General features: G+C 39.6%; 58 protein-coding genes, 1 tRNA gene and 1 CRISPR repeat array (1 of these 60 running past the window's edge). Of the genes, 27 read left to right on the plus strand and 32 right to left on the minus strand.

Features of this window, described 5'->3' with window-relative positions; all coding sequences use genetic code 11:
- From CV014_RS12520 to CV014_RS12530, 3 genes are all read right to left on the minus strand, one after another.
- The coding region (locus tag CV014_RS12520; RefSeq protein WP_236142329.1) for a sensor histidine kinase at positions 1 to 834 on the minus strand (834 nt) is incomplete at its 3' end.
- Between the two features lie 159 nt (positions 835 to 993).
- Positions 994 to 1,707: a response regulator transcription factor gene (locus CV014_RS12525; RefSeq protein WP_236142330.1), complete on the minus strand. Its 714-nt coding sequence runs from the start codon at positions 1,705 to 1,707 to the stop codon at positions 994 to 996.
- 213 nt (positions 1,708 to 1,920) lie between these two features.
- Positions 1,921 to 2,631, minus strand: a complete 711-nt coding sequence (locus CV014_RS12530; protein WP_103136197.1) for a LabA-like NYN domain-containing protein — start codon at positions 2,629 to 2,631, stop codon at positions 1,921 to 1,923.
- Positions 2,632 to 3,514: 883 nt separating this feature from the next.
- On the opposite strand from CV014_RS12530, the gene CV014_RS12535 reads away from it, so the two are divergent.
- Complete coding sequence (locus CV014_RS12535; RefSeq protein WP_236142331.1) at positions 3,515 to 3,697, plus strand: hypothetical protein; 183 nt, start codon at positions 3,515 to 3,517, stop codon at positions 3,695 to 3,697.
- Positions 3,698 to 3,821: 124 nt separating this feature from the next.
- Here CV014_RS12535 and CV014_RS12540 read toward each other — a convergent pair whose 3' ends face one another.
- Positions 3,822 to 4,001, minus strand: coding sequence for a DUF4278 domain-containing protein (locus CV014_RS12540; RefSeq protein WP_236142332.1), 180 nt, complete (start codon positions 3,999 to 4,001; stop codon positions 3,822 to 3,824).
- A gap of 485 nt (positions 4,002 to 4,486) precedes the next feature.
- On the opposite strand from CV014_RS12540, the gene CV014_RS12545 reads away from it, so the two are divergent.
- A complete protein-coding gene (locus tag CV014_RS12545; protein WP_236142333.1) occupies positions 4,487 to 5,122 on the plus strand; it encodes a Uma2 family endonuclease in 636 nt (211 codons plus the stop codon).
- Between the two features lie 152 nt (positions 5,123 to 5,274).
- Here the strand turns inward: CV014_RS12545 and CV014_RS12550 are convergent, their stop codons facing one another.
- Together CV014_RS12550 and CV014_RS12555 are read right to left on the minus strand one after the other, a co-directional pair.
- Positions 5,275 to 5,577 carry a DUF2281 domain-containing protein gene (locus CV014_RS12550; protein WP_236142334.1) on the minus strand — a complete coding sequence of 101 codons (303 nt, stop codon included), beginning with the start codon at positions 5,575 to 5,577 and terminating at the stop codon, positions 5,275 to 5,277.
- A 53-nt stretch (positions 5,578 to 5,630) separates the two neighbouring features.
- Positions 5,631 to 5,879, minus strand: a complete 249-nt coding sequence (locus CV014_RS12555) for a FitA-like ribbon-helix-helix domain-containing protein (protein ID WP_236142335.1) — start codon at positions 5,877 to 5,879, stop codon at positions 5,631 to 5,633.
- Positions 5,880 to 6,162: 283 nt separating this feature from the next.
- On the opposite strand from CV014_RS12555, the gene CV014_RS12560 reads away from it, so the two are divergent.
- The gene (locus tag CV014_RS12560) at positions 6,163 to 6,636 is read left to right on the plus strand and encodes a hypothetical protein (protein WP_236142336.1); all 474 of its coding nucleotides are present in this window, start codon (positions 6,163 to 6,165) and stop codon (positions 6,634 to 6,636) included.
- A 331-nt stretch (positions 6,637 to 6,967) separates the two neighbouring features.
- On the plus strand, positions 6,968 to 11,209 hold the full coding sequence (locus CV014_RS12565) for a CHAT domain-containing protein (RefSeq protein WP_236142337.1): 4,242 nt from the start codon (positions 6,968 to 6,970) through the stop codon (positions 11,207 to 11,209).
- 329 nt (positions 11,210 to 11,538) lie between these two features.
- Here CV014_RS12565 and CV014_RS12570 read toward each other — a convergent pair whose 3' ends face one another.
- Positions 11,539 to 12,462 carry a CRISPR-associated protein Csx3 gene (locus CV014_RS12570; protein WP_236142338.1) on the minus strand — a complete coding sequence of 308 codons (924 nt, stop codon included), beginning with the start codon at positions 12,460 to 12,462 and terminating at the stop codon, positions 11,539 to 11,541.
- Between the two features lie 63 nt (positions 12,463 to 12,525).
- Positions 12,526 to 12,978 carry a CRISPR-associated protein Csx3 gene (locus CV014_RS12575; protein ID WP_236142339.1) on the minus strand — a complete coding sequence of 151 codons (453 nt, stop codon included), beginning with the start codon at positions 12,976 to 12,978 and terminating at the stop codon, positions 12,526 to 12,528.
- Positions 12,979 to 12,997: 19 nt separating this feature from the next.
- On the opposite strand from CV014_RS12575, the gene CV014_RS12580 reads away from it, so the two are divergent.
- The 4 genes from CV014_RS12580 to CV014_RS12595 all read left to right on the plus strand — a co-directional run bounded on the left by CV014_RS12580 (position 12,998) and on the right by CV014_RS12595 (position 16,655).
- Positions 12,998 to 14,326 carry a TIGR03985 family CRISPR-associated protein gene (locus CV014_RS12580; RefSeq protein ID WP_236142340.1) on the plus strand — a complete coding sequence of 443 codons (1,329 nt, stop codon included), beginning with the start codon at positions 12,998 to 13,000 and terminating at the stop codon, positions 14,324 to 14,326.
- 62 nt (positions 14,327 to 14,388) lie between these two features.
- The gene (gene budA, locus CV014_RS12585) at positions 14,389 to 15,180 is read left to right on the plus strand and encodes an acetolactate decarboxylase (RefSeq protein WP_236142341.1); all 792 of its coding nucleotides are present in this window, start codon (positions 14,389 to 14,391) and stop codon (positions 15,178 to 15,180) included.
- 91 nt (positions 15,181 to 15,271) lie between these two features.
- Entirely contained in the window at positions 15,272 to 15,595 is a 324-nt protein-coding gene (locus CV014_RS12590) for a hypothetical protein (RefSeq protein WP_236142342.1), read from the plus strand.
- A gap of 271 nt (positions 15,596 to 15,866) precedes the next feature.
- On the plus strand, positions 15,867 to 16,655 hold the full coding sequence (locus CV014_RS12595; protein ID WP_236142343.1) for an SDR family oxidoreductase: 789 nt from the start codon (positions 15,867 to 15,869) through the stop codon (positions 16,653 to 16,655).
- A 312-nt stretch (positions 16,656 to 16,967) separates the two neighbouring features.
- On the opposite strand, the gene CV014_RS12600 is transcribed toward CV014_RS12595, so the two are convergent.
- From CV014_RS12600 to CV014_RS12610, 3 genes are all read right to left on the minus strand, one after another.
- Entirely contained in the window at positions 16,968 to 17,336 is a 369-nt protein-coding gene (locus tag CV014_RS12600) for a KGG domain-containing protein (protein ID WP_236142344.1), read from the minus strand.
- Positions 17,337 to 17,714: 378 nt separating this feature from the next.
- Positions 17,715 to 18,218 carry a phosphate-starvation-inducible PsiE family protein gene (locus CV014_RS12605; RefSeq protein WP_236142345.1) on the minus strand — a complete coding sequence of 168 codons (504 nt, stop codon included), beginning with the start codon at positions 18,216 to 18,218 and terminating at the stop codon, positions 17,715 to 17,717.
- A 264-nt stretch (positions 18,219 to 18,482) separates the two neighbouring features.
- The gene (locus tag CV014_RS12610; protein ID WP_236142346.1) at positions 18,483 to 19,028 is read right to left on the minus strand and encodes an RNA 2'-phosphotransferase; all 546 of its coding nucleotides are present in this window, start codon (positions 19,026 to 19,028) and stop codon (positions 18,483 to 18,485) included.
- Positions 19,029 to 19,320: 292 nt separating this feature from the next.
- Here CV014_RS12610 and CV014_RS12615 point away from each other — a divergent pair, with 292 nt between their 5' ends.
- From CV014_RS12615 to CV014_RS12625, 3 genes are all read left to right on the plus strand, one after another.
- On the plus strand, positions 19,321 to 19,938 hold the full coding sequence (locus CV014_RS12615; protein ID WP_236142347.1) for an NADPH-dependent FMN reductase: 618 nt from the start codon (positions 19,321 to 19,323) through the stop codon (positions 19,936 to 19,938).
- 202 nt (positions 19,939 to 20,140) lie between these two features.
- Positions 20,141 to 21,580, plus strand: coding sequence for a hypothetical protein (locus CV014_RS12620; RefSeq protein ID WP_236142348.1), 1,440 nt, complete (start codon positions 20,141 to 20,143; stop codon positions 21,578 to 21,580).
- Positions 21,581 to 21,738: 158 nt separating this feature from the next.
- A complete protein-coding gene (locus tag CV014_RS12625; RefSeq protein WP_236142349.1) occupies positions 21,739 to 22,287 on the plus strand; it encodes a pyridoxamine 5'-phosphate oxidase family protein in 549 nt (182 codons plus the stop codon).
- A 101-nt stretch (positions 22,288 to 22,388) separates the two neighbouring features.
- On the opposite strand, the gene CV014_RS12630 is transcribed toward CV014_RS12625, so the two are convergent.
- On the minus strand, positions 22,389 to 23,042 hold the full coding sequence (locus CV014_RS12630) for a glutathione S-transferase family protein (RefSeq protein WP_236142350.1): 654 nt from the start codon (positions 23,040 to 23,042) through the stop codon (positions 22,389 to 22,391).
- The gene (locus CV014_RS12635) at positions 23,014 to 23,322 is read right to left on the minus strand and encodes a hypothetical protein (RefSeq protein WP_236142351.1); all 309 of its coding nucleotides are present in this window, start codon (positions 23,320 to 23,322) and stop codon (positions 23,014 to 23,016) included. The genes CV014_RS12630 and CV014_RS12635 overlap by 29 nt, the downstream gene beginning before the upstream one ends.
- A gap of 210 nt (positions 23,323 to 23,532) precedes the next feature.
- On the opposite strand from CV014_RS12635, the gene CV014_RS12640 reads away from it, so the two are divergent.
- On the plus strand, positions 23,533 to 24,423 hold the full coding sequence (locus tag CV014_RS12640; RefSeq protein WP_236142352.1) for a LysR family transcriptional regulator: 891 nt from the start codon (positions 23,533 to 23,535) through the stop codon (positions 24,421 to 24,423).
- 529 nt (positions 24,424 to 24,952) lie between these two features.
- Here the strand turns inward: CV014_RS12640 and CV014_RS12645 are convergent.
- The 3 genes from CV014_RS12645 to CV014_RS12655 all read right to left on the minus strand — a co-directional run bounded on the left by CV014_RS12645 (position 24,953) and on the right by CV014_RS12655 (position 27,961).
- Positions 24,953 to 25,903: an AAA family ATPase gene (locus CV014_RS12645; protein ID WP_236142353.1), complete on the minus strand. Its 951-nt coding sequence runs from the start codon at positions 25,901 to 25,903 to the stop codon at positions 24,953 to 24,955.
- A gap of 367 nt (positions 25,904 to 26,270) precedes the next feature.
- A complete protein-coding gene (locus CV014_RS12650) occupies positions 26,271 to 27,353 on the minus strand; it encodes a DUF4350 domain-containing protein (protein ID WP_236142354.1) in 1,083 nt (360 codons plus the stop codon).
- A complete protein-coding gene (locus CV014_RS12655; RefSeq protein ID WP_236142355.1) occupies positions 27,350 to 27,961 on the minus strand; it encodes a DUF4129 domain-containing protein in 612 nt (203 codons plus the stop codon). Before CV014_RS12655 ends, CV014_RS12650 begins: the two co-directional genes overlap by 4 nt.
- Before the next feature lie 218 nt (positions 27,962 to 28,179).
- Between CV014_RS12655 and CV014_RS12660 the strand changes: the two genes are divergently transcribed.
- The 8 genes from CV014_RS12660 to CV014_RS12695 all read left to right on the plus strand — a co-directional run bounded on the left by CV014_RS12660 (position 28,180) and on the right by CV014_RS12695 (position 34,765).
- Positions 28,180 to 28,827, plus strand: a complete 648-nt coding sequence (locus tag CV014_RS12660; protein ID WP_236142356.1) for a YybH family protein — start codon at positions 28,180 to 28,182, stop codon at positions 28,825 to 28,827.
- 1 nt (position 28,828) lies between these two features.
- Entirely contained in the window at positions 28,829 to 30,124 is a 1,296-nt protein-coding gene (locus CV014_RS12665; RefSeq protein ID WP_236142357.1) for a glycosyltransferase, read from the plus strand.
- An 8-nt stretch (positions 30,125 to 30,132) separates the two neighbouring features.
- A complete protein-coding gene (locus CV014_RS12670; RefSeq protein WP_236142358.1) occupies positions 30,133 to 30,549 on the plus strand; it encodes a XisH family protein in 417 nt (138 codons plus the stop codon).
- A complete protein-coding gene (locus CV014_RS12675; RefSeq protein WP_236142359.1) occupies positions 30,537 to 30,872 on the plus strand; it encodes a XisI protein in 336 nt (111 codons plus the stop codon). The genes CV014_RS12670 and CV014_RS12675 overlap by 13 nt, the downstream gene beginning before the upstream one ends.
- Positions 30,873 to 31,566: 694 nt before the next feature.
- Positions 31,567 to 33,162, plus strand: a complete 1,596-nt coding sequence (locus CV014_RS12680; RefSeq protein WP_442946905.1) for a Mu transposase C-terminal domain-containing protein — start codon at positions 31,567 to 31,569, stop codon at positions 33,160 to 33,162.
- Positions 33,163 to 33,165: 3 nt separating this feature from the next.
- Positions 33,166 to 34,002, plus strand: a complete 837-nt coding sequence (locus CV014_RS12685; RefSeq protein WP_236142360.1) for a TniB family NTP-binding protein — start codon at positions 33,166 to 33,168, stop codon at positions 34,000 to 34,002.
- Positions 34,002 to 34,526: a TniQ family protein gene (locus CV014_RS12690; protein WP_236142361.1), complete on the plus strand. Its 525-nt coding sequence runs from the start codon at positions 34,002 to 34,004 to the stop codon at positions 34,524 to 34,526. Before CV014_RS12685 ends, CV014_RS12690 begins: the two co-directional genes overlap by 1 nt.
- 83 nt (positions 34,527 to 34,609) lie before the next feature.
- Positions 34,610 to 34,765, plus strand: a complete 156-nt coding sequence (locus CV014_RS12695; RefSeq protein WP_236142362.1) for a hypothetical protein — start codon at positions 34,610 to 34,612, stop codon at positions 34,763 to 34,765.
- Positions 34,766 to 34,831: 66 nt separating this feature from the next.
- Here the strand turns inward: CV014_RS12695 and CV014_RS12700 are convergent, their stop codons facing one another.
- Both CV014_RS12700 and CV014_RS12705 read right to left on the minus strand, forming a co-directional pair.
- Complete coding sequence (locus CV014_RS12700) at positions 34,832 to 35,134, minus strand: helix-turn-helix domain-containing protein (RefSeq protein WP_236142363.1); 303 nt, start codon at positions 35,132 to 35,134, stop codon at positions 34,832 to 34,834.
- A complete protein-coding gene (locus CV014_RS12705) occupies positions 35,131 to 35,649 on the minus strand; it encodes a hypothetical protein (RefSeq protein ID WP_236142364.1) in 519 nt (172 codons plus the stop codon). The genes CV014_RS12700 and CV014_RS12705 overlap by 4 nt, the downstream gene beginning before the upstream one ends.
- Positions 35,650 to 35,849: 200 nt before the next feature.
- Between CV014_RS12705 and CV014_RS12710 the strand changes: the two genes are divergently transcribed.
- The gene (locus CV014_RS12710; RefSeq protein ID WP_236142365.1) at positions 35,850 to 35,996 is read left to right on the plus strand and encodes a ribbon-helix-helix domain-containing protein; all 147 of its coding nucleotides are present in this window, start codon (positions 35,850 to 35,852) and stop codon (positions 35,994 to 35,996) included.
- 63 nt (positions 35,997 to 36,059) lie between these two features.
- Entirely contained in the window at positions 36,060 to 36,371 is a 312-nt protein-coding gene (locus tag CV014_RS12715; protein WP_236142366.1) for a TniQ family protein, read from the plus strand.
- Between the two features lie 69 nt (positions 36,372 to 36,440).
- Here CV014_RS12715 and CV014_RS12720 read toward each other — a convergent pair whose 3' ends face one another.
- The 9 genes from CV014_RS12720 to CV014_RS12760 form a co-directional block, all read right to left on the minus strand.
- A complete protein-coding gene (locus CV014_RS12720) occupies positions 36,441 to 37,034 on the minus strand; it encodes a hypothetical protein (protein ID WP_236142367.1) in 594 nt (197 codons plus the stop codon).
- A gap of 6 nt (positions 37,035 to 37,040) precedes the next feature.
- Positions 37,041 to 37,442: a hypothetical protein gene (locus CV014_RS12725; protein WP_236142368.1), complete on the minus strand. Its 402-nt coding sequence runs from the start codon at positions 37,440 to 37,442 to the stop codon at positions 37,041 to 37,043.
- 16 nt (positions 37,443 to 37,458) lie between these two features.
- Entirely contained in the window at positions 37,459 to 38,250 is a 792-nt protein-coding gene (locus tag CV014_RS12730; RefSeq protein ID WP_236142369.1) for a TIGR04255 family protein, read from the minus strand.
- Between the two features lie 354 nt (positions 38,251 to 38,604).
- Positions 38,605 to 41,571, minus strand: a complete 2,967-nt coding sequence (locus CV014_RS12735; protein WP_236142370.1) for a type I restriction endonuclease subunit R — start codon at positions 41,569 to 41,571, stop codon at positions 38,605 to 38,607.
- A 2-nt stretch (positions 41,572 to 41,573) separates the two neighbouring features.
- Positions 41,574 to 42,914 carry a restriction endonuclease subunit S gene (locus tag CV014_RS12740; protein ID WP_236142371.1) on the minus strand — a complete coding sequence of 447 codons (1,341 nt, stop codon included), beginning with the start codon at positions 42,912 to 42,914 and terminating at the stop codon, positions 41,574 to 41,576.
- 21 nt (positions 42,915 to 42,935) lie between these two features.
- A complete protein-coding gene (locus CV014_RS12745) occupies positions 42,936 to 43,592 on the minus strand; it encodes a GmrSD restriction endonuclease domain-containing protein (protein WP_236142372.1) in 657 nt (218 codons plus the stop codon).
- Positions 43,499 to 44,764, minus strand: a complete 1,266-nt coding sequence (locus CV014_RS12750) for a DUF262 domain-containing protein (RefSeq protein ID WP_236142373.1) — start codon at positions 44,762 to 44,764, stop codon at positions 43,499 to 43,501. Before CV014_RS12750 ends, CV014_RS12745 begins: the two co-directional genes overlap by 94 nt.
- A gap of 4 nt (positions 44,765 to 44,768) precedes the next feature.
- A complete protein-coding gene (locus CV014_RS12755; RefSeq protein WP_236142374.1) occupies positions 44,769 to 46,895 on the minus strand; it encodes a type I restriction-modification system subunit M in 2,127 nt (708 codons plus the stop codon).
- 80 nt (positions 46,896 to 46,975) lie between these two features.
- Complete coding sequence (locus tag CV014_RS12760; protein ID WP_236142375.1) at positions 46,976 to 47,407, minus strand: MerR family transcriptional regulator; 432 nt, start codon at positions 47,405 to 47,407, stop codon at positions 46,976 to 46,978.
- A gap of 69 nt (positions 47,408 to 47,476) precedes the next feature.
- Between CV014_RS12760 and cas12k the strand changes: the two genes are divergently transcribed.
- From cas12k to CV014_RS12775, 3 genes are all read left to right on the plus strand, one after another.
- Positions 47,477 to 49,387: a type V CRISPR-associated protein Cas12k gene (cas12k, locus tag CV014_RS12765; RefSeq protein ID WP_236142376.1), complete on the plus strand. Its 1,911-nt coding sequence runs from the start codon at positions 47,477 to 47,479 to the stop codon at positions 49,385 to 49,387.
- Between the two features lie 461 nt (positions 49,388 to 49,848).
- Positions 49,849 to 50,185: a CRISPR direct-repeat array (repeat unit 37 nt; unit sequence GTTTCAACACCCCTCCCACGCAGAGGCGGGTTGAAAG).
- A 237-nt stretch (positions 50,186 to 50,422) separates the two neighbouring features.
- The gene (locus CV014_RS12770) at positions 50,423 to 50,932 is read left to right on the plus strand and encodes a helix-turn-helix domain-containing protein (protein WP_236142377.1); all 510 of its coding nucleotides are present in this window, start codon (positions 50,423 to 50,425) and stop codon (positions 50,930 to 50,932) included.
- A 26-nt stretch (positions 50,933 to 50,958) separates the two neighbouring features.
- A complete protein-coding gene (locus tag CV014_RS12775; protein ID WP_442946906.1) occupies positions 50,959 to 51,483 on the plus strand; it encodes an IS630 family transposase in 525 nt (174 codons plus the stop codon).
- A 158-nt stretch (positions 51,484 to 51,641) separates the two neighbouring features.
- Here the strand turns inward: CV014_RS12775 and CV014_RS12780 are convergent.
- Both CV014_RS12780 and CV014_RS12785 read right to left on the minus strand, forming a co-directional pair.
- Positions 51,642 to 51,714, minus strand: a tRNA-Arg gene (locus tag CV014_RS12780).
- Between the two features lie 40 nt (positions 51,715 to 51,754).
- A complete protein-coding gene (locus tag CV014_RS12785; RefSeq protein ID WP_236142379.1) occupies positions 51,755 to 52,945 on the minus strand; it encodes a murein hydrolase activator EnvC family protein in 1,191 nt (396 codons plus the stop codon).
- Between the two features lie 226 nt (positions 52,946 to 53,171).
- Here CV014_RS12785 and CV014_RS12790 point away from each other — a divergent pair, with 226 nt between their 5' ends.
- A complete protein-coding gene (locus tag CV014_RS12790) occupies positions 53,172 to 53,570 on the plus strand; it encodes a DUF4189 domain-containing protein (protein WP_236142380.1) in 399 nt (132 codons plus the stop codon).
- A 127-nt stretch (positions 53,571 to 53,697) separates the two neighbouring features.
- Complete coding sequence (locus CV014_RS12795; RefSeq protein ID WP_236142381.1) at positions 53,698 to 54,474, plus strand: class II aldolase/adducin family protein; 777 nt, start codon at positions 53,698 to 53,700, stop codon at positions 54,472 to 54,474.
- Positions 54,475 to 54,627: 153 nt separating this feature from the next.
- Here the strand turns inward: CV014_RS12795 and trmFO are convergent, their stop codons facing one another.
- The 3 genes from trmFO to CV014_RS12810 all read right to left on the minus strand — a co-directional run.
- Positions 54,628 to 55,941 (minus strand): FADH(2)-oxidizing methylenetetrahydrofolate--tRNA-(uracil(54)-C(5))-methyltransferase TrmFO, encoded by a 1,314-nt coding sequence (gene trmFO / locus CV014_RS12800; protein WP_236142391.1) that lies wholly within the window; start codon positions 55,939 to 55,941, stop codon positions 54,628 to 54,630.
- Between the two features lie 116 nt (positions 55,942 to 56,057).
- Positions 56,058 to 57,035 (minus strand): hypothetical protein, encoded by a 978-nt coding sequence (locus CV014_RS12805; protein WP_236142382.1) that lies wholly within the window; start codon positions 57,033 to 57,035, stop codon positions 56,058 to 56,060.
- Positions 57,036 to 57,389: 354 nt separating this feature from the next.
- Positions 57,390 to 57,671 carry the final stretch of a glutathione S-transferase family protein gene (locus tag CV014_RS12810; RefSeq protein ID WP_236142383.1) on the minus strand. The gene runs 402 nt beyond the window's last position, so only the last 282 of its 684 coding nucleotides appear in the window; the start codon falls outside the window, past its right edge; its stop codon occupies positions 57,390 to 57,392.

Raw genomic sequence — 57,671 nt, forward strand, 5'->3', positions numbered from 1 at the left:
GATTGAGCCAGTGGAGGTATAACGGACTGCATTACCCAGCAGGTTGACTAAAATCTGTTCAGTGCGATCGATATCGGCTAACACAAGCGGTAATTGAGTGGGTAATTCTGAAGCAATTACCGGGCCATCTTCCATTAACTGATCGGTAAATCTCTCTACCAATGACTCCAATAAAGGATATAAATCCACAGATTGAATATTAATTGGCAAATAACCAGCTTCCGCCTTAGAAAGCTCTTGCAAATCATTGACCAAACGCTCTAAACGTCTAGTTTCCCTCACTAAACGCCGATAAACCTCTGGGGACGCGTCCATTGCTCCATCCGCCAATTCTTCCAAGTAACCGCGTACCACAGTTAACGGTGTCCGTAGTTCATGAGTCATATCACCAATTAATTCTCGTCGCCGTATTTCTACCCCCTCCAAACTATCAGCCATACGATTAAAACTAGTACCCAGTCGATTAAGTTCAGGAATGTCAGATAAAGGTAATCGTGCTTCCAAATGACCAGCCGCAAATTGTTGGGTAATTTGTTCCATCTCCGTTAATCGCTGCATAATGCGCTGAGAAACCCAATAACTCAAACCTCCCGCCGCACTACCACCCACCAACACCGACCATAAAGTGCTACGTCGCCAAGCAATTTCAAACCCCTGCACTAACTCCGTGCGACTATGAAAGATATTAAATCCCCTACTTTCTAATCTTTCTAAATGCAGAATAAAAAACCGAGGGGAAGAAACCTTACTAATAATCACAAGACTAATTAACCCCACTATCATCACCACCAAGTGGGAAACAAACAAGCGCGATGCTAAAGGTAAAGATTTCATGCAGTTAAAACTGACTCATAACTAATAAATAAAAGAGTGCTGAGTGCTGAGTAACGAGTGCTGAGTGCTGAGTGCTGAGTAAAAAGTAAGATTAATTGCACCGGCTAAACGCCGCGCTACCACTAACAGCACTACTGACTAATGACTATTGACTAATGACTATTGACTACTGACAGTATCTTCAAACTTATAACCAACTCCAACCACAGTTTTAATAAAAGTAGGATTAGCCGGATCTGGTTCAATTTTTTTCCTCAACCGCGCCACATGAGTATCTACAACCCTTTCATCACCAAAAAAATTATCTCCCCACAGTTTGTCAATTAGCTGAGTACGATTCCAAACTCTACCAGGATTACTGACAAAGGTGCTTAATAAATTAAATTCTAGAGTCGTTAAATCCAGCGTCTCCGGTGCTTCGGGATTCATTTGGCGGCTGGCTGTGCGTTGGTCTACATCTACGATAAAGTGTTGGGTACGATTGACTTGGCTTTGTCCCCCTTGACGCAAACTCCGCCTTAGCAAAGCCCTGACTCTAGCTACTAACTCTCTAGGGCTAAAGGGTTTCACCATATAGTCATCAGCCCCTGTAGATAAACCAATTACCCTGTCTATTTCTTCCCCCTTAGCTGTCAGCATCAAAATATAAGGGTCTTTTGCACCAGGTTTTTGACGAATTCTCGCGCACACTTCCAAACCATCCAAGCCAGGAATCATTAAATCTAAGATAATTAAATCTGGCGGTTGTTCTTGAAATAGGCGCAAAGCATTGATTCCATCCCGACTAGTACGACAGGTAAATCCCTCTTTTTCTAGGGAATGTTGGATTAACTGAGCAATTTCTGATTCATCCTCAACAATTAAAATATCCATTTTGTTAAAATACGCAGACTTATGGCTTGGCTTGTTATTCTACTACAGTCAATGTTGATAGTTCTCATAGTAATTAATTTAACACTACAAAAAAGTTAAATCCCCAACTTCTAAAATAGGTCAGGGATATGGACATCGTAAATTCCCACAGAGTCTTGAGGATGAATAGATAGTTAACAGTCAACAGTTAACTGCTAACAATATTTGATGGTTCTACAAACTGGAATGAGACATAGTCCGATAGCTATACCCCAAATGGGAATCCTTTTGAATATGGTGTTTAATGCTATCGAGGTCTACAAAATAATCAGCCACATCGATTAAACAGTCGTTAGTCATGGTTCGCAAACTAACTACTTCTACTCGCACACCTGTACTAGTAACTGCATTCACAGCATAAGCTAAATCGCCATCTCCACTCACTAAAACCGCAGTATCGTAGTAGGGAGCTAGAGTAATCATATCAACGGCAATTTCTACGTTTAAATTAGGTTTTTTGGTGTTATCTGTCACCTGAATTTCCTTGGTGACAACACGATAACCATTACGCCGCATCCAAAATAGAAAACCCTGTTGTTTGTCGTTGTTGCGAGGACGATTAGTAGTTGGTCTGGAAATGTCAATTCCGGTGTAAAAAAATGCTCGCAATAACCGTGAACCGGCGGTTAAACGACAGAGTAATTTGAGATAGTCGATTTCAATACCAAGTTGTAAAGCTGCATTAAATAGATTAATTCCATCAATAAAAATCGCAACTCGACCACGATTGGAATCATTGGTAGCAGCAAAATCAGTTCTAGGTTCTCGCTGTCTAGACGATTCGGTTTTATTACCATTTTTTATCTGCACTTTACCTGATAAATTCGGCTCTTCGGACAGGGGTTTATATGTATTTATTGCTTTGGTAAAACTAGTGTTAGTCATTGATTCCTCTGGATGTTAAATCTCGCAAGGCTTTGGGATAATTGACAAGAGATTGTCTGCACTGGGTAACTAGCCAGGCAAAAAAAATATGCAGTTGCTTGACACAAATACACTCAAAACTTTGTGCAATGTTGAGATTCCAAAGTTAGATGAGCAAGAGTGTTTAGCTCTTGTTCAAGCAATGTTTACGAGATATCCCCCCAGCCAATATGCTGCTACTTCCTACCACCACAGCACATCAACTTGCTACAGGAGCAATTGGGCGAAAGCAACTTACATTCATGGTTTTGCTAAGAAACCATTTGCATCTTCATTCTTATTGTAACCCCGTCTTTAAAATTTCTTACATTAAGGCAATATTTATATATTGATATGTTGATTTGCTGCAAAAATTATTATTAGTTAACATTTACCAACAAAAGTATTGATTAGATAGTTAATTAATTTTGTTATGATAATTTAATATTGTTATGGATAAGTAATTATGTGGATATTTTAGATCATTTATAGGAATTTAGAAACGCTATAGATAATAGATAATGTAGTGATTAATGATACAGGTCAAAATAATATAATTCAGTTCGTAGTAAGGACTTTAGTCCTGCCTAAAAAACTCAGGTTTTCACTGACTATAAACCTTAAATTATTTCACCTGTTCTAGATTGAAAAGTGGGTGTAAGGGTATAAGGAGAAGACTTTTCTATTGTATAGTACCTTTGATTACGGAAAAATGTAACCTGTACTATCTCCAAAGATAGAGGGAATGTATTTTACAGAACAGATAAATTAGTAACTAGACTAGTCCACAATTAAATGTCTTTGATCATTGCCTCCTCAAGTGTCTAAATTGGAGGTAATTTTTTTGTGGAGAGAGAATTTGAGTTTGAGAAAAAAAATACCCTTGGTAGTTAGCCAAGGGATTCTGCAAGTCGGTATTGTCGCACAAAGACATTCGCGAGTATCACAATACCAACCTCAAAAGTATGATATGTGCCAAAATGCCAAAACTACAGATCCTTTCTTTTGCCTAGTCTTTGCTTCAGTAGTGCTGAGTTCTGAGTTCTGAGTGCTGAGTGCAACCCCATAGCGAAGCGCGGCGTTTAGCCGATGCAATTAATCTTACTTTTTACTCAGCACGCTGCTCAACGCCCCGCTTCCGCTAACAGCACTCGTTACTCAGCACTCTTTTATCAGATGGTGTAGATGACACCGCGATACTTTAGTTGGCGGGGGGAGTAAGTTTGAGGTTTTGCTACAGGAGTGGGAATATTTATTTTCACACCGCGATAGATACCTGTGCTGTAGCTTGCAGTTGCTTTAACATCTGTAGGGTTAACTTCATACCTAACAGCGCGATAAGTTAGTTGCATGGCTAGTTAATATTTACTGAGAGTTTGAAGAGTAAAAATTAGTGATATTTAAAAGCCAAGTATTTCCACTACTTAACTTTTAATACACAGTAATTGCTCCCTGGAAAATTGGGTGTTACATCTAGTCGGGATGAATTTAGATCAGCAAAAAAGGAATGTAGGGGAAGTCAGGAGAAAAATTTCATCAAGCTGTGCATCATCTCTAAATTCAGCAACACTATTTTTCTATATATATAGAAAAATATAATTTAATTATAGCTACAAATACTCAGACTTCATGCTTAAGAAAATATAGCGATCGCCTCTTGAACACCATCAATTGAGTTCAGCACACAAAATATCGTCTTCTGAAGTGCAACCTTGCTTTATTAAACTCAACATTTTTTTAGAAACTCAACAATTTGACGTTAACTGTCCAAATACGGATTAAAAACTGAAAAAACTGGGTTACAAAAGATATAGATTGATGGCATAGGGGCGAAAATATGAGTGAAACTCCAACCCATTTACCGGTAAATACATGGATTCCGGTTTCTTGGCAAGAATACTTACAAACACTAGCAGAATTACTTAATGTTGAGGAGAAACATTATTACTACAAAGGACATATGAGGCTAGAAATGCCACCAGTTTTTTCTGATCACGCTCAAGACTACATGACTATTATATTTGGTATTAGTTTATTTACTACACTCAAAGGTATTTCAGCTACGGGTTTAGACCATACTACCTTTCGCAAACCAAAATTAGAAGATTGTCAGCCAGATGTAGCTTACTACTTTCAAAAACACCCTCAATCTGTTCCTAGTGGGACAAAAATTGTTAATTTAAATCGCTACCCTGCACCGGATTTAGTGATTGAAATTGCTAAATCTTCGCTGTTAGATGACTTAGGGACAAAACGCTCTCTTTACGAAGATTTAGGTGTGCCTGAATACTGGGTAGTAGATGTGCAGAATACCCAAATTATCCCTTATGTTATGGGAGATAAGGGTAGTAAACGTGTTCACGAATCAAAGGTGTTACCTGGACTAGTAATGGGTATTTTAGAACAAGCTTTACGTCGTAGTCGGGAAACAAACCAATCTGCAATAGGTGCTGATTTATTAAGCTATCTTTAAATTCAGTGTCTGATTGGTTTGAGGAATTTGTTAGGGTTGACTCATTTGTAAAAATTGGTTGGCGCGTAGCTATGGATATTTTTTGATTATACAGCCTTAGATTTGACATCACTTCTTCACTCGGCTGAAGTCGTTTAGCCTCTGATAAGATGTTAGTATCTAGTAAATATTTTAGACTCATAAATTGATTTCTCTCCCGGTGATTTATCCCGTAAATGCTCAAATACGTCATCATCGATACTCTCTAAATCAACTCTTTGTCTAAAATTTTGTAAGGCTGACCAGAAGTCATTAATTTGTGTATTTTCTCTGATCACTGATTGTTTATCAGATATAGATAATGATTTTTGCACTGATAATTTATATTTGAGAAATTGAATAAAATCTAAAACCTCTTGTTGTTTATTTGTGGGTAATTCTCGTAAGGTTTCTAAAACGGTTTGTTCGATGTTCATAGCTTTACCTCTGCTATATGAGATGCAATTCTATTCTAAAGTATCAAGAATAATCATGATTCAAAATTAGGTATGGGGCGTATAGCTTCTCGTTGGATTTCTGATATTTCAAATTCTCCCAAATGAGCGAAGCGTTTTTCTAGCATCGTAACAATGTTGATGGGATGTTGTTGATTTTCTGTTAAAGCAATACGCAAAATTTCTTTGATTTCTGCTTCTACAGAACGACCATTTTTTTCTGCTTGTTGTTGCAGGATATTTTTGATGTTTTCATCTAGGTTAGAAATAGTGACACTGTTCATGATAAATTGATAAATTTTTGATATTTAAGAATATTATATCAATTGCATAAGTTCTGCCGTGATTGGTTGGATAGAAATTTGAGAATGTGTAGGGGTGCGTGCGATCGCTTAATTTTATTTGCGATGCTATTAATGCTAAATTCATCACTGATAATATTTAAATATCTCTAATGTTGACGCTGCAATACAGCTTTGATGTGGTTAAACCTGTGTTTATACTTATGGATTTGGCTGGTATATATGGGAACTCTAAATCAGAAACCCATACTGGAGATTCAAGTCTATGGCCAGAAGCCCTGTAAGTGCAACGCTGAGTGCAACAGATAAGGATGCTTTATTGCAAGCAATCGCTACAATTAAAGAAAAGCTACCATTTTTAGTTGATTTGAGTAACGAGGAGCGCAAAGCTTTACCCAAGATGGGAGATAAGAGCCGCGCCTTTGTTAGCAAAGCGTTAGAGGTAGCGACACAAAACCCAGATTTTTTACCACGTTCTTTTGATTTGGAAGAAATGCGAAAGGATGTGCAATTATTTGAAGCGTTGTATCCATTGTTGCTGGCGTTGACTCAGTTGCAAGAATTGGTTGATGATACTTCTCTGGCGGTGGGTAGTGAAGCTTATGCAGCCGCGTTGCAGGTATATAACTATGCTAAAGCCAGTGGACAAACGGGAGGATTAGACGCTGTAGTTGGGCAGATGGGGCAAAGGTTTGCGCGTAAATCTCGGAAAGCCAAGCCTGAAGCAGCAGTGTTGTAGAAATTTACTCCACATCTGCACCGTTGAAGGCGAAGTGTGAGGTTCAGAACTCGAATGTTGAAGTAAAAAGCTCGATGTTCCGAGTTCTGAAGCTGAAGTTTCGAGTAAAAAGCTCGGCGTTCCGAGTTCTGAAGCTGAAATTTCGAGTAAAAAGCTTGGCGTTCCGAGTTCTGAAGACGAAATTTCGAGTTCAAAGGTTGAAAGTGAAAAGTGAAGTTAAGCAGGCGATCGCATAAAAATATTATCTTGGAATCCAATCCGTCATAACACATCATTACAAGTTTAGCTAAGTTAATATAGTAAAAATATTTTCTGTCTACTCTCAGTAAAAATGCCAAGTCAAGATTACGGATGGAAACGATTTTGGTGTCCTCGGTCAAAACCAATAAATTTGTCTTGTGGCGGTTATCTGTGTGACCCCGAAGCTAAGTGGGGACATATCTATAATCCAGACCTCGTGAATTTTGAAGCTATATCAGCCTTACCATGTTTAGCACTACTAGGTGAGCCAGGAATTGGCAAAACCCGTGCTTTAGAAACAGAGCAAAAAAAAATTATCAGTAAAATTCAACAACAAGGTGGTCAGGTACTTGCTTTAGATATCCGTTCCATTAGAGACGAAAACAGACTAGTTAATAAAATCTTTAACAGTCCAAAATTTAATGAATGGTTACAAGGTAATCATCAATTACATATTTTTGTAGACAGCTTTGATGAGTGTTTATTACGTATAGATATATTAGCAACACTCTTGCTTGATGAACTTAAAGATTATCGTGATGAAATTAACCGATTAAATCTGCGTATTGCCTGCCGAACGGCAGTTTGGCCAGATATTTTAGAGGAAGGACTAAAAGAAATTTGGGGTAAAGATAATGTAGGAATTTATAAACTAGCTCCGCTTCGCCGTGTCGATGTTAGTCAAGCAGCAAAAATTGCTGATATCCAAGATACTGAAGCATTTCTAGAAGAAATTAATAAAAAAAATGTTGTACCTTTGGCTATCAAGCCTATTACATTAAAATTCCTTATCAATACTTATCATGATCACGGTGAGAAATTTCCTGATAATCAAAGGCTACATGAACTTTATTTTAAAGGATGTCTCTGGCTTTGTGAAGAACGAAATCCAAGCCGTGTTTCATCAAAACTAATAGGGAAATTTGATAGGCAACAGCGTTTAATTGTTGCTGCTAGGATTGCAGCTATTACAATCTTTGGCAAGAAATCTGCTATTTGGACTGGTATAGACTGGGGTGATGTTCCAGATGATGATGTGCTAAGAGAGAAGATATGTCACGGAACAGAAAATGTTGAGGGTAGAGACTTTGAAATTACTCAAGAAACTGTTGACGAAGTTTTAGACACTGGTTTATTCTCATCTCGTGGGGAATTAAACCGTATAGGATGGGCGCATCAAACTTACGCTGAGTTTCTAGCGGCATGGTATCTCAAAGAACGTCAAATAAAATTACCTCAAATACTCAAACTTATAGTTCATCCTGATGATCCTGAAAATAGGATTATTCCTCAGTTGTATGAAACAGTGGCTTGGCTAGCTAGTCTCTTACCTGAAGTATTTCAGGAAGTTATGAAGACTGATCCTCATGTACTATTGCAAAGTGATGTTGCAACTGCTAGTGATAATGATAAAGCTGCTCTAGTTGAATCTCTTCTGAAACTACACAATGAGGAAAAATTAACTTATCAATATAATACTTGGCTATACCAAAATCTAGATCATCCAAAATTACCTGAGCAGCTTCAACTTTATATTTGTGATGAAACAAAAAGTATTAATGCACGGAACGTAGCAATAGATATTGCAAACGCTTGTAGTGTCAAAGGTGTACAGGAGTATCTTGCTAATGTTGCACTTGATCCTCAGCAACATTCTTGGATTCGCACCAATGCAGCAGAGGTTGTATGCAATCTTGGTGATGAGAAAACCAAAGCCAGATTAAAACCTTTAGCAGTTGCTCAAATTCAAGATGATGTAGAGGAACAGCTAAAAGGTTGTGGACTCCGAGCAGTTTGGCCAGGCAACATCACAGCACAAGAACTGTTTGATACATTAATACAACCAGTATCTACATCAATTGGTGGGAGATATCAGGACTTTATAGCAAGAGAGCTTGGACAATATCTTCAAATCTCAGATTTACCACTAGCTTTAAATTGGCTAAAAAAACAAGTTACTAGGCACAACCTGCGTTATCCGTTTGGAGAGTTATCAGATGCAATTATGTTGAAAGCCTGGGAGCATCTGGATGAACCAGAAGTAATGCAGGCATTTGCTAGAGTTGCTGTTTTACGGTTGAAAAATCACGATGTAATTGTTGACGATGATCCATATAAAACAATATCTTTTAGCAAGGTTTTAAAAAATGATGTTCAAAAGCGTCATCAACTTGTAGAGTCCATTATCCCCATAATTCCAGAATTAGACAAAGAGCCTTTATGGTTAATTGGGTACAGAACAGCAATAGTTTTTGAGGAGGATTTTCAATGGTTAATTGAATGTCTTCAAAAATCAGAAAATGAACATCATCAAAAAATTTGGGCAAAATTGCTTCGGTGGAATTTTAGACGAACTGAAGTGGGATTTGAGCATCTAGATGCTGTGCTGACAGCAAGCCAGACTAATTTAATTCTTAGAAAAGAGTTTGAGTCGCTTGTAGAACCAATTGATTTATGCTCACCAAGAGCGCAGCAGGAACAGGAAAGATATCTGGAACAGCAGCAATGGATAAATGAAGATGAGAAAAAACCTATTTTAGAACCTCCACTAAAGGAAAGATTGCTGGAAATTTTGAATCAAATTGAGGCTGGACAGTCTCATCTTTGGTATTCCTTATGTTTTGAATTAAGTCCTGAATCTTATAGTAATCCTGATAGTTTTCTATTAAAATCTAATTTGGTCAGTCTTCCTGGTTGGATTGCAGTAGAGGATTCAACCAAAGAAAGAATTATACAGGCTGCAAGGCTATATTTGACTCATGGTGAGCCAGACAATCAAGCTTGGTTAGGTACAAATAATTTTCGCTACTCTGCATTATTAGGTTATCAAGCATTACTTTTGTTGCAACAACAAGCACCAGCTTTGATTTCTTCTCTCTCTGCTGATGAATGGCAAAAGTGGACAGCAATAATTCTTGCATATCGCTACTGGGGAAGAACTGAAGACCAAGAGCATTACCAAGAATTAATCAAACAAGCTTATCAAAATGCTCCTAATGAATTTATTAAAGTCTTAATAAAATTAATAGAAAAAGATAACCGAGAACATGGTGATGTATACATTAAGAGCCTAATAATAAACTGTTGGGACAAAAAGATAGCTCAAGCAATATTCGATAAAGTTCAAGATAAAGAATTAACTAATAAGAGTATAGGAAATTTACTAGACGATTTGCTTAAATATGGATTTACTGAAGCTAAAGCATTTGCAGAATCTTTGATTGCTTTACCTATTAATAACAGTGGTGAGGACAGAGCAAAAGCCATTGCAGCAGCTTGTTCACTTTTACTCTATGCAGAAGATGCAGGTTGGTCAGTGGTTTGGTCTGCTATTCAGGAAGATACGGCATTTGGGCGAGAAGTTCTTGAAAAGATAACATTCTCATTTGAATATAGTGGGAGTTTAGAACAGCGTTTACCTGAAAAACACATAGCAGACTTATATATCTTTCTTGCCAAACAATATCCTGATTCAGATAGCAAAAAACAAAACATTACTGAAAATGAGAAAGTAGTGGGTATTGAGGCGTACACAGTAACACCACAACATAGCATTAAAACATGGAGAAACTATATTCCACAGCGTATACAAGAACGTGGTACTCCTCAAGCGTGTGAAGCACTTCGCAAAATTATCTGTGAACTTCCAGAATTAAAAGATAAATTGCAATGGAGGCTACTAGAGGCTGAGACTTTAGCTCGTCGCCAAACATGGCAACCTTTTAAACTAGAGGAAATTCTCCAAATTGTAAGTCAAAAAAAGGTATCTCCTATGAAAACAATACTATTTCTGGCAGCAAATCCTAAAAATTCTACTCCGTTGCGTCTGGATGAGGAGGTGCGAGAAATTCATGAGAGTTTACGTCGATCTAATAAGCGTGACCAATTTAATAAACTAGAGCAAAGATGGGCTGTTCGGACTAGTGATTTGCGCCGGGCTTTATTAGATACTGAACCACAAATAGTCCATTTCTGCGGACATGGCTCTGGCAATCAAGGATTAGTAATAGAAGATGAGAACGGGCAATCAAAGTTGTTGAGTACAGAAGCTCTAGCAAAAACGTTTAAACTCTGTGCTGAACACGTCGAATGTGTTCTCCTTAATGCTTGCTATTCTGAAGTGCAAGCAGAGGTAATAGTCGAACATATTGACTATGTAATTGGGATGAGTGATGCAATTGGAGATACAGCTGCAATTGAATTTGCTACGGGATTTTATGATGCTCTTGGAGCAGGAAAGTCTATTGAAACTGCTTATGAATGGGGTTGTACTGCAATTCAGTCAGAGAATCTGCCAGATTATTTGAAACCAAAATTAAAGAAGAAAAAATAGCTTAATAATTTTCTGCTAATAAAAGCTCGCTTTCCTAGCACCATCATTCAACTTCAGAACTCAAAAGTTGCACTTCAAAACACGAACTTCCGATTTTAGAACAGTAACATCCAAGCAAAAAGCTCGAAACTTCGCCTTCCGAACTCCAAGTTTTACCTTCAGAACAGCAACGTTGAGCCTCTGAACTCGACATTTTGACCTCAAAACCCGAAACTTCCCTTTCCGAACTCAAATTTTGGACTTCAGATGTCAAAGTACCGCGTAAAAATTGATAATTTGAGTTACAAGAGATATTAAATAAACATTGATGGTTTTAAATTTTGTTTTCTCTACTTGTCTCTACTCAAACTCACCAACAACCGCGCCACAGCTTGCACTGTTCTCCGCGATGATACATCCTCACCTCGTTGTAATCTATGAACTGTACCGCGTAAAATCGGCGATTCTGACTCAACAACGTCATTATTCCCAAAATAATCGCTAAAAACGATCGCAATAACTTCTAAACTCAACTCATCACAAAACTTTACCCAAGGCTCAATCTCAGCCTCATCTTTGACTAAAATCACCGCATGGGTAGCCTCTTTCATAATCAAGCGGTTCGCGTCGGAGATTCTTCCCCCAATATCAAAGACGAATATGGGAGTATTCACACCTCGAACTTCCTGCGCCTTCAGTTTGGCGAACTCTGGACTAAATCCTGCTTTGTAACGTGCTTTCAACTCGGCGGCTAAATCAGGATCACGTCTGGCGGTTTCGCTGTACCATGAACCATCGCCATCAGGACAGCCGGAAATAAAGTATGATTCTGGTGCGTCGGGAATCTGCAATAGTGCTTGTTTTAATCCCTCCCGAAAGCAAGTCTTTCCAGTATTCGCAAAACCACACAACACAACTTTGAGGTTAGTTTGCGCTTGCGACTCTCGCACCACATCCAGAATATCCCCGACTTGATATTGGGGATGTCTGCTGATGGTGATGACATATCTATCTATTCCTGGTGCGCCGATTTTGGGATCTAATAGGGCGATCGCCTGATACAATTTCCCTAACTTATCTGCTAATACCTGACTAACTAATACTGAAACTCGGCCATTGATTTTGATGAGTTCACCACCGGATAATTCTCCTGTAGCCATCATCTCATCTAACTTTGCCGCCACATCACGGACAATGCGATCGCCTGTAGCTAGCGTACTACCAAATCCTACCTTGAGGACATCACCCTGTAACTTGATATAGTAGGTACTCATTATGTAATTAATGACAAAGCATTGATTCTGGCTTGTACCAAATAAACCTTTGATTACCAAACTTTAATCAATCAAATCTCCCAATTTATACGCGGGATTATGTGTAATAGAAACCACGTATTTAGCTAATTTGGGATCATAAAAAGCTACTGCACCGTAGATATGAGCCAATTTATGTGCTAACACAAAAGCTACAGGTATAGATATCGGCCCGTTAATTTTCAGTAATTGACCCCCAACTAATTCGCCGGATGTCGTCATCTCCTCTAACCTTGCAGCCGCATCGCGCACAATTTGGTCATTTTGGGCAGGTTCGCCAAAGCCAATCCGTAAAATACCGTCTTTTAACTCGATTTTGTAAGAACTCATGGTGTTTTCTCCAATCATGGATACATCATACACCCTGCTGGAAGAAGCCACTTCCAAAGTGTCGTATGCTGTAGGAGGCAGGGAGACAAGGGAGACAAGGAAGAAATATTGACCCCAATTCCCCATACCCAATTCCCCATGCCCCATGCCCAATTCCCTAAAAACAGTGTCTGAACAAATTTTTACTGATGTCCCACAAGTTGAATTATTACAATGGTTAGCGCGGGGTTCGCTCAAGCAAAATTTACCGCGTGCATTGCGTTTGTGGGTGTGGTTGCATTCTCTGTACGGTGATTCTCAAGACCGTATTCTTTTAGATGATGGTTTTACTATGGCTCAGTGGCGTGATACTTTTTTTACTCTCACTCATCCCAAAGGGGAAACTGTACCGCCACTACATAACCGTAGCTGCCCTTGTGCTAAAACGACGGCGGAATGGTTATTTAACCAAAAAACCGGACTGGAGCGATCGCAGTGGTTAGCATCCGTACAAGCACATACACCCATCCCTGATTTAGAGAAACTTTTAGAACAACGCTTGTTTGGGGTGACGCGTCGCAGTCTGCAAGCTGATTTAGATATCTTGGCTGAATTGGGGTGGTTGGAGAAACACCAACAAAAATATTACCGCGTCAAGTATTTCCCGGCGCGCCCGATGACTACCAAATTACACGCCCATGAATTAAATTTTCTCAATCAAGAGGACTTAGTGGCGATCGCACAAAATCTTTCGCAAGAAATCTGTGGTGTACGGCGGTTTTTCTTTAAGTTAGATTTTGTAGTCACAGCGACAGATGAGATAGAAAATTGGCAACATGAGTTACAAAACCTCTGGGCAAAAACACCAGTACCTCCTATTCAAATAACTTACAATAGTGCAAGATTAAAAAACATTTTTCTCTGCACAGTTTATCCAGTGTGTATTTATTATGTCCAGCGTGCCGTTTATCTGTGCGCTTTTGGGGAAAGTCCTGATTTAAAGACGGATTGGTATAACTTCCGCCTCGACAGAATTGAAGATATCAACCCCATTGAATGGACACACCGCGACATCCCTAAAAATCTCATCCAACGCTACCACCAACGCAATTTACCCACCCCAGATGAAATTGAAATGCAAATGTCTTTAGCTTGGGGGTTTGATTTTTATTTACAGTCTCGCTTGATGCTGCTACGCTTTGACCGAGATTATCACGATCGCTATATTCGCCGCACCTTTCGCCATGATACATTTAAAGCGATCGCTTATGCCCAAGCTAAAAATCTCATCAAAAAACTTACACCCAATCCAGAACAACAAGAGCAATTATTAAAAATTCTGGCTCATCGTTCCCCTGATGATGCTTACTACCGTGTACAGTATCGACATGGTGATCACAATGTTATTATGCGGTTGCGTGCATGGCGACCAAGAGTAGAAGTTTTTCTCCCTTGGGATATGCGACAAAGTATTGCTAGAGATGTGGCTAGAGAATTTCAACTTTACAATTCGTAATTGAATTTATCACCTGTATTCTGTATATTTTCTGTGATTCTCACCACAAGTAAATTCATTACATGAAACTCAAGCCTTATATCTGGATAGCTGGTTTAACTATCACTACTGTCGGTGTTGTTTTACCTGGAAACTCACAGCAAATAACCCCCGCTAATACTTTATTTCAAACATCTACAATTAGTGCTTTAGCCGCAGGTGTTTATGACGGAGATACTAATTTTCAAGAATTAAAAAAACATGGTGATTTTGGCTTGGGAACAGTCAACGCTTTAGATGGAGAGATGATTGGCTTAGATGGTAAATTTTATCAAATCAAATCTAATGGTGTTACTTCTCTCATCCCAGATCAGATGAAAAGTCCTTTTGCCGTAGTAACTTTTTTTAAACCCCAAACTACAATTCGCTTACCAGGACAAATGACTTATCAGCAAATGCAGCAATCTCTAGACCAAAAAATCACTACAAAAAATTATCCTTACGCGCTGCGAATACAAGGGAATTTTCCTTATCTCAAAGTGCGGAGCGTACCCAAACAAAAACCGCCTTATCCACCTTTAGTAAATGCTGTCAAAGCCCAAACTATTTTTGAGTTAAAAAACGTTAATGGAACTTTAGTTGGCTTCCGTCTACCTGCTTATATGTCAGGAGTAAATGTTAGCGGATATCACTTTCATTTTATCACTAAAGATAAAAAAACTGGTGGTCATTTATTAGATGGTCAGTTGCAAAACCTACAAATAGAAATTAGTAAAATGTCTAATGTTGCCATCAATTTACCTAAAAATCCTGGATTTGCCCAAGGTGATTTAGGAGATGGTAGAGCAGTTGAAATCAATCAAGTTGAACGTTAGTTTTTCGCTTTAATTAAAAATCAAATATTTTTCCTGATGACTCAAAATTGAGTTGAATACTGACTTTACAGTGAATCTATATGCTTAATTTATGGAAATGCCCCAGCGCGTATCAATTCGCTATAAGGATAAACCTTACACTACTAGTGAGATACGTTTAAAAACTTTTCGTCTTGGCTTACAAATTTGGGATGAACAAACTAAACCCAGAAAAACAGAGTTGTATGAGTTCATTTTATCTTGCTTGAAGCAAATCGACCGCCAGGATCGATTTATGATATCTCTGCTATTTGTTGAGTTAGCCGACTTAATTCGCGACACAGCTTTAGAACGGAACATGAAAGAGGATTTGATTAAAACAGCATTTCGAGAATTTGCTTGTGCTGTAGCAGATTTTGAAGATATTGCTAAATAGGGGACTGGGGACACTTCGACAAGCTCAGTGCATCGCTGGGGACTGGGGATTAGGAAAAATTTTTCGGCGTTGCTAAATCAAAGTATGAAATGCAAAAATTATCCTTGTTTTTCTTTGCACCTTTGCGCCTTTGCGCCTTTGCGTGAGCCAATTCATATTCTCAATCAGCAACGCCAATCTATCTTTGTTACTGAGTAAAATTATGCTTTGAACCTAGCACTATTTTGTAAAATCTTCAGAAGGATTTGTATGGTGCTAAAAAGGTATATTTATGGATTTGCAACTCAGTGATAAAGTGGTACTAGTCACGGCAGCCAGTAAAGGTTTAGGTAAAGCTACGGCGTGGCAATTTGCGCGTGAGGGTGCGAAAGTTGTCATTTGTGCGCGTAGTGAATTAATCAATCAGGTTGCACAGGAAATAACCAGCGAAACTAATGCAGAGGTGTTAGGTTTACGTGCAGATGTGACGCAGCAAGCAGATATTGAACGAGTCATTAATGCTACTATTGAAAAATTCGGGGGCTTAGATATCCTGGTGACTAATGCGGGTGGCCCGCCTGCGGGGACTTTTGCTGATACTGATTTAGCAATGTGGGAAGCAGCAGTAAATTTAATGTTGCTAAGTGCAGTCCGCCTAATTAAATGTGCTTTACCTTACCTTAAACAATCTGCAAATCCTGCTATTTTGACTATTACTTCCACCTCCACCAAACAACCAGTACAAAATCTTGTGTTGTCGAATTCTATTAGGTTAGGGGTAATTGGATTAACTAAAACTTTATCTCAAGAATTAGGTAGCGATCGCATCCGTGTCAACAGTATTTTACCAGGATGGACATACACAGAAAGAGTAGATGAATTAATTAACGCTCGTATGGCTAAAACTGGTCAAACAAAAGCCGCAGAAATCGCTCAAATCAACGCCAATATACCTTTAGGACGTATGGGTACACCAGAAGAATTTGCCAATGTTGCGGTTTTTCTCTGCTCACCTGCGGCTTCTTTTGTTAATGGAGTCATGCTACAGGTTGACGGCGGACTGCATAGCGGCACATTTTAAAACAAAACAATGTGAGAGACTTGCTACACCAAGTCTCTCACATTCGTCAATATCAAAGCTGCTGCACGTTCCCAAAGCAACATTTATCAATCAACAGTTAACAGTTAAAAGTCAACCATTAGAACCAGAAGAATTTATACCAATTCTCCAAAATTAGGCAAAAGATGCAAAGCTTTAAACCCAGATAATATCTGAATTTCTGAATTGCGGTAGCGTTCGCGTCTCGTAGAGAAACAGGGCGTTAACCCATTGCAAATTGCGAATTGCAAATTGCGTTAGCGTAGCGGGACGTTAGTCCATTGCGAATTGGTATTACTTATTCTTTTTTGTGTTCTTGTGGCTCTGTCTTCCCGCTTCGGCGTGTTGTTCACTTGTTCCGCCACGGGTTTTAGTTTCCTCTCCACTATCTTCACTAGCTTCGCTATCTTCAGTTTCTTCCTCATCTTTTTTCTTGCGTCCACCACCGTGAGAGTGTTTACCACCTTCACGACCGATTTCAGCCATGTGTTCTCTGTCTTGGCTGACAGTTTCGCCACCTTTGCGTCCGGCTTCTCGCGCTTCTTCAGGGGTAAATTCGTGAGCAGTTCCCTTTTCGTGAGCAGCGTGTCCGCCTTTGCTAGCAATTTCGCGCTGTTTATCTTCATCCATTGAAGCAAAACCGCGTTTGCTTGTGTCTGACATAATTCAACTCCTTGTAGATAGGAGAGTGTATGTTTTATCCAGTACAAATTTTTACTGGTTACGCCTTGAATGTAGCTCAGTCAATTACTTATATTCATTATCCATTGGTGAGAATCATGTCAGGGTAAACTCGTACTTTAGACATATCACCTAAGTGTCTTACTTTCAAAAAGGTGTCGCCAAGGTAGTCGCGTAGTAAGACTATAGAAATCCAATTGGATTTGGAGAAAAAATCTAAGTATGAGTGGTGGCGTGGCAAACCTAAAATGTTGCACTGAAAAATCGATTTTATCCGCATATCCTGCGGGAAGAAAGCTACATCTGCGTTTCATTAAATCCAAAGATAATGCACTACTTTAGCTTTGGCACGCTACCAGATTAATCGGCATTCATAGATATTTCAGATAATAACTCCGTATTATCTGTTAATGTTTCTGGTGTGACAACTCTAACGTGGTCAAAAAAGCGAGATATCCAAGGTAGAGCTACTAGAATCATCGTTAAAACTACTAAAAATATAGAAATACCCAAAATTTGATCACGGGGGATTTCTAATACACCACGCAGAATTACTTCTCGTAAAGCAGAAACTATCGTAATTTCTGCTGCTGCGCCTACAGAAATTTTCTGTGTTTGTAAATAGTCAATTAATAGGCGAAACAACTCAACTAAAATCAAAATAAATAGAATATCAGATGTAACCTCTCGTAAATCTAACGGGCGGATAAATGACAAAAACATATCAACTAAACGGATGAGCATGACGCAAAATAAGCCCACGCACAGCGAAATAATAATAATATCTTGAAAGACTTCTAAATTACTGACAATTCTACCTCGATTAAACCAGGTATTTAACTGAGTAATAATTCTTTCGGGCATATTGTTTCCTATAGATAGCGATTCACACTATCCATGATAGACAAAAATCATCATAAAAATTATTCTATTTACACCATTTTCTATGCTTTTCATAACAAGTTCAATTAGTTATTATTTCTGAAATAGAAAATGTATTAAATTTCACTTTTTAGAAGCAATAAAACTAATTTGCAATGGACTTCTCTCCGAGACGCTAACGCGATTTACAATGGTTTGTTTATACTCAGCACCAGCTAAACGCCGCGCTACCGCTAACAGCACTCATTACTCAGCACTCAAATATTGTGGTGGTACATGATCTACTAACCAAACCCCATTTTCTGAGCAATAAAAGGTAAATCCTGCTTGATACATTGCGATCGCATTAACTACAAAAATCACTGGACGGCCATGTCGCATTCCCACTTTACGGGCAGTTTCTACATCTGTGGATAAATGTACATGATGGCGCGACATCTTGAGCAGTCCAGATTTTAAGATTGCTGGTACGGATTTTTCTCCTGTGCCGTGATATAAGATCTCTGGTGGAATTTGTGGTTGCAGTTGCAACTCTACTTTGACACTGTGTCCCTGATTGGCTCGAATTTTGGTTTTAGTTTCATCAAAGGCGAATCTTTGTTTATCATTATTTACCACAACTTGTTCTAATTCTGTGCGGGAAACGGGAAATTGACGGGCTGCACAAGCATTGAGTAATTCATCAACTGATACCCAACCACCAGGGGCTAAAGTGAGTCCTAGCAGTTCTGGTGTATGTCGTAAATGCTTGCTTAAAAATTTACTGATTTTGGTCTGACGTGCGGCATCCATATGAAAAAATCCATGAAGAGGGCAGGGAGCAGGGGGAAGGAATCCCACATAATAAATGTAAATCTAGGGGCTTGAAATAAGGACGTATTATTTCTGGTGCTGACGCGCTTTGAAATAAATATTTTTATTTTCGAGCATAGATAAATAATGAGCTTGAATCCCTGAATTTCTCCCTTGCTCCCTGCTCCCCTGCCTGTGATATCTGCGGTGATGCTGACTCAATCCTCCAATGAAGTTCTAAAGAAAACCTAAAACTACTACAGGGTTTTCATTTCCTACCTAGATAATGCTGATGAGGTTATTTGCTACTGGAAAACTACGGGTAATTATGGCAGTCACACCGAAAATACTAGCTTTTGCTGGCAGCACTCGTGCAGATTCTTACAACAAAAAATTAGTGAAAATTGCGGCGGCTGGTGCTTCAGCAGCAGGTGCAGAAGTTACCTATATTGATCTACGTGATTTGCCATTACCAATTTTTGACGAAGACTGGGAAGCTGAACAAGGACTACCAGCCAACGCCAGAACATTGAAAGATTTGTTGATTTCTCATCAAGGACTGTTAATTGCTTCCCCAGAATACAACAGTTCACTCACAGCAGTATTGAAAAATGCTATTGACTGGGCTTCTCGTCCCTCGCCCAATGAAGCACCACTAGCAGCATTTGCAGGCAAAGTAGCAGCTATTATGAGTGCTTCGCCTGGTGGGTTGGGTGGTTTGCGCGGTTTAGTGCATCTCAGGGCTATTTTGGGCAATATCAAAGTGTTGGTACTTCCAGATCAAGTAGCGGTACCAACAGCCCACGAAGCATTTAACACTGACGGTTCTTTAAAACAGCCTCACCAACAAGAATCTATTGAAAAATTGGGCGAAAATTTAGCAAACATCCTATTTAAGCTCAATTCTTAAAACAGGACTATTTCCAACCCAGCGATCGCGCTTTAGTTGTATACGTATAGTGATAAATGTTACTCAACAAAAATGCTTGAAACCTTAATTTTAAAAATATGTAACAATTTAGACAATATCACTAGTAGGCAACGAATCAAAGCGCGAGTATAAAAGAGAAACAAGACATAACACTCGCACTGTAGATTGACAGAGAAAGAACATGGCCAGCCGCTACTCTCCTGAAGACAATCAGCCAATTGTTGATTTAACTAACGATGTGGCCTCTGAATCTCAACTACCCAAAAACAAGAGGATGAAATTGTCTTCAATGATAGCGATCGCTATTTTACTAACCGGTGCGGGGTTAGTTCTCTCAGCTACCTGGATAGGTGTGCTGTTAATTTTCAATCCTGAACAGGTGGGTTGGCTAAATAACTTCTTACCAAAATGGGCGCAACTACCCCTGAGTTACACTGGAAACCCGCAAACCCTCCAGCAAATCAAGGATAGTATCAGTGACCAACAACAAATAGCTGGTGAAACTATAGCTTTAGATGCGGCTGAAAACTCATTTCTTCTGCCAGTGCTGCGTCAGCGTCCCAACTGTCAGTCTAATTGTCAAGAAGTAGTAGAATTGCGGGTTTATAAGTTAGAGGACTTACAATACAAAACCCAGCCAGAAAGGTTTTATCGTCTCACGGATAATCTATCCATTGCTGGTACAGAAGAATCCTTTGCCCTTGCACCCTTAGTTGATACCGCATCAGAAAATCAAGATGTTAGTAACGCTCTACCCTTAACAGAAATCAAACCCTTGGAAGGCGAAACATCAACGCCAGGATTTTGGATTTATTTGCGGGGTGAACGTCAACAAGGCACTCATGCGATCGCCTATGGTCAAGTTATCTATTACAATCCAGACCGGGCTAACCTCCAGCATATGGTGTCTTGGACAAGTCCCAACGGTCAACTACCTAAATGGCAACAAGTCACTGGTGATAGTGCCAAAGAACTAGTTATTGATCAAACAGTCGGCTTAGAACCACAATTGCAGGTGTATCAAATCAAAGCCATTAGGTTATATCTTAAACCCATACAACTAGAAGCCATTAACCTCCAACCAGGCGCCATCAAAGATCAAGCTTTCCAAGATGCCTTAATTGTTGCCCGTAGCGGCCTATGGACGCCAGCCTCAGAAAAGTTACAACTCATCAAAAAACAGCGTCGAGGAAGTTTACCAGCCACAGCACAAGCCCAATTAGATTTAATTCGTCTCCACTCCCAACTGACTAAAACCCAAGCCGATAAAACTTGGGCTTCTCCCAGCCAACAAGTGCTAGCAGATTTAATTGATGGTCGATGGGAAAAAGCCTTACAAGTATTACAAGAATCACCACAAAATGCCCAAGAAATTGCCACCCTCCTCAAAGCTGACAAAGGACGCTTGTGGAAGCGCGTCATAGCAGCCCTCAAAGCCAACCCCAATCAGCCAGAAATTCAAACTTGGGGCGCGCTTATATTAGCAGTTCAACAGGGAGAAGAACAGGCAAATGCTTGGTTAGAGCAACAACCAACTATGAAAACAGCCACACTCAATAATATTCAAAGCCTACTTAAACAGATCAATCCCAGAGTTGTCACCACTCAAACTACTCCATAGGGTTAGGCAGGGGGGCAGGGTGCAGAGGGAAAGAGAGTTTCATTAGCCTTCGGTGCGTAAGTCCAGGCTTTTAATCCAAAATCCAAAACTTGTACTGAGCTTGTCGAAGTATCTAAAATCTAAAATTGAAATTAATTCCCACATTCTAAACCCAGTCTATGGCTAAAGTTTTTGATTGCATTACCCCACAATTGCAAGACTTTATTGCAGCCCAAAAATTATTTTTTGTCGCTTCTGCTCCCTTAAGTCCTGATGGTCATGTGAATTTATCACCCAAAGGATTAGATTGTTTGCGTTTGCTTTCTCCCCATCAGGTAGCTTATCTAGATTTGACCGGCAGTGGTAACGAAACATCAGCGCATTTAGAAGAAAATGGGCGGATTACTTTGATGTTTTGTGCTTTTGAAGAACCGCCTTGCATATTACGTCTTTACGGACGAGGCAAGACAATCGTACCCAATTCACCTGATTGGAACTCTTTATACTCTTTGTTTCCTCCAATTCCTGGTACGCGTCAAATTATTGTAATTGATGTGGAACGTGTGCAGACATCTTGTGGTTTTGGTGTACCACTCTACGAATATCAAGGTCAACGCCAAACTCTAGTGACTTGGGCAGAGAAAAAGGGAGAAGAGGGCGTTAAAGAGTATCAACAAAAGAAAAATCTTGTCAGTATTGATGGACTAGCTACTCCTTTGAGTCAATAGTCAATAGTTAATAGTCATTAGTCATTACCTATTACTCAACACTCAACACTCAACACTCATTACTCAGCACTCAGCACTCAGCACTCATTACTCCACTAACACTACTTTTCGTAATGAGGAATGACTTCTGTTTCATTTTTGGCGGCTTGTATCCACTCTTGCATTGCTGGGATTGCTAAAATTGTCTCTACATAGGCTTGAGAAATAGGATCTAGCTGGACATCGTAAGTTACGAATCGTAAGACAACAGGAGCAAAGAAAGCATCTGCAATGGTGAATTGACTAAATAAAAAATTACCCTCAAGTCCAAATTTTCGGCGTGTTTCTTGCCAAATAGCCATAATCCTGTCAATATCTTGTTGTACGTTAGGCGTTAAGCCTTTGCCTGGATATTTAGCACGGCAGTTCATGGGCATATTTTGGCGGAGATGCAGAAATCCTGAGTGCATTTCTGCACTGATGGAACGAGCAAATGCTCTTGCTGTTTGATCACTTGGCCACCAATGCAAGGTGGGAAATGTTTCAGCTAAATATTCACAAATCGCTAGAGAATCCCACACGGTTTGATGATTATGTAGCAGTACAGGAACTTTGGCTGAGGGTGAATATTGGCGAATTTTGTCCCCAAAGTCGGGATTACTCAGCATAATCTGAGTTTCTTGAAACTCTAACCCTAGTTGCTTCATCGCTAACCAAGGACGGAGTGACCAAGATGAATAATTCTTATTACCAATTACTAGATTTAGTTCTGTCATATGCTTGGTATCTATAAATCTGTTCAATCCACATCCGTACATCAACTTCTGAACCTGATGCAAAAGAATGGCCTGTTATTTGGTCGTATGCTTGCCAGTATTTGTTACCTTGACGGTCAACTTTTTGGTTAACCTGAATTTCATTGGCATCTGATAGCAAAATTTTTAGTAGTTTTTGCCAAATTGTTTGTATAAATTCTCTACCGAAATTATGCTTAAAGCCGATTTTATTGGGCGTTTCTCTGCCTTTAGATTGTAGACACTTAATATTATCTTGCATAAGATTATTCCTGGTTATCTTGGAATAGATATCACTTTAACAATGCCTGAATTTATAATCAAATCATGACTTGTATAGTTTCCATAAATGGCGTTTATAGAAATTTCCAGGTGTCAAAATAAAAGGTAGAGAACAGCGTAAAATTTTCTTAAATTATTCGGAATCAAGCACTAAGTAAATTACTGTATAAATTAACCTTATCTATTGTCCATGAAAATTTCCCAACTTCGCGCCGTAGTTGCAGTAGCGGAGCGCGGTAATTTTAGTGAAGCAGCGTTAGAATTACAGCTTACCCAACCGGCGATTAGTCATGCGATCGCGACTTTAGAAGATGAATTAGGTGTACCCTTATTTGCTAGGGGTCGTTATGGTGCCGTTTTGACACCTGCGGGAGAGCGAATCTTATATCATGCGCGTCAGGCTATACAGCATCTAGAAATGATGCAACAAGAAGCCAACCTGCACAGAGGTTTACATGGTGGTCATGTGCGGATAGCCTCCTTTCGGAGTGTAGCAACTCACTTATTACCAAAAGCGATCGCGCAGTTTCATGAACATTTCCCAGACGTAGCTGTTACTATTATCGAGGGTCTTTCTTACTTAGAAGTAGAACAATGTTTACGTGAAGGGCGTGCTGAATTAGGTATTACTTATATACCTACCAGCGATGAATTTGAAGCTTGGGAAATCTTCCGTGATGAGTATGTGGCATTACTTCCACCCAAAGCAAAAATTAGCGGTTCTAAAATGACTTGGGAAGATATCAACGCATATTCTCCAGTCATCCTGGCTTGCTTACCCTGCGGACGAACCTTACATCATCACTTCAAGCAAGAAGCACCCTTCATCAATACCACCAGCCACATTCAAGAAGACTCGACTATCGTTAGTTTAGTTAACCAAGGATTAAGCGCAGCCATTCTACCTCGTCTAGCTGCCGTTCCCATTCCTCCCAACGTACAAGTTTATAGCTTACCTCAGCCATTAGAAAGAGTCATAGGAGTCGCTGTTTTATCTCATTCTTTACATATTCCAGCAGTGTTTAAATTTCTGGAAATGCTCAAAGAATTCGACTTTTATCGGTTAGCTAAATTTAATTAGGGACTTCCAAATAAAAAATATACAATTGCTGTGTTGAGCAGGGGGCAGGGGGCAGGGCGCAGGGGGAAAAATCAAAATATTCTCTCTGGGAAATTGGATAATTTATTTTCTGGAAGTCCCTTAATTTGTTCAGTTAGGGAATAGGACACAGGGAACGGGGAATAGGAAGAAAAAATGTAAATATGATGTCTCCGGATGACAATTTTCAATCCAAAATCCGTCTTGAAAAGTTGAGCCACTGCGTTGGTGTTAGCGTAGCGTTAGCGACGTAGGAGCGTCGGCAGTTGCTCATGGGGGTTTCCCCCATGAGCAACTGCCGTGCATAGTGTCCCGGCTTGTAGCAAGTGGCGTTCCTACGGCGGGAAACCCGCCTACAGAACTTTCCGCAAAATCCAAAATTAATACTAAGCTGTTACACCTATAAAGTTGCCTAAGTCCCGTTAGTCGATAAAAGCTGTAAACTCTCTCCCTTGCTCCCTGCCCCCTGCCCTCTTGCGAATATTAATATACAAATTAAAAGTACAATAGCTTATCTGGGTACTGCTACTTGATTCATTACTGAAGCAATTACAGAATCAATTTGTAAGCCATCTAGCATGGCTTCCGGCTTGAGAATCAAACGATGGCGCAATAGCGGTGATGCAACAGCTTTGATATCATCGGGAGTCACAAAATCCCTTCCAGCTAGCCAAGCCGCCGCTTGAGCAGTCTGCAACCAAGCACCAGCCGCACGGGGAGACGCACCCAAAGCTAAATCAACCGCTTGACGGGATGCTCTCACCAACGCCAACAAATAATCAATAATTGCTTCTGATACCTTGACATTTTTAACTGCCTGTCGCGCCTGTAAAATTTCCTCTACCGTTGTCACTGGCTGCAAACTACTAATTTCTAAACGTTTCCCCGCAAAACCAGCTTGACGATTTAACAACATTTGTTTTTCGGCAGTTTGGTCGGGATAATCAACCACAAGTTTGAATAAAAATCGGTCTAGTTGTGCTTCTGGTAAAGGATATGTCCCCTCAAATTCTAGGGGGTTTTGTGTGGCAATTACCCAAAATAAACTCGGTAATGGCAAACTTTCACCATCTAAGGTGACTTGCATCTCTTCCATCGCTTCTAGTAAAGCGGCTTGAGTCTTGGGAGGAGTACGGTTAATTTCGTCAGCCAGTAAAACTTCTGTGAAAACTGGCCCTTTTTTTAACGTGAAACTGCGACTGTTTAAGTCAAAAATATTTGTCCCTGTAATATCTGAAGGTAAGACATCTGGTGTTAATTGCACTCGGCGGAATTCTGCTTGGATAAGTTGCGCTAAGACTTTGACGAGGAGAGTTTTACCAATTCCCGGCACACCTTCTAAAATGATGTGTCCACCTGATAGGAGTGCGATGAGTATCTGTTGTACTAGGCTGGCTTGTCCGACGACGATTTGGTTGAGTTTTTCGCCAAGGTGAATTAAGACTGGACGGGTTTCGCTCATAAGTTTTAGTAAAGAAAGGGGGAGGAAAAAAGCAGGGGGGCAGGGGGCAGGGGAGCAGGGGGAAAACTACCCTGATCTTTTTCGTAAACCAAAATCCAAAAATGGCAGTTTCAATTATGGCTGCTGTCAAGTCAGTATATGCCCTAACTTTGCATAAATTATGACTTGAAATCCCACAAAAAATCTTTCTTCACCATCACCAGTCCCAAGTCAGTATATTTTAGGAATTATAGCGAGACGGGGGAATGGGGCATTGGGCATTGGGCATTGGGCATGGGAGACAAGGCAGACAAGGTAGACAAGGGAGGGAGAAAATCACTAATGACTAATGACTAATGACTAATGACTAATGACTAATGACTATTGACTATTGACTATTCCTCAACATTCGCCATTTTGCTAGCCAGGTAAATAATTCTCGCTGGCTGATGCGGCGTTTGCGTGCTTGCAATTTTAAGACTGTGTCTAATTCTGCTGGGCTTTTACCTGTTTTTTCAACCCATAGGTTGAGTAAGGTTTGGTGTTCTAGTGGGACTGAACCTAAACCTAAAGCTTTTTGGAGTTGTAATTGTTCTTCTTTCCCGACCATTTCGACTACAAAGTCGCTAGATTCGGCTTTTTGTAAGATTCCTGCTAAAGCTTGAATGTATGCTTCACTGTTATCTATGACTGGTGTTTCTAGGGGGACTGGTTGACCTAAACGGCGATTTTGTGACCAAATTAAAACTAATAGCACCATCCCTGTTTGTATCAATAGGGCTAATAGTGGAGTTTGCGCTAGATAGTCAATGAGGGTTCCTTGACTTTCTGCATCTTTGATATCCTCATCTTTATAGCCGTGGATATATTCGTCTACAAATATTTGATTACTTTTCTGTTGTACTAAGCTGGCTAGATATTTAAAATTATCTATTTCGTCTTGGTAAGCGTTGGCGGCTATATAGGGAGTTACAGAAAAAAATACTTTGCCTTTTTCCTGTGTTTCGTGCCACACTACCGCGCCAAACTGATCACCTAAAGAAATTTGGTTTTTCTGCACTTTGATATTGCGTCTACGTGTAGCAATAGCTACTCTGCCATCGGGTGATGTTTGCCAAGTATAAAAGGGGGATGGACTAACGCGCGATCGCACTCCTAAAATTACTAAGTTATTGCCTTTATCTAGCCATGCTTCTTCATCTGGTAATAAATCTGCTGGTCTGAGGGAACTTTGGATTCTCAGTAGGGTGGCTGGTTTTTGGGGTTTGAGCTTTTCTAGGGGTTTTTGCCAACGTTGGATAGGAATTCCCCGATCCTGCATATAAGCGTACCAAGCTCCGTAGCCGTTGGGAGCGCGATTATAAGTTGAACCTATGTAAAGTTGAGTGCTGGGAGCAGCGAAAAAACTTAAAATGATGATGACGATAATAGCGATCGCACCTAACCAAACATTACGTTTTGATTTTTTCATTTTTCTGTAATCTCCCGATAGGCTTGGCGACACTGTTGATAATTTTCTTCTACCATCTGAGCATTACCAAAACACAATTGCTCGTGAGTGGTAATTAAGGTTTCGTAGGGTTGGAGGGGAGTTTGATTGCCCAGTTTTAGTAGTTGCAGATATTCGGCATCGGTGCGACTATATTGATGTGGGAGAATTTTTGTATCATGCAAGTGTTGCAAAACCGCTAAATAAAGGCAACGACAAGCCTCACGGTAGTTTCCTTGACGATATAATTGTTGCGATCGCTCTAATAAAGTTGTGACAGAGACGTTTTCTGGAGATGCTTTTGATTTAGCATTCCCCCCATTGCCGTTATTTGCTAGCCACGCATATATATAAGGCTGGAATTCTCGCCATAAACGCAAAATTACTACAGCCACAAATAAAATTACAACTAACCAAAATAAAAAAGTTAACAAGTTAGTCACCCAAGGACTAAGTTTCCAATCTGGGGATATTTCTGGTAAAACATTATCGAAGCGGTAAAGCTCATATTCTACCGCTTCTCCAATTCTTTGACGAGATAGGGACAGTTGCCAATCCCAGCTAGTTTTTGCAAAATCTTCTGTAGACATAAAAAATAAACAACAATTGCAATGTTAAATCGTGTTATGGGAGATGGATGTTAATGATTAGTTGTAACAAAATGAAAACTACTTTTGTCAGGTAATTAAGTTTTCCATGCAATTTGACAGAACTTAATACTTATTTGACGAATTTAGAGTTTAAAATCCATCATGTTGACGACCGTAAAAAATCACCCATAAGTGTAACTCAAAGTAGAGGTTTTTACATGACGCAACAGAAATGGGCAAATAAATGCACTCAGCTACTTTGCAGTATTCTGCTAGTGCTAGGAATTTGGTGTTTACCCCAAGCGGCTTTAGCAGATAACCAACAGGAAATTAATTCAATTTTACAGACGCGAGAAATCGCCCTAGAAGCCATTAATAACCGTGATTTTTCTAAAGTTCAACCATACTTACACCCCAGCTTTACGATTACTACAGTTGACAACCAAGTTTTTCACAAAGTACCTGAATTTGAAAAGTATTGGAATCAGCAATTTTCTAGTAACATCCAAAATATCAAAATGAATCTCACAGGCGATACAGTAAGGACGTTTCTATCACCAGAAATAGTTGTTTCATCTGGAGAAGCACTTGCGACTTTTGCTTTTAAAGATGGTAAAGCCGCAGATATGGGGATGCGTTGGACGGCTGTGTTGCAAAAACTCCAAGATAAATGGACTATTCAATCGTTGCATTTCTCCTCTAACCTCTTAGATAATCCAGTCTTAAATGAAACTAAAAGACTAGTATGGACTACAATTATTGCCTCAGCAGTAGGTGGTTTCCTGATCACAATGTTAGTATTACGTCGTCAGCAAAAGAAAGAACCAGATCAGCCCAGCCAAGAACCACAAGTGCAGAATAAATAGCATGGGAAACACCAATCAGCCAATTTCTACTCGCCGATTTCAGGCTACCTTAGTAGTATTGCTGATTTGGGTTGTTGTCAGTTTACTACACTGGCGACCGGAAACACGGTGGTTCATGGTGGGACTAACGGCGGTTTTTAGTATCCAAGCCATCAGAATGCTGATGGCTAAACCAACCGCACCAGTTATTACCAGTCTTGCTGAACCACCAAAAGTCTCAATTTTAGTTCCGGCGAAAAATGAAAGTGCTGTCTTGAGTGCTTTAGTTTACAACTTATACCAATTAGATTATCCTAGCGATCGCCTGGATATTTGGATTATTAACGATGGTAGTACCGATGCTACTCCTGAGATATTAAGCCAATTACAAACTCAATTTCCCACACTCCAAGTTTATAGACGAGAATCACAAGGTGGAAAATCAGGGGCGTTAAATGCAGTTTTTCCCCACACTCAAGGAGAAATCATCTTAATTTGTGATGCTGATGCTTTGCTACCTGTGAATTTTCTACAACAAACAGCCCCATTATTCCACAAACCAAATATTGGTGCAGTACAAGTGCGAAAAGCAATTACTAATGCAGATATCAATTTTTTGACTCGTTGTCAGCAAATGGAAATGTGTTGTGATAGCTTTTTGCAAACCCATCGCTTGGCTGTAGGCGGAATGTCTGAGTTACGGGGGAATGGGATGTTAGTCAGGCGAGATATATTAGAAAAGTGTCAAGGATGGAATGAGAATAGTATTACAGATGACTTAGATTTGTGTTTTAAAATTTATTTAGCTGGTGCTGAAATTGAGTTTTTGTCTACTATAAGTATTCAAGAAGAGGGTGTAACTAATTGGCAAAATCTTTGGTTTCAACGTCGTCGCTGGGCTGAGGGTGGTTATCAGCGTTACTTTGATTATTTCCCGCAAATTTTCGCTTTGGGTTGGATAAAAGAAATTGATTTGATTTTATTTTTCCTCTTGCAATTTCTCCTCCCTATAGGACTAATTCCTGATTTATTGTGGACAATATTTTATAGAGATAGCCCAGTTTTATTACCACTACAAACTATATTAAGTATTATTTTAACAGTAGCTTTCATAGCTGGACTTTATCAACATCAAAATTTACGTGGTTGGCGTTTACTATGGGCAACAATTCAAGGTTCTATTTATATGGTGCATTGGATTCCGGTAATGATTGTCACCACTTTTAAGATATGTGTACAGAGTAGGCGATCGCCTTGGGTAAAAACTGAGCATCTGGGGTGCAATAATACTAATTTCCATAGAGAAAACAAAGTATAATTATTATTATGCCTGCAAAAGACATCTATCACAATGCAGTTAAAAATGCCTTAATTCAAGAAGGATGGATAATTACAGATGATCCCTTACATTTAAAATGGGGTCAAAAAGATATGTATGTCGATTTAGGAGCAAAACAACTTTTAGCAGCCGAACAAGGAACTAGAAAAATAGCCGTCGAAATTAAAAGTTTTGTCAGTCCTTCAGAAATAGCAGACCTCAAAGATGCGCTTGGTGGATTTGTTATGTATCGTGCTGTCATCAATCGCCTAGAACCTGAGAGATTATTATATTTAGGAGTGCGTGACAGTGTATTCACCGCGTTATTTGAAGAACCAATTGGTACACTTTTAATAGAAACAGAAAATCTCAATCTACTTGTCTTCAATCCTGATACTGAGAGGATTATCAAATGGATACCTTAGATAACTACCGTCACATAATCAAAGCTGTTTTAATACCTTATACACGAATTCCTTATTCTTATGCAGCTATTGAATGCAAAACTGTATTTGATTGTGAAAATGACAGTTATTTGCTGATCACTATTGGTTGGGATGGTGTGAAAAGAATTCACGGTTGCTTAGTTCATATTGACATTATTGATGGCAAAGTTTGGGTACAAAGAGATGATACTGAAGATGGTGTTACTTATGAATTAGAGGCGGCTGGTATTCCTAAAGATAAAATTGTCTTAGGATTTCACCCACAAAATGTTAGGCAATACACAGGATATGGTATTACATAAATTTAGTACATGAAAATTAAAGGTTTTGGACAACGTTTGATAGCAATGATTTTATTAATTGGGCGTTGCATAATAAATACAAGGACATACTTGTAATAGATAGATACTCAGTAGAGGTACAATACCAACAAACCGCAAATCGAAAAAAGTTTTTAAGTGAGTTGAAAGGATAGAGCAACAGATTCTTTTATTTGGAAAGATTGACTTTTGCTCTCAATATTAAATAAATACTGATGAGTTGCTGCATAACAAAGATTTCTGCCATACTTCAACATACGGCAGAAAATTGATTTTGTACATTAACTAATTGTTTGTCATTTTAACAAATTATTGTCACAAAAGACTTAAATATTGAAAAGCCTGTCATACCAACTATTATGGCAGGTTTTTTGTCATTATGTCTCATTCAACCGCCACTAAAATTATTTAACACACTAAATGTCAAAAAACAGATTTTTCACAAATTAGCTGTCACTTTGCTTAAGCAAGTGAAACTAATGCTTGTAGAAAAAATTAACAAATTAATTGTCACAATTAACAGTACAATACAACTATGTTCTAATAAAACAATAATATGCAGGATTACAACTCTTTTACCTCACCTGCAATAAAAGAAACTGCCTCAGACACAAGCAAAAATATCGCTGAAACAAATGTCATCTTGTCTGAGCTTTCGGATGAAGCAAAGTTAAAAATGCAGGTAATTCAAAGTCTGCTAGAAGCAGGCGATCGCGCTACCTATGCTCAAAGGCTCAAAGAAGCCGCAGAAAAGCTGGGTAAGTCAGTCCGAACAGTACGCCGACTGATAGATAAATGGGAACAGGAAGGCTTAGTGGGTCTAGCACAAACCGAACGTGCTGATAAAGGCAAGTACCGAGTTGATGAAGACTGGCAAGAATTTATTTTAAAGACGTATAAGGAAGGTAATAAAGGAAGTAAGCGCATGACTCGCCAGCAAGTAGCCGTCAGGGTGAAAGCTAGAGCAGATGAGCTAGGTGTCAAACCTCCTTCTCACATGACTGTGTACCGTATTCTCGAACCTGTGATTGAAAAACAGGAGAAAGCAAAAAGTATTCGCTCTCCTGGTTGGCGAGGTTCTCGTTTATCAGTTAAAACCCGTGACGGAAAGGATTTAACAGTAGAGTACAGTAATCAAGTTTGGCAATGTGACCATACCCGTGTGGATGTGTTGTTAGTAGATCAACATGGGGAAATTTTAGGTCGTCCTTGGTTAACCACAGTCATAGATAGTTATTCTCGCTGCATTGTGGGTATTAATCTTGGCTATGATGCTCCCAGTTCTCAGGTAGTCGCTTTGGCGTTACGTCATGCAATTTTGCCAAAGCAATATGGACAAGAATACGGGCTTCATGAAGAGTGGGGAACCTACGGTAAACCGCAACATTTTTACACTGATGGCGGTAAAGATTTTCGCTCTAACCATTTGCAACAGATAGGTGTGCAGTTGGGATTTGTCTGCCATTTACGCGATCGCCCCAGTGAAGGCGGTATTGTTGAGCGTCCTTTCAAAACATTTAACACCGAATTATTCTCAACTTTGCCAGGATATACAGGGTCAAATGTACAAGAACGTCCAGAAGACGCAGAGAAGGAAGCTTGTTTAACTTTACGGCAACTAGAGCAAAGGTTAGTAGCTTACATTGTCAATAACTATAACCAAAGAATTGATGCTCGCATGGGTGAGCAAACCAGATTTCAGCGTTGGGAATCTGGCTTGATAGTAGCACCTGATACCTTTTCAGAAAGAGATTTGGATATCTGCTTAATGAAGCAAACACGCAGAATGATTCAAAGAGGAGGCTACTTACAATTTGAAAATTTGATGTACAAAGGTGAACATTTAGCAGGTTACGCAGGAGAAAGCGTTGTACTGCGATATGACCCTAGAGATATCACTACTATTTTGGTTTATAACCACAAGGGTAATAAAGAAGAATTTCTAGCCCGTGCTTATGCTCAAGATTTGGAGACAGAGGAATTGTCTGTGGATGAAGCAAAAGCTATGAGTCGCCGGATTCGGCAAGCAGGTAAAGCTATTAGCAATCGTTCTATTTTGGCAGAGGTGCGCGATCGCGAAACCTTCGTAAACCAAAAGAAAACCAAGAAGGAACGCCAAAAAGCAGAACAGGTTGTAGTTCAAAAGGCTAAAAAACCTGTGCCTGTTGAACCAGAGGAAGAAATTGAAGTGGCATCTGTTGAGAGTGAACCAGAATACCAGATGCCGGAAGTGTTCGATTACGAACAAATGCGTGAAGATTACGGGTGGTAGAAAATGACTTCAAAACAGGCTCAAGCTGTTGCCCAACAATTGGGTGATTTTCCGGTAAATGACGAAAAAATACAAGCAGAAATTCAACGATTGAACCGGAAGAGTTTTATTCCCCTAGAACAAGTGCAAATGCTCCATGATTGGTTAGATGGGAAGCGACAATCACGGCAGTCTGGTCGAGTGGTGGGGGAGTCAAGAACAGGTAAAACTATGGGTTGTGATGCCTACAGATTACGCCATAAACCAAAGCAAGAACCAGGACGACCTCCAACTGTTCCTGTTGCTTATATTCAAATCCCGCAAGAATGCGGTGCAAAAGAATTGTTTGGAGTCATCCTTGAACATTTGAAGTATCAAATGACAAAGGGAACGGTAGCCGAAATCAGGGACAGAACGCTACGAGTTCTTAAGGGGTGTGGAGTGGAAATGCTGATTATTGATGAGGCTGACCGCTTGAAACCCAAGACCTTTGCTGAGGTGCGGGACATTTTTGACAAATTAGAAATAGCAGTGATTTTGGTAGGAACTGACCGCTTAGATGCAGTAATTAAGCGGGATGAACAAGTTTACAACCGTTTTCGGGCTTGTCATCGATTTGGTAAGTTTTCTGGGGATGAGTTTAAGAGAATAGTAGACATTTGGGAAAAGAGGGTTTTGCAGTTGCCAGTGGCTTCCAATCTTGCCAGTAAGACTATGCTGAAGACTTTAGGTGAGGCAACGGGGGGTTATATTGGTTTGCTCGACATGATTCTCAGAGAATCAGCTATCAGAGCATTAAAGAAAGGATTACAGAAGGTGGATTTGGCAACTCTGAAGGAAGTAGCAGCAGAGTACAAATAATGGAAGTTCCAAACATTCAACCTTGGCTGTTTCAAATCGAACCTTTAGAGGGAGAAAGTATCAGCCACTTTTTAGGACGCTTTCGACGGGCAAATGATTTAACGCCTACTGGGTTAGGTAAAGCAGCAGGACTTGGGGGTGCGATGCCTGCGGCGGGCGGAGCCATCGCTCGATGGGAAAAATTTCGGTTTAATCCCCCACCATCTCGCCAGCAGTTGGAGGCTTTGGCTAAGGTTGTGGGGGTTGATGCCGATAGGTTAGCGCAAATGTTACCACCTGCTGGGGTGGGTATGAAAATTGAGCCAATTCGGTTATGTGCTGCTTGTTATGCCGAGTCGCCATGTCACAAAATTGAGTGGCAATTTAAGGTAACGCAAGGGTGTGTGAACCATAACTTAACTTTGCTATCAGAATGTCCCAATTGTGGGGCTAGATTTAAGATTCCTGCGTTATGGTCTAATGGCTGGTGTCAAAGGTGTTTTACAACTTTTGCAGAAATGGTAGAACATCAAAAGACAATTTAGGATACTGAGAGCGATCGCCTATAACAATGCTTCCTCATGTTGCTGCTCTTTTCATACATTGAAAATAATTGAGAACGTAGCGTTTGGTAGGAGTCGGCGCAGAGTTATTAAATGTGCCTCTGCATCATTACAGCGACGAAAACGAGCAACAATCTTGTTTTGCATATTGGGAAAGTGGCGTACTATACACCAAGGATTTAGTTTTTCAATATATGTCATGGCTGGCTATTCAAAACTAAAGCCACCCTACTTTGAGAGTGGCTGGTAAAAAAATGTCAGAATGATATTGAAATTTGTGGATTTTTCTACTTATTCCTGCTTAAACAGAGTTTGTGCAAAAGTTTTTCAGGGATATCCTCGAAGTTTTCGAGTAAAAAATCCATGAGAGCAAGATGACGTAAATCAGAGGCCATAGGATGGCGGTAGCTACGACCTTGAGAAAACCAACGGCGGACGGTTGAAAGTGAACGAGAGGAAATTCGAGCGATCGCTTCATGATTGACATCCCATTTTGCATAAAAATTCTTGGGTGTCATTCCTAGCTGACAGTGGCTATATAAATCAATCAAATTTTGCTCTCGTGCTTGTAAAGGACGCGGATTATTCATAGCATTGGCTCCGCTTCTAGTGGCTCTAAATCTTCCTCCCAGGCAATATCGGCAGATATCCAAGCGGCACTGGGGCTATCTTTGCTCAACCAAATCAGGTAGCACCAAGTCCAGCAACAAAGATGGGGAGCAAAGCTGTAGAATCTGCCGATCGCAATTCCCCAATCAGTGTCACAACCAATCCAATGCAATTTATCGCCGTACAAAAAGCGGGGTGTCTTTGCTGTATTCGGAAAGTCGTTAGGTAAATCAACGGAACTCGGTGAAAATTTCTGGGTAATTAATCTTGGGAGTTGAATTTGTTGGCTTTGAGCAACCACACTCAAATAATTAGCAATCAGTTCAGCATCAATACTCTGGGTTAATTGAGAAATCAACAACGCTGCTAAACTTTCTTGTTCTTGCTGTTCACAATAATTGCTGAGTTTCGCCAATAGTTCAGCAATTCCGAAGTCATCTAAGGCTTGTTGAGAGTCTGTGTATTGATCCGTTTTGTGGCAAACAGGTCTTAACATGGAATATGTCTCCTGTGAGAAGGAGCCAGAAGCCAGCGCGTCAGCCCTGAGAAAGTTGTGCGCTGGCTTTTGACTTATCAGTAATTATACATAAATTCAATGTATTTCTATTTAAATTTATTTGTATTTAGTGATTTAATATAAAAATACATAGAAAAATTGATGATAGTCACATGGGGAAAGTAACACTAAGTATTTACATGGAAGAAGAAGACAAAGAAGCCCTGCAACAACTGGCGGATGCAGAGGAGCGTTCTTTATCGCAAATGGCGGTATTAATTCTGAAACGAGCGATTAGACAAGCGCAGTCCGATGGAACGATTTTGCCACCTAGTAAAGAGAAGTGAGGCGATCGCTCGATGGGAAAAGTTTCGGTTTAATCCCCACCATCTCGCCAGCAGTTGGAGGCTTTGGCTAAGGTTGTGGGGGTTGATGCTGATAGGTTAGAGCAAATGTTACCACTGGCTGAGGTGGGGATGAAAATTGAGCCAATTCAGTTATGTGCTGCTTGTTATGCTGAGTCGCCTTGTCACAAAATTGAATGGCAGTTTAAGGTAACGCAAGGTTGCGATCGCCACAAATTAAGTTTGCTGTCAGAATGTCCAAACTGTGGCGCAAAGGTTAAGATTCCGTCCTTGTGGGTGGATGGTTTCTGCCAAAGGTGTTTTTTGAGATTTGAAGAAATGATCAAATATCAGAAATTTTTGCTTTCTTTTTCCTAACTATCGACGAAAAATTACTCAATTTGACAAGTATTTTATAACATTTACTGATTTTGGTAGCCAGCAAAGTTATCCTCCTTTTGCGCTTTCATGTTGTGCGGGAAGTGCAACACGTCCATGATATTCGTAGTAACGACGGGAAAAATGTTCTAAATATGGGGTTTTGAGTATAGTACGCCGTTTAGCTATTTTCAGCTTGATTTGCTGATATAAAAATTCAGTATCTATTGCAAAAATTTTTTTGAAATCTGCTGTTAATTCTGGCAACCCTTCTTTCAAAAGCTCACAATTTGAAGGAACTTGCTCAAAAAAATAGTATTGTTGATGGCGATTGGATTTAACTAAGTCCCATTCTTTGGAGTTGATTTGATTATTTTGATCAGAGCGGATTTCTTGAGCTGTGTATATAGCACAAAAAAGTATAGAATTTAACAATTTATAAGGCTTATCTTGATTTTTCCTAGCTGTACAGTCCCAATCTAAGTCACAGTCCTGAGTAATAATAATTCCGTAAGGATGAACTATAGGCCTAAACTTGGCATTTTCAATATCTGAAGATGAATTACCTAGAATAGCTTGAAACTGTATAACTCCAGTCAAAATCTCCCCCTGTCTCAAAGCCTCTCTTTTGCGAGAGGCTCTGTAAATCAAATGTTTGGGCATCGTAATTTATTCAAAATCCATAACTAATGGTGGTCTGACTTCAGTAGGCAATACAGTACCTGTAATTACTTGTAATTCTCCAGGTAAGCTCTTTGGTTGCCAATCAGACCTGTAACATCTATAGTAATCCACCATATTCTCCAGTGCTTCAGAAGCTTCTTGTAAGCCTTCAGATGAAGTAACAAAAAGTACATTCAGCAAGAATAAACACTTAATCAATAGATAAGTATTATGGTTAAACTGACTAAAAGAATCAGCTTTAAGTGGTGATTGAATAGAAATTTGAATTTTTAAAGTAGGAGTGCTAGATACATTTTGCCAATAAGGCGTTTGGCTAGGAAGCGATATGACTTCATATCGATGACCTATTATATTTTTGCCTTGAGAACTACTAGGTATTGTTTGCATTGCTGGTATGAGAGTATTACATTGATATTGATTTAGGTTTCATAGCTCTGTGTAACTCTTCAGTGATGCTCCAACGGAAGAGATTTCTAGCTGTGCGGTTAGATTTTTGAAAAACTTCCCAGACCTTTTCACCTCTCTCTAACTTATTTTCAGTAAAGAAGTCAGCATCTAATAAATAAGCTGTTTCATCTATTCCCTGCTCTATGTCTCTAACTTTTACTAATCCATGATTGAAATTTACTTGTCCAAATTCAGTTTTTAACTGTAAATTCTTAACAAAAGTTTGAATTGAATTTGCTATCTCTGGTGTATAAAATTCATTAGCTATATGCTCAGGTATTAACTCTGACCATTCTTTACCTTTAATCTTTAGCTTCGATCTAATAATCAAGTCACGATACCTTAATCCTATTCGAGAATAAGATAATGGATTATATATTCTTTCAAATATTTCAACTGCATTTTTAAATTTACTAATAAATTTTTCATATCTTTCGTATTTTGTAGTAGCGAGTGTTATGGAATTTTGATCTATAGAAAGTTGCCAATTCAAATCTTCTGATTTGAATTGATAATTTAAATCATTTCCAATATTTGAGCTAAATTGATTTAAAATACTCGATATTTCAACTGGTATTTGTAAGTTTCTGGAAGATTCAAAAATAGGATATTCAAATCTCACATTATCTTGAAATTCTACAGGTTGTTGGCTTCCAATTCTCAGGATAGTTGGAAATCTGAGTTGAGCAATAACCTCAATTAAGGGGTTACGTTCATAAATGACTCTTTCATAATTTGGCAGCTTCATGTTCTAAAATTGTTTCTCACGCGCTAAAATAGACTTCATCTTTATAGATTAGCTTAGTTTGGAATACGAATCAGTGATGGTAGCAACACCTATTGGTTAAGGATTTTAGGCGTTTAAGCCCTGGAATTTCATTATGCAGCATCAACTTCCTGTGCTGTAAGAGGGCAATTGGTACTTCATGGGATTAATTCTGATATCCTTATACTTCTACTTCGATTTTAAGGCAGATTTTTTCAAGTATCTAATAATACTATCAAGTTCTTGCAATGGGTAGCAATTACTTATGGTGGAGGTTTGCAATCCCCTTTATAGTAGAAATCTAATGATTAAATCTGTGATCTGTCTGTATATGGCCTATGCTGCACCTTGGTCGTAATCATTATCGAACAGGGTATTGGCTAACCATGCTTTAAACTCAGAGTCTTCAGTAAATTTACGGTATGCTTCTGTATGGTCGAAGATGAACTCCTGAAATTTATCGACTAGCTTTTTCTCGAAGGTGATTCTGGCATTTTGTCGGTCTGAGTATTTCTTGGCGTTCTGATATTCTTCGTCTTTACTGACTTCGGCAGGTAATTCTTCAAACAGGAAGCGACGCACTTTATCTTTTTCTGTCCACTCAATATTGCCGAAGCGATCGTTAAAATCTTGAATAATATTGCTGAGTGTGTCTAATTGTGCCTCATATTTGCTACCAGGAGGGTCAGGGGGTGCAGGTGCAATTTCACCATTACCTGCAAGTTGTATGGCTAGGGTTGTTTGTCTTTCTATGCGGTAGCTGTCGATGTCAACGCTTTCTAAAATGCCTTTGGATAAATCGGTGTCGTTAAGGTTGGGAAGTTTGGCTACTAGGAATTTGAGAAAGGTTTTCAAGCTTTCCCAGTAGGGATTACGGAAAGGATGAATTTGGACTAAGAATTGATAGTTACGGACAAAAGATTTCGCTTTTTTCTTAAAGTCTATTTGCTGTTCTTCGTCTAATTCGTTGATAAAGTTTTGCTTGCATTCATCGAGAATGGGGTCTAATTGGTCACGTTCAGCACCATTGATGAAGCGGGTCATTAATTCGTTGACTTGTTCTTCAGAATAAACTTGGAAACTATCAAGTGCATCTTGTAAGTCGTTGAGGCGGTCTATATCGGTTTCTTCACTGAGAATTGTTGTTTTATAAAATGGGTCAAAGGCTTCTTTAATTGCATCGGCTGAGTTGACAAAATCTAGGATGAATGTATCTTTTTTATCGGGTTTGTAAGCACGGTTGAGGCGAGATAAAGTTTGAACAGCTTTAATATCGGCTAGGGATTTATCTACATACATGGTATGTAATAGGGGTTGGTCAAATCCTGTTTGATATTTATCAGCTACTATCAGGAATCTATACTCACTTTTTTTGAACTTTTGGGGAATGTCGTTCCCTGGAAAACCATTCATTGAGGACTCATCCTCTTTTTTTCCGTCAACTTCTTTACTGCCAGTAAATGCAACTATAGTTTTGTAAGGTGCGTTGATTTCCTGTAGATAGGCATCGAAGGCTAGTTTATAGCGAATGGCACTGTTAATACCATTGGTGACGACCATTGCTTTTGCTTGTCCATTAATTTTGCGTTGACCAATTACTTCTTCCATGAAATGGTCAATCATAATTTCTGTTTTCTGGCGGATAGCGTGGGGGTGTCCCTCTATGTACTGCTTGAGCTTTTTCTTTGCACGTTTGGTATCAAATTGGGGGTCGTCTTCAATCTTTTTCTCAAGCTTACAGTAACTTCTATAGGTGGTGTAGTTCTCCAGCACATCTAAGATAAATTCTTCCTCTATTGCCTGCTTCATGGAATAGTTATGGAAGGGATAATACTTGCCATCTGCTGGATTTTGAATACCAAAAGTTTCTAATGTCTTATTTTTGGGTGTGGCTGTGAAGGCGAAGTAACTGGCGTTGGGTGAAAGTTTTTGTTCTTCAATGATGCGGAGAATTTTATCTTCGGTGGTTTCTTCTTCCTCACCTGCTTCTTTATTCAAAGCTGCACTCATTTTGGCGGCACTTGTACCGCTTTGGCTTGAGTGGGCTTCGTCAATGACAATGGCAAATTTTTGATTGCTTAATGACTGAATTTCTTTAACAATATAGGCAAATTTAAAAACTGTGGTGATAATAATTTTTTTCTCTTCTTCTAGTGCCTGTTTTAGTTGCTTACTACCTTCGGTGATGGCTTCAACTACGCCTTGGACTTGGGCAAACTGTTTGATGTTATCGCGGATTTGTCTATCTAAAACTTTGCGGTCTGTAACGACGATAATTGAATCAAATACGGGGTTGGTGTCGCTGGTGTCGGTGAGTTCTACGAGTTGGTGACTTAGCCAGCTAATGGAGTTACTTTTACCTGAACCTGCGGAATGTTGAACTAGATAACGCTGTCCTACACCATTGGTTTTGCTATCGGTTAGGAGTTTTCGCACTAGGTCGAGTTGGTGGTAACGGGGAAAGATTAGTTTGCGTTTCTTCTGTTTTTCTTCGTCTTTCTCTTCTACTAGTTGGGCATATTTTTCAATGATGTTGCTGAGGCTGGTTTTGGTGAGAATTTCTTTCCACAGGTAATCGGTTTTGAGTCCGTTGGGGTTGATGGGGTTTCCTGCACTGTCGGGGAAAAGTAAGTGTGGTTCAGATTTTTGACCTTTGTTAAAGGGGAGAAAAACTGTTTGTTCTCCCTTCAGTTCGGTAGTCATGTAGACCAACTCATCATCGACGGCGAAATGAACTAAGCAACGGGCAAAGTTAAACAGGGGTTCTTTGGGGTCACGGTCAGTTTTGTACTGCTTTATCGCATCTTGGACATTTTGCTTTGTGAGGTTGTTTTTTAGTTCAAAGGTGATGAGGGGTAAGCCATTGATGAAAATCCCCATATCCAGGGATAGTCGTTTTTTATCGTTGCTGAACTGGAGTTGACGAGTAACGGAGAAGATATTTTGGTAGTAGCGTTGGATGGCTTGGGGGTTAAGTTGGGATGCGGGTAGTTTGTAATAGAGTGTGAGGTTGACTTCTTGGGCTTTGATACCCTTGCGGAGAACATCAACAATACCTCTGCTTTTGATTTGGTCTGAGATGCGCTGAAATAGCTTTTCTTCAAACCGTTTACCGTAGCTGGTTTCTAGTTTGGTGACTTCGGTGGGTTGGGTTTGGCGGAGGAATTGCAGCAGTTGAGTTTTATCTATGCAGTAATTGCGGTCATAGTCCCCAGGTTGCCCTTTGATGTAACCTGCTTCAGTGAGTAGGCTTTTTTCTATGAGGGCTTCTAAGCCTTTTTCTGAGGTGTCGGTGGTGTTCATGGCTAAATTGCTGCGGTTGTAAGGGTGGTTTCAACTGCTGATGTTTCACGTACATCTATTTTTCCCGTTACAGCGTCGGAAATTAGCGTGGTGCGGTATTCTTGGATGAGTTCGATTTCTTTTTCAGCTTTGGCGATCGCAAGGTCGATTTTTGCAGTATTTGTATCAAGCCACTCGACAATGTGATTCTGTTCAACTTTTGGCGGAATTTGAACAATGAGATTTCTAATAGTTCCAATAAGTAAAACTGGTTGAAGACCAGAAGAGTTTAATCGATTAATCTGGTACTGCATACTACTACAACACAACACATATAGTAGAAAATTAGGATTGATATCCTCAGTAGGTGTGATTTTTGCAATATTTTGATTGATATGATATTTATTATTCTCTTCAATTAATGCACCATTACCTAATGTTCCAGTACACGGAAAAACAATATCTCCAGCAAACAATTTTGAGCGCATTAATTGATTTGAAAGTGCTGATGTTATTGTTTCTACATCATCAAGAATGAGACGATTATTTTTTATATTTAAACCCCGAAGAGCAATTATTTCACCATCAGGATCTGTCTTCCATAATTTTGTATATTCAAAACCCGTTAACTTTGTGACATTGCATAGTCGCCCTAGTCTCATAATCTCCCAATGTGCTGGAATTTCCCCTAACCACTCAATACCAGAAGGTTTCATAGGTGCATGAGGGTTGAGTCCCTTGGTAACTGCACGGTTAGCGATCGCAGTTTTCTGCTCTTTGAGTAATTCTATTAGCCGTTGCTTGTTGCTGATGAAGTGGTTTATCTGTTCTAATTTGCGTTCAAGAAAGCGAACGATTTGTTTTTGTTCTTCAATTGGAGGGCAAATAATAGGTATTTGAAAAAAATCATCAGAATACATACGTAGTCTTGAGGAGCGAATACCTTTTGACCTAAGCGTATATTCAGCGATATACTCTGGTATTCTTACAAGATATTCAAGATAATCAGTATAAAAGTTATTTGTATTTTTTTGCCTATAAACACCGTATGCAGAACTAATAATTCCTTTATATTTAGATACTCCTAACGCTCCCATCCAAGCCCACATAATATTTATAACTAAGTCATTTGGAATGCAAGTTTTATAGCCTTCATAAGATTCAGCCATAAACATAGTGATATTTTTTTCGCTTCGTGGAGTAACTCCAGTGATATGAGAAACAGAAAGTAACTCTTCATCTCCTTTCTCTGAACGCTCATCTATTTCGTAAAAGAAATACTTTGCTCGTTTTACTTCCCAATGCTGAGGAATTTTTTCGGCAAAAGCCAGACTAGAATCCCTATAACTTGAATAACACTTCATCCCAAAACCTCCTCAAGAGAATTACGGCTCAACCACCCTATTTAAACGCTCTGGGTTCCAAATCTCCTCTGCAATCTCTTGATAAAGCTTTTGCCGCGCATCTAAATCAGCTTTTTTAAACTCCTTATGAGGTTGAAACGGTAGCCCAGAGCGTTCCTTATATCTCAAAAAACCTGGATTATGGTCATAACATTGAGAATTGAGTGATTGAGCTAAAAGATTCTGACCGTAGTAATGAGGTAATTTGTCAGTGTAAGGCAAGTCACCATAACTAGCATTAAATGATTTCGGCAGCAGCAACAATCCCCCAATGCGGTTACGATACTCATAGAAATCTGCATTACTGGAAAACTCATCTGAGTGACGCTGGGGTTTATTTGCCCAAATATGCTCTACTTCATATCGAGTTTTCCCAGTGGCAATATATTCGCTATAACGTGATGGTATTCCCGATTGCCTTTCTATGTGATCTGTTATCCGCGCAAGAAATTGGTAAATAGCATTGTAGTTTTGCTGATGCAGTAGCAGTCGTTCATTAGAAGCAAAGACTTCTGTTTCTGCATCTAACTTCTGCCGCAGAATTTTTACAAGTTCAATAGGTGTTTCCCCCGAATATCCCGCATAACTACAAACATGGCATACTGCATCGTGTTGTAATTTATCATTCGGAAGTTCCAAAGCCTCCGAGCAAGCAGAATATCAAGAAAACTTGCCACTAAACGAATCTTTTGGTTAATGATACCTGGGTCATCATCTGGATTTAGAGGTGCAAGCAGCAAGGGATATTGAAGGGTAAAACCATACTGGGCATTATAAAAAACTTTCTCTAACCCTGGTGCTAATGAAATTGAGGCTTCACGCAAGCGCAGATATTGACGGGTATAAAATGCAAAATCTCGCTCTATGAAGCGCACAAAATCAACACTTCTATTGAGTCCGATGTCCGATTTATGGTCACGTACCCAACGGTGAAACTCTGTACTGATGCGGTCAAAGTCACCAGGGACAGCACCTTTTTTCCGTTCCCTAATTGTCTGGGCATACTGACTGCGAAGCCACGTTTTAATTGCATCGGCTTCTTCATCCTTACCGAACTCTATTAATTCACTTACCCGCTTTTTCCAAAGCTGATTCGCCTGAAGTTTTTTAGCTTCATCATTGATATTAGCCAGCAAATAGCCTTTCAGCATATCCGTAGGCGTAAGCGATAGCCCTCGGTCATTCATCGTTTCAAAAATGGTATAGGCATCCTCATCTGAGTAAGCTGTAATCTCGACGATGTGGACGTTTTCTATTAGCCAGTCAATAAAGTATGGTAAAGCCTCTTGAGTGAAATCTTGCGGAAAATATTTTTTAATATCACCATAACGCGCAACTATATTTTTTACTGACTCTGGTTGCTCTGTGTCATCAAAAGGAACGTTGTTGAAGAGAGCTTCCATGCAAGCATTACGCTCTTCAACATCTAAATTAAAAGATTTTTTCCGATGCCTTTCGGAGAAAATTAAGTCGTCGAGTTTTACTTGGTCGGGGCGATCCTTTTGCAGATTATGCAGAAAAATTAGTAATAGAGATAAAGTAGTGAGGCGTTGCTGTCCATCAATAATAAATTTCTTAATTTCTTTCTGGCTAACAATAATTGACCCCAAGAAATAATGCCCGTAATTTTCAATGGCTTCTGGCTCATGACTCGGATCAAAATCATTAAGGAACTTCCCTGTTAGGTCTTCTAGGAGTTCTTGAACCTGTTTGGTTTCCCACTTATATTCTCGTTGGTAATAGTCGATAGCGTATTTATTACCACTGAGCAGTTGACGAATAGTTTTAGCATCACCCCGAATTTCTTTCATAATACTATTTCTCCTCGCTAACAATCTGGCGTAAAACACCTTCTGTTTCTGCTTCTAAAGCAAAGATATCTGCTGCTATTTCTTCCAAACTCCGCAACGGTTTGAATTTATAAAAATATTTAGTAAAAGAAATTTCATAACCTCTGACCGTTTTCTCGTAGTCTATCCAAGCATCTGGTACATGGGGTAGCACTTCACGAGCAAAATACTCTTCAATATCTTCCTTCAATGGTACATTCTCTGTATCTCGCAATTCAGAATCAGGCTCATAAGTTACCACATCCTTAGTTTTCTTCTTAATTACAGGTTCTGCGGTTTCGTCTTTTTCTGTAAATGTGTCATAAACTAACTTAAACTCTTTAGCCGTTAGTTTAAGTTCTTCTGCTTTCAGTGCTTTTTCAAATTCTTGCTTGACTCGATTAAAATCTTTGTGGGTTTCGCTGCCAAACAAGTCCTTTAATATCCCCAAAATTAACCCATGCTTCGTATTAGAGCTAATATTTAGTGGTATTTCCTGCTGTTCTCCACTATTTTTTTTAGGAGATGAATCACTCAAGCTTCCGGCTAAAAACTGCTCTACTCTTTCTGATGTAACTTGAAAAGTTAACCTTAAAGGACGGTCAACAGTAATTTTGTGATAACCAAAATCTTCGTTATCAAAAATTTTAGACTGTTCTGTTTCCTCAAAAGCCAAAAACGTTTCTGTAATTCTTTGAATATCAGCTTGTGTTAACTCACAGTTTTTCTTCCCTAAATTCTTTCGCAACTTGCCATACCATTCAGTGGCATCAATTAACTGTACCTTCCCTTGACGGTCTTCAGGTTTGCGGTTAGATAGCACCCAAATATAGGTGGCAATACCCGTGTTATAAAACATATTCAAAGGTAAGCCAATGATGCACTCTAACCAATCATTTTCAATAATCCAGCGACGAATATTACTTTCCCCGCTACCTGCATCACCAGTAAACAAAGCTGAACCATTATGAACAATTGCTATCCGACTACCCAAGGTGCTAGACTGCTTCATTTTAGAAAGCATATTCACCAAAAATAACAATTGCCCATCACTGCTACGGGGTAAAAGAGTCAGCTTTTCTCCTGGTTTTAAATCTGGATGTTCTACAGCGAACCGCGAATCTTTAACTTCTTTCTTTTTGCCATCAAACACAGCTTCTTGGTCTACAGTCCAAGACTTGCCATAGGGAGGATTAGCAAGCATAAAGTCGAACTGTAAATCAGCAAACTTGTCATTAGAAATAGTTGACCCATAGTAAATTTTGTCAGGGTCACGACCCTTTATCAGCATATCTGATTGACAAATAGCGTAGGTTTCTGGGTTGACTTCCTGACCATATAATTCAATTGTGACTTTTTTGGCTGATTTTTCTGCAAGCTGTTGAATAAACGCTTCTGATTCCGTCAACATTCCCCCAGAACCACAAGCGTCATCATATACCAAATAAGTACCACCTTGAATCTGATTTTCAATTGGCAGAAATATCAAATTCACCATTAATTGAATAATGTCACGAGGGGTAAAGTGTTCCCCTGCTTCTTCGTTATTCTCTTCGTTAAACCTGCGGATTAATTCCTCAAACACATAACCCATCCCCAGGTTAGTTAATCCTTCATGGATAATCTCACCATTCTCATCTTTAACTGGGTCAGAACTAAGGTTAATTTCTTTAGCAACAAATTTTTGAATCAGAGCATAAAGCCTATTACTTTCTACTAAAGTCTCAATTTGATTTCGCAGTTTAAACTTAGCAATAATCTCTTGTACGTTCTCGCTAAAACCATTTAAATAGTTTTCAAAATTTGCTTGAATATCACTAGGAAAATCGAGTAAGGTTTTAAACGTAAATTTAGAAGTATTATAAAAGACATAACCAGTTACTCTAGGAAGCTGTTGCGCTATGGCAGTTTGTCCAAAATTGCCTTCTTCCAGTCGCTTGTGAAGTTCAAGTACCTTTTCCTTAGTTGGTTCTAGCAAGCAATCTAAACGCCGTAGTACCGTCATTGGCAGAATTACATCTCGGTACTTACCGCGTACATAGACATCTCTCAATACATCGTCGGCAATATTCCAAATAAAGTTAACAATAGCGTTGTGTGTCGTGTAATTCATATTGCCAGCACAGTAGGCGATCGCATCCTGATAGTTGTAACAGTTTAAAGTACCGTGGTATTTGCTTTATATCAAGTGTCTTAATTTTTCTCTAACTTTTGACGCAACTGCTGATAAATCACGTCCAGCCAAATGGGAATCACAGGCTTACCTTCATCTAAAGATGCGATCGCCTTTGTTCTGTCATATTCCATAAGCTCAAGCGATCGCTCCTGTGCTTCTGACAACAACATGAAGCGTTTACCTTTACCAGAACTAAATAACTCTGGTTCTTGGTCTTTCAGCATCTTCAAGGTTTCGCAAGCAATATCAAAACTCAAACCTACAGACAGCCAATATACCATAGCTGCCAACTCTACTAAATTGGTTTTTGAGTAATAAATACTACGTCCTGTCCCCGTATCACTGATGACAGGAACAACCACCCCTTTTTCTCGCCAATACTGGAGTTGACGGAGTGTACAACCTGTAATTTTAGAAGCTTCCTTACTTGTAAAAAATGTCTCCTGCATAGATTTCCATTTTACAGAAGACTCGTTTAATACAAATATGTTAGTATTGAACAAAGTTGTTTTAAAGGTATGAGCCAAATCACTATTCAGTGTCGTCTTGTAGCTTCTGAGCCATCACGTCATCAACTATGGAAGTTGATGGCAGATTTAAATACGCCACTGATTAATGAATTATTGGTTCAAGTAGCTCAACATCCTGAGTTTGAAACTTGGCGACAAAAGGGCAAACACCCGACTGGTATTGTCAAAGAATTATGCGAACCTTTGAAAACTGATCCTCGCTTCATCGGTCAACCTGGACGTTTTTACACAAGTGCGATCGCCACAGTAAATTACATCTACAAATCTTGGTTTGCATTGATGAAGCGATCGCAATCCCAACTAGAAGGTAAAATGTGCTGGTTGGAAATGCTCAAAAGCGATGCCGAATTAGTAGAAGCTAGTGGAGTTACTTTAGAGAGTCTTCGTACTAAAGCTGCTGAAATACTGGCTCAATTTGCTCCCCAGCCAGATAAAGTTGAAGCACAACCGGCGAAAGGAAAGAAACGTAAGAAAACCAAAAAATCTAAAAAATCAGATGCTGAAAGCAGTATTTCTGATAGTTTGTTTGAAGCTTACCGTGATACAGAAGACAATTTGACACATTGTGCAATTAGCTATTTGCTGAAAAATGGTTGCAAAATCAGTGAGAAACAGGAAGATGCTGAAAAATTTGCAAAACGCCGACGTAAACTGGAAATTCAGATTGAACGCCTAAGAGAACAACTAGAGGCACGAATCCCCAAAGGTCGAGACTTAACGGATGCCAAATGGTTAGAAACTCTTTTGCTGGCCACTCTTAATGTTCCTGAAAATCAAGCGGAGGCGAAATCTTGGCAAGACAGTCTGCTAAAAAAATCTAGTACAGTACCTTTCCCAGTTGCTTATGAAACCAACGAAGATATGACTTGGTTTAAAAACGAGCATGGACGCATTTGTGTGAAATTCAATGGTTTGAGTAAGCATAGCTTTCCAGTCTACTGTGATTCTCGCCATCTCCACTGGTTCCAACGCTTTTTACAAGACCAACAAATTAAAAATAACAGTAAAAAACAACTCTCTAGCGGTCTATTTACTCTCCGTAGTGGGCGTATTGCATGGCAAGAAGGGGAAGGTAAAGGTGAACCTTGGAAAGTTAACCGCTTAACCCTTTACTGTTCTGTAGATACTCGCCTGTGGACGGCTGAAGGAACAAACCAAGTAAGGGAAGAGAAAGCAGAAGAAATTGCTAAAACTATCACCCAAACAAAAGCCAAAGGCGAACTCAACGATAAACAACAAGCTCATATAAAACGAAAAAACTCATCTCTAGCCAGAATTAATAATCCCTTTCCCCGTCCCACCAAGCCCTTATATAAAGGTCAATCTCATATTCTTGTTGGTGTTAGCCTTGGTTTAGAGAAACCTACAACACTAGCAGTGGTTGATGGGTCTACAAGTGAAGTCATTACCTACCGCAGCATTAAACAATTACTGGGCGATAATTACAGACTGCTCAATAGACAGCGACAACAAAAACACACCTTATCCCACCAACGCCAAATAGCTCAAACATTGGCTGCGCCAAATCAAATGGGAGAATCAGAGTTAGGGCAGTATGTAGACAGATTACTAGCTAAAGAAATTGTAGCGATCGCCCAAACATATAAAGCTGGTAGTATTGTTCTCCCTAAATTGGGTGATATGCGAGAACAAGTTCAAAGCGAGATTCAAGCCAAAGCTGAACAAAAATCAGACGTTTTAGAAGTTCAACAAAAATATGCCAAACAGTACCGAGTTAGCATCCATCAGTGGAGCTATGGTCGATTAATTGGAAATATCCAAAGTCAGGCAGCTAAAGCTGGAATTGTCATAGAGGAGGCAAAACAAGCAATTCGAGGTAGCCCACAGGAGAAAGCTAAAGAATTAGCGATAAATGCCTATCAATCCCGAAAAGCCTGATTGACAAAAAACAGAACCTTGACAATAAAATAGGTATAACTAATAGTGCCGCAGTTCATGCTTGTTTCAAGCCTCTGTACTGTGAAAAATGTGGGTTAGTTTGACTGTTGTCAAACAGTCTTGCTTTCTGACCCTGGTAGCTGCCCACCTTGATGCTGCTGTCCCTTGAGGACAGGAATAAGGCGCACCCCCAGTAATAGAGGTGCGGGTTTACCGCAGTGGTGGCTACTGAATCACCTCCGAGCAAGGAGGAACCCACCTTAATTATTTTTTTGGCGAATCGAAGCGGGGTCAATTTCCCTGGGGATATGCCAAAACTTTAAATCGCTTATTTAGTAAGGTTTATAGCCTTTAAGGTGTCAGTTAATTTACTTTTTTAAGTGTTGACTGATGGGCGATTTTGGGAGACTTGCCAAAAATGCTTTCAGAACTGTTGGCAAATCAAGGGTTTGAGGCGCAGAGTTTCAACACCCCTCCCACGCAGAGGCGGGTTGAAAGAAAAAGCATCCAACTCATGCCATTAACTACGATACTATTGTTTCAACACCCCTCCCACGCAGAGGCGGGTTGAAAGCAGAATTAGCTTCTTTAGTAAGTGAAGCACAAAAGAAAGGTTTCAACACCCCTCCCACGCAGAGGCGGGTTGAAAGCCTTCTGAACAATATCGTTTGTTGCTAATAAAAATTGCGTTTCAACACCCCTCCCACGCAGAGGCGGGTTGAAAGGCGCATTTTCTAGCATGGTTGTCTATGCTAGTTTTGGTTTCAACACCCCTCCCACGCAGAGGCGGGTTGAAACAGTTGAAAAACAAGAGTGATGTGCAATTTGTAAATCAAAAGCTTGATTAGCTTTTTCTGGGTTTAATTTTGATGCCAAGCTGACGCTTTTTAGGTGGGTTGAAAGGATAGAGCAACAGATTCCTTTAAATCAAGAATCTTGCCTCTTGCTCCATTAGTGAATAATTAATTTACTTATACCAATTTAATATGAAGCTGCATAGAATAGAGGAAACAAACTAGATAAATTAAAATAACCATGAGCCGAACTTTTAAGATTGAAATCGCAGAGAGCGAAGAAGAACTTAAAAAACGTCTACAAACAGCCAACTTAGGGAACCAGAAAGAAAAATTACAGATGCTGTGGTGGATAAAAAGCGGTCAGGTTCAGGAGCAGCAAGAAATTGGAAAACGCTTGGCGAAAGATACTTCAACGGTGACAAGGTGGTTACAAAAGTATAGGTCCGGTGGGCTAGATGAATTATTAGAAATTAAAAAAGCTCCAGGAGCAAAACGAAAAATTAACGAAAGTGCGCTCGCCGCACTCTCAGAAGAGTTAAAAACAGGAAAAGGCTTTAGTAGCTATGGTGCAATAGTTGAGTGGTTGAAATTCCAATATGGACTGGAAGTTGAGTATGCAACAGTTTATGCGCTAGTTCGATATAAATTAGGGGCAAAACTCAAAGTACCGCGTCCTCAAAGTCATCAGCAGGATGAAAAGTTAGTATCTGAGTTTAAAAAAAACTCGGTATCATCCTCAATACCCTAGAAAAACATCTAGCACCTCTAAAGAGTATTCGTTATCTATGTCAGGATGAGACTAGGGTGGGATTAAAAACTTTAACGGGAAAAGTGATTACCGCTTGTGGAGTCAAACCAACTGTATCCGTGAAATGGCAGAGGGAAAATTTTTGGATTTATGGTGCAATTGAACCATTCACCGGACAACATTTTCAGCAAGAATACCCCAAACTTAATGGTGAATATTTTCAACAGTTTTTAGACTGGTTATCTCAGCAATTAGGTGAAGATTATGCAATTTTACAAATAGACCAAGCTCCTGCTCATATCAGTAGTGCGATTAATTGGCCTGAAAATATTATTCCCCTGCTTCAACCACCTCATTCCCCGGAACTCAATCCCATTGAAAGGCTGTGGCAGTATCTCAAAAAATATCTCAAGAATGAACTTTTTTCTTCTTTACAAGACTTACGAACTCGCATACAACAACTATTCGAGCAATTAACATTTGAGCAGGTAATTTCTATCTCCTCTTATAACTTTATTTTAGAAGCTCTTTTCTATGCAGCTTCATATTAAATTGGTATTAACAGTTACCATCAACAAGGATAATACTGTCATATTTAAGATATAGCAGTAGAGAACTGGGACAATTAATATGTTAACAGTGACATTAATTAATTAAAAGTGACACTAATGTGTTAACAGTGACAAATAATTAGTTAATGTACATCCAACGAGCGCGGAGGGATTTGAACCCCCGGCCAACAGAACCGGAATCTGTTGCTCTATCCACTGAGCTACGCGCCCTCGTACTGGATGATTATATCACGAGGTTTAACATTTTGTGTTAGAGATAATTTGCAGGGTTGACTGGCGTACCATTGCGGCGGACTTCAAAGTGTAGGTGTGGCCCGGTGGATAAACCAGTCGAACCAACAGCCGCGATCGCCTGTCCTCTTTGTACTGTTTGTCCTTCTCTTACGTATAATTCACTAGTATGCCCGTATAGTGTGGTAATGCCGTTACCGTGGTTGATAATGACAGCTTTGCCGTAACCACCATACCAACCAGCGAAAATCACTGTTCCTGAGTCGGCGGCGCGAATTGTACTCCCGTAGCTAGCTGCAAAATCTAACCCAGCATGAAAGCGACGATATCTTAAAATCGGGTGTATCCGCCAGCCAAAGGGACTGCTAGTGGGTGCGTCACTAGGAAAGGCGAATATTCCTGTACCTTTAACAAAAATATTTGTGCGACTGTTGGTTTTTGCTTGTGCGGCTTCCCTGGCTTGTGCTTCGGCTATTTTTTGTTGAATCAGGGTTTCTAAACTTTTGGAATCCTTTTCTAGTTGATTTTGCGCGGCTTCCAAAGCTAGGCGATCGCTATTTAATCTCTGCACTAATTCCGATTGAGACTGTGCTTGAGCTTGATAATCGGCTTTTTGAGCTAGTAATTGCTCTCTAATTAAAGCAATTTCGTTTTTTTGCGATTCTACCTCTGTTTTTTGCTGATTCAGTAGTTCGGCTTGCTTGGCTAATTTGCTCAACATCTGTTGATCTGCTTGATATACCAACTTTAATTGATAGCGACGGCTAATAAAATCACTGATATCTCGGCTTTGTAATAATACCGCCCATCCTTGACTAATAGGCGATCGCTGAAGATATCTTAACCGCCCAATCGTGGCTAATTGGCGTTCACCATAGATTTGTTCTGCTACAGCCAAATCACCTTCTAGTTGCTGGAGGCGTTGAGTAGCAACCTTTAATCGTGTCTCAGTCTCTTGAATTTGACCATTGGTAGTTTGCAGATTGTTGGCGATTCCAGTTAAGTGATTTTGCGCCGCTTGTTGGATTTTAGTCAAGCGATCGCGTTCCTGAATCACATTCTGGCGTTCTTGATTAATTTGTTGCTGTTGTTGTCGGAGGTTGTTGACTGTTGGTGCTGGGATTGCAAATACCGGTAGCCAAATCAGCATCCAGCAGAGTATCAGCAAACACCAGCAAACTTTCCAGTATCGAATTAATGGCGTTTTCATGCCTTATCTTCAGCCAAGGGATTGCAAGCATAGATAGCATTGTTCCCAAAACGCCAGTATATCTAACAGCAGTTTTCATAAAGTACATCTTTATACAAAGATTAGTAGAAATGCGAATCTCGCAGCGAGCAAATTTAGCAAATAATAGTGGCAACACTCGGTAAAAGTGTAGTGATTCTTCTCAAAAAAAATAGTTCTCATTAATAGAATTTGGAAATAGAGAATAATGCAGAAAAATTATTTACAAAAAGGCATAGTTGCAGCCGTCGCCGCATTTTCTTTACTATCAGGAATTACTCAATCTGCGAATGCACAATCAAGAAATGTATACGGAGCAATTTCCTATTCTCCTTCTACTCAAGTGTATTCTTCAGGAATTTCTGGAACCAAGCAAGGCGCAATTAACGCTGCTTTGAGTAACTGTCGCAGTGAAAGCGAGGCTGAAGATTGTACAGTACCTCTATGGTTTAGAAATGCTTGGGGTGCTTTAGCTGTGGGTTCTGATGGTAGCTACGGAACCGGCTGGGGAACTGACCAAGGTTTAGCAGAACAGTTTGCTGTTAGTACCTGTGAACGTTACGGTGGTCAAAATTGTCAGGTAATTTTTGTTAGACAGGCTAGATAAAAAATTTACCCCAAAAAAATATTCCAGTAGGGTGCGTCAGTGCTGACGCACCCTTGTATTTTGGTGAGTTAACGTTATCTTTATTTCTAAGTAAGTATGAATTTATGCTCAACAAATTGGGGGAAAAATGCCCGTTACCACTAGAGAAAAGCCAAATGCACCTCAACCACCAACTTTTAATTCTATTGCAGAAGCCAGATTAAATCGCCAACAACGACTAGCCGCCGCCTTTCGCCTGTTTTCGCGGTTCGGTTTTGACGAAGGTGTTGCAGGTCATATTACAGCCCGTGATCCAGAAAACCCTAATCATTTTTGGGTGAATCCCTTCGGAATGCACTTTGGATTAATTAAAGTGAGTGACTTAATTTTAGTTAATCATGAAGGAGAAGTAATTTTAGGCGATCGCCCCGTCAACCGAGCTGCTTTTGCTATCCATTCCCAAATTCATGCAGCACGTCCTGATGTAGTCGCTGCGGCTCATGCTCATTCACTTTACGGCAAAAGCTGGTCTAGTCTCGGTCGTCTACTCGATCCCCTCACCCAAGATGCTTGTTCTTTTTATCAAGACCATAGTGTATTTGAGGACTATACTGGTGTAGTTCTCGATCCCCAAGAAGGTCAACGCATTGCTCAGACTTTAGGTAATCATAAAGCCCTGATTCTACAAAATCATGGTTTATTGACAGTGGGACAAACAGTTGATGAAGCCGCTTGGTGGTTCATCGCCATGGAACGTTCTTGTCAAGCTCAACTATTAGCTGAAGCGGCTGGTAAACCGAAATTAATTCAACCAGAATCTGCTAGTGTGGCACACAGTCAAGTTGGTTCTGCACAAATGGGCTGGTTTAGCTTTCAGCCTTTATATGACATGATTGTCCGTCAAGAACCTGATTTGTTGGATTAGGGGTATAGGGGTGTAGGGGTATGAGGGTGTAAGGGTGTAAGGGTGTAAGGGTGTAAATAAAAGATAGAAAACCTAACAACCATACTGAAAAATAAATTATTCCCCCTAAACCCCTAAACCCCTAAACCCCTAAACCCCTACACCCCTATACCCCTATAAATTCTCCTTCCAACTAGCCAAATCTGCCAAAGAGCGATCGCGATAACGTCCATAACGCTCCTGTTTATTTTTAATTTTCGCGCCTAAATCGGGGAAAATACCGAAATTTGGTGGCATTGGTTGGAAATGTTTAGGTGAGGCGGAACTGATAAACTCAAATAATGCCCCCATCATGGTTGTGTTGGGTAATGCCAAAGGTTCTTTACCCAAAGCTAACCGCGCCGCATTAATTCCCGCTAAACAACCACCGGCGGCGGCTGCTGTGTAACCTTCAGTCCCAATTAACTGTCCAGCCGCCAACAATGTAGGACGCTGTTTAAATTGCAACGTTGGTAGCATTAACTGCGGCGCATTAATAAAGGTGTTGCGGTGCATGACTCCCAAACGCACAAATTCCGCTTTTTCTAAACCTGGAATCATCTGGAAGACTCGTTTTTGTTCACCCCAACGCAGATTTGTTTGGAAGCCAACCATATTCCACAACTGACCGGCTTTATCTTCTTGGCGTAACTGCACCACCGCATAGGGACGTTCCCCAGTGCGGCTATCAGATAAACCCACTGGCTTTAAAGGCCCGTAGCGCATTGTGTCTTCTCCCCGTTGTGCGAGTTCTTCAATGGGGAGACAGGCTTCAAAAAATTTCGCTGTTTCTCGCTCAAAATCCTTGAGTTCTGTTTGTTCGGCTTGACAAAGTGCCTCCCAAAACCGCAGATATTGCTCCTTATTCATGGGACAATTCAGGTAGGCAGCTTCACCTTTGTCATAGCGTGAAGCCATGAAGGCAACATCGCGGTTGATGGATTCACCAACAATAATGGGACTAGCCGCATCAAAAAAACTCATGTATTCCATCCCAGTAAAGCGGTGCAAGTCTTCTGCTAAATCGGGGCTAGTTAATGGCCCACTTGCCAAAACCACTATACCTTCGGGGATCGCTGGAACTTCCCCACGGCGGAATTCAATTAAAGGATGATTTTCTAAAGTTTGCGTCAAATCCTGTCCAAATTGACCTCTATCCACAGCCAACGCACCCCCAGCCGGTACAGCGTGTTCATCGGCTTTAGAGATGACTATAGAACCGAGTTGGCGTAATTCTGTATGCAGTAAACCCGCCGCGCGATCGCTTGCCATTGCGCCAAAGGAGTTACTACACACCAATTCTGCTAAATGTTCTGTATGATGGGCAGGGCTGAAACGTTGGGGACGCATTTCATGTAAAATTACTGGTACTCCAGCCTGAGCAATTTGCCATGCGGCTTCAGTCCCAGCTAGTCCACCTCCAATTACTTGTATTGGTTGTTGAGTCATAGTCATTTTTATAATTCCTGCTTTATTAAAGATAATTTGCTGGGAAGGTATTTATAATAACGCAGGCGCAAAACCGTTGCATATTTTTATGGTTTAATCTTGCTAAAAATTATTCCTTAGTAATATTTTTGCTTAATATCTTCTACTTCTTTTCTCAGTCCATTAGCATGAATTAAACCAACATATCCTTTAAATTGACAGTTACCTTGACTATTATACACAGATACATGAGGAATTTGTGCTAAATTATCACGCATTCTTAGCTTGCCACTACCATCACAAAATTCAAAACTTTCTCTTAGTTTATCAATATTCCCAAAATACATATCCCAATAATTTGCACTCTTAGAATCTACAGTTTGGGCAGAATCTTCATTTTCTACCAACAAAATAGTCATTCCTGAAACTCTTTTTAAACGTTCAATGACCACATTAATGATTTTTTCCTCACTGCCAAGAATATTATCTACAATTATTTTTGCGGTTTGAGGACAATGCCAGTAATTTATGTGAGCATCGGCGGCACCTGATGCTAAAGATGCCATATATAAAACTTGATTAATATTGGCATTCATTTTACTGGCAGCTTCAACAGCAGGAAATGCAGCTACAGCACGTACAGTTGTTTCTAAATCATTAGCACTAGTGGATATAAATTTATCATTGATTAACAAATTAGGTACATTATTTATTTTTAAACTAGCTCCTAAAGGATAAGCAATTAAATCTGAAGCGTGGATTATATTAGTCCATCTTAAGTTTTGTTGAGTAAAATCACTCATGAAATCATGAATTTGATGTTTCTTAATATCTAATATCATATTAAATAATAAAATTGGTGATCCCATTGTAGTAATGCTTTTAAGTTTGACTCTGCCATTGATTAAGTCCCTAAACATAAATGCAGAATCACCTGATGAAAATTTATCAGAAAAAAGCATATCCCATAAGATTACAGTTCCCATAGAATGGGCAACAATATGAAGTTCATTTTCATCAGGATAATCTTGAATCAATTCATTTAAATGTAGTGTGATAGTTTCTCTAATTTTCGCTCCTCTTTCAATATTGAGGTAAGTAAAAGCATCACCCACAAAATCAGAAATAAACTCTTGTCTAATTTCCTGACCACGAAATATATCTTGAGTATCAACATGAGGATTTTCTTACTTGGTATTTGCTAAGTCCTGATAAATAAAATTCCAAATTCTATCTTTTGTGTTCAAAATATCAGCATAAAATCCAGAGTGAAAATGTGGTAAATTATGACCACGCTGATAAAAATCTTGTTTAATTAGAGATTTCAAAGGTTGAGCAAATTTAACTTTAGACTCAGCAACACCATGAATAAAAAAAATTAGCATTGTCATTCCAATCGGTAACAATGCTTACAATCTAATCTACTTTTTCTCAATCAGCTATGTAGAAACAACGTAAAAGTGTCATCACTATTTATTTTCATCAACTTGATGATGTTTATTCACCTCCCGCCTGTGCAGTTTCACCAAAAATCTTACCCGTCGTTTGAATTCCTCAAAGTCTGCGTCGCTGAGTTGAGTTTTTTGCCAAGCTGGACGTTGCTGAATATGTTCACACCAATTTTGCAGTTGGGGATAATTATCTAAAACCACGCCCAATTTAGGTAAAAATGGTAAAACTGTCCCAGCTACAATATCTGCTAGGGTTAATTGTTCCCCAAGGAAAAAAGGGCGATCGCCTATAATTTCTGT

Source organism: Nostoc sp. CMAA1605 (assembly GCF_021596505.1).
Taxonomy (GTDB): Bacteria; Cyanobacteriota; Cyanobacteriia; order Cyanobacteriales; family Nostocaceae; genus Trichormus.

Coding starts and splice junctions, on each gene's coding strand:
- CV014_RS12730 (WP_236142369.1), bottom strand. CDS start 38,250: ATGAAGCTGCCAAATTATGAAAGAGTCATTTATGAACGTAACCCCTTA.
- CV014_RS12795 (WP_236142381.1), top strand. CDS start 53,698: ATGCCCGTTACCACTAGAGAAAAGCCAAATGCACCTCAACCACCAACT.
- CV014_RS12750 (WP_236142373.1), bottom strand. CDS start 44,764: ATGAAAGAAATTCGGGGTGATGCTAAAACTATTCGTCAACTGCTCAGT.
- CV014_RS12705 (WP_236142364.1), bottom strand. CDS start 35,649: ATGTTAAGACCTGTTTGCCACAAAACGGATCAATACACAGACTCTCAA.
- CV014_RS12540 (WP_236142332.1), bottom strand. CDS start 4,001: ATGCAACTAACTTATCGCGCTGTTAGGTATGAAGTTAACCCTACAGAT.
- CV014_RS12635 (WP_236142351.1), bottom strand. CDS start 23,322: ATGCAAGATAATATTAAGTGTCTACAATCTAAAGGCAGAGAAACGCCC.
- CV014_RS12725 (WP_236142368.1), bottom strand. CDS start 37,442: ATGCAAACAATACCTAGTAGTTCTCAAGGCAAAAATATAATAGGTCAT.
- CV014_RS12570 (WP_236142338.1), bottom strand. CDS start 12,462: ATGAGTACCTACTATATCAAGTTACAGGGTGATGTCCTCAAGGTAGGA.
- CV014_RS12640 (WP_236142352.1), top strand. CDS start 23,533: ATGAAAATTTCCCAACTTCGCGCCGTAGTTGCAGTAGCGGAGCGCGGT.
- CV014_RS12735 (WP_236142370.1), bottom strand. CDS start 41,571: ATGAACACCACCGACACCTCAGAAAAAGGCTTAGAAGCCCTCATAGAA.
- CV014_RS12790 (WP_236142380.1), top strand. CDS start 53,172: ATGCAGAAAAATTATTTACAAAAAGGCATAGTTGCAGCCGTCGCCGCA.
- CV014_RS12615 (WP_236142347.1), top strand. CDS start 19,321: ATGAGGTTATTTGCTACTGGAAAACTACGGGTAATTATGGCAGTCACA.
- CV014_RS12670 (WP_236142358.1), top strand. CDS start 30,133: ATGCCTGCAAAAGACATCTATCACAATGCAGTTAAAAATGCCTTAATT.
- CV014_RS12720 (WP_236142367.1), bottom strand. CDS start 37,034: ATGCCCAAACATTTGATTTACAGAGCCTCTCGCAAAAGAGAGGCTTTG.
- CV014_RS12545 (WP_236142333.1), top strand. CDS start 4,487: ATGAGTGAAACTCCAACCCATTTACCGGTAAATACATGGATTCCGGTT.
- CV014_RS12650 (WP_236142354.1), bottom strand. CDS start 27,353: ATGAAAAAATCAAAACGTAATGTTTGGTTAGGTGCGATCGCTATTATC.
- trmFO (WP_236142391.1), bottom strand. CDS start 55,941: ATGACTCAACAACCAATACAAGTAATTGGAGGTGGACTAGCTGGGACT.
- CV014_RS12560 (WP_236142336.1), top strand. CDS start 6,163: ATGGCCAGAAGCCCTGTAAGTGCAACGCTGAGTGCAACAGATAAGGAT.
- CV014_RS12565 (WP_236142337.1), top strand. CDS start 6,968: ATGCCAAGTCAAGATTACGGATGGAAACGATTTTGGTGTCCTCGGTCA.
- CV014_RS12755 (WP_236142374.1), bottom strand. CDS start 46,895: ATGAATTACACGACACACAACGCTATTGTTAACTTTATTTGGAATATT.
- CV014_RS12760 (WP_236142375.1), bottom strand. CDS start 47,407: ATGCAGGAGACATTTTTTACAAGTAAGGAAGCTTCTAAAATTACAGGT.
- CV014_RS12665 (WP_236142357.1), top strand. CDS start 28,829: ATGGGAAACACCAATCAGCCAATTTCTACTCGCCGATTTCAGGCTACC.
- CV014_RS12680 (WP_442946905.1), top strand. CDS start 31,567: ATGCAGGTAATTCAAAGTCTGCTAGAAGCAGGCGATCGCGCTACCTAT.
- CV014_RS12710 (WP_236142365.1), top strand. CDS start 35,850: ATGGAAGAAGAAGACAAAGAAGCCCTGCAACAACTGGCGGATGCAGAG.
- CV014_RS12740 (WP_236142371.1), bottom strand. CDS start 42,914: ATGAAGTGTTATTCAAGTTATAGGGATTCTAGTCTGGCTTTTGCCGAA.
- CV014_RS12630 (WP_236142350.1), bottom strand. CDS start 23,042: ATGACAGAACTAAATCTAGTAATTGGTAATAAGAATTATTCATCTTGG.
- CV014_RS12700 (WP_236142363.1), bottom strand. CDS start 35,134: ATGAATAATCCGCGTCCTTTACAAGCACGAGAGCAAAATTTGATTGAT.
- CV014_RS12770 (WP_236142377.1), top strand. CDS start 50,423: ATGAGCCGAACTTTTAAGATTGAAATCGCAGAGAGCGAAGAAGAACTT.
- CV014_RS12555 (WP_236142335.1), bottom strand. CDS start 5,879: ATGAACAGTGTCACTATTTCTAACCTAGATGAAAACATCAAAAATATC.
- CV014_RS12655 (WP_236142355.1), bottom strand. CDS start 27,961: ATGTCTACAGAAGATTTTGCAAAAACTAGCTGGGATTGGCAACTGTCC.
- cas12k (WP_236142376.1), top strand. CDS start 47,477: ATGAGCCAAATCACTATTCAGTGTCGTCTTGTAGCTTCTGAGCCATCA.
- CV014_RS12660 (WP_236142356.1), top strand. CDS start 28,180: ATGACGCAACAGAAATGGGCAAATAAATGCACTCAGCTACTTTGCAGT.
- CV014_RS12595 (WP_236142343.1), top strand. CDS start 15,867: ATGGATTTGCAACTCAGTGATAAAGTGGTACTAGTCACGGCAGCCAGT.
- CV014_RS12600 (WP_236142344.1), bottom strand. CDS start 17,336: ATGTCAGACACAAGCAAACGCGGTTTTGCTTCAATGGATGAAGATAAA.
- CV014_RS12605 (WP_236142345.1), bottom strand. CDS start 18,218: ATGCCCGAAAGAATTATTACTCAGTTAAATACCTGGTTTAATCGAGGT.
- CV014_RS12675 (WP_236142359.1), top strand. CDS start 30,537: ATGGATACCTTAGATAACTACCGTCACATAATCAAAGCTGTTTTAATA.
- CV014_RS12590 (WP_236142342.1), top strand. CDS start 15,272: ATGGAAATGCCCCAGCGCGTATCAATTCGCTATAAGGATAAACCTTAC.
- CV014_RS12575 (WP_236142339.1), bottom strand. CDS start 12,978: ATGGGGCATGGGGAATTGGGTATGGGGAATTGGGGTCAATATTTCTTC.
- CV014_RS12785 (WP_236142379.1), bottom strand. CDS start 52,945: ATGAAAACGCCATTAATTCGATACTGGAAAGTTTGCTGGTGTTTGCTG.
- CV014_RS12645 (WP_236142353.1), bottom strand. CDS start 25,903: ATGAGCGAAACCCGTCCAGTCTTAATTCACCTTGGCGAAAAACTCAAC.
- CV014_RS12550 (WP_236142334.1), bottom strand. CDS start 5,577: ATGAACATCGAACAAACCGTTTTAGAAACCTTACGAGAATTACCCACA.
- CV014_RS12625 (WP_236142349.1), top strand. CDS start 21,739: ATGGCTAAAGTTTTTGATTGCATTACCCCACAATTGCAAGACTTTATT.
- CV014_RS12685 (WP_236142360.1), top strand. CDS start 33,166: ATGACTTCAAAACAGGCTCAAGCTGTTGCCCAACAATTGGGTGATTTT.
- budA (WP_236142341.1), top strand. CDS start 14,389: ATGAAACTCAAGCCTTATATCTGGATAGCTGGTTTAACTATCACTACT.
- CV014_RS12525 (WP_236142330.1), bottom strand. CDS start 1,707: ATGGATATTTTAATTGTTGAGGATGAATCAGAAATTGCTCAGTTAATC.
- CV014_RS12620 (WP_236142348.1), top strand. CDS start 20,141: ATGGCCAGCCGCTACTCTCCTGAAGACAATCAGCCAATTGTTGATTTA.
- CV014_RS12530 (WP_103136197.1), bottom strand. CDS start 2,631: ATGACTAACACTAGTTTTACCAAAGCAATAAATACATATAAACCCCTG.
- CV014_RS12690 (WP_236142361.1), top strand. CDS start 34,002: ATGGAAGTTCCAAACATTCAACCTTGGCTGTTTCAAATCGAACCTTTA.
- CV014_RS12610 (WP_236142346.1), bottom strand. CDS start 19,028: ATGGATGCCGCACGTCAGACCAAAATCAGTAAATTTTTAAGCAAGCAT.